Source organism: Bradyrhizobium sp. (genome assembly GCF_027451485.1).
GTDB lineage: Bacteria > Pseudomonadota > Alphaproteobacteria > Rhizobiales > Xanthobacteraceae > Bradyrhizobium.
In genome coordinates this window covers 1-54,326 of record NZ_DAIDJE010000178.1, presented here as the reverse complement: position 1 = coordinate 54,326, position 54,326 = coordinate 1, and the positions used below count along the sequence as shown (strand labels likewise).

Annotated in this window: 60 protein-coding genes and 2 tRNA genes (1 of these 62 running past the window's edge); 35 read left to right on the top strand and 27 right to left on the bottom strand. The window is 60.7% G+C overall.

Features of this window, described 5'->3' with window-relative positions; all coding sequences use genetic code 11:
* The 4 genes from NEZ08_RS21725 to NEZ08_RS21710 form a co-directional block, all read right to left on the bottom strand.
* Positions 1-154 carry the beginning of an EF-hand domain-containing protein gene (locus NEZ08_RS21725; RefSeq protein WP_298111607.1) on the bottom strand. The gene continues 248 nt to the left of window position 1, outside the view, so the window shows 154 of its 402 coding nt (coding positions 1-154); it begins with the start codon at positions 152-154; its stop codon lies beyond the left edge, outside the window.
* A 140-nt stretch (positions 155-294) separates the two neighbouring features.
* Complete coding sequence (locus NEZ08_RS21720) at positions 295-678, bottom strand: DUF302 domain-containing protein (RefSeq protein ID WP_298111604.1); 384 nt, start codon at positions 676-678, stop codon at positions 295-297.
* Between the two features lie 39 nt (positions 679-717).
* Positions 718-1,149 carry a hypothetical protein gene (locus NEZ08_RS21715; RefSeq protein WP_298111601.1) on the bottom strand — a complete coding sequence of 144 codons (432 nt, stop codon included), beginning with the start codon at positions 1,147-1,149 and terminating at the stop codon, positions 718-720.
* Positions 1,150-1,284: 135 nt separating this feature from the next.
* Positions 1,285-1,866, bottom strand: coding sequence for a TetR/AcrR family transcriptional regulator (locus tag NEZ08_RS21710; protein ID WP_298111599.1), 582 nt, complete (start codon positions 1,864-1,866; stop codon positions 1,285-1,287).
* 99 nt (positions 1,867-1,965) lie between these two features.
* Here NEZ08_RS21710 and NEZ08_RS21705 point away from each other — a divergent pair, with 99 nt between their 5' ends.
* From NEZ08_RS21705 to NEZ08_RS21690, 4 genes are all read left to right on the top strand, one after another.
* Positions 1,966-2,673 carry a glutathione S-transferase N-terminal domain-containing protein gene (locus tag NEZ08_RS21705; protein WP_298111671.1) on the top strand — a complete coding sequence of 236 codons (708 nt, stop codon included), beginning with the start codon at positions 1,966-1,968 and terminating at the stop codon, positions 2,671-2,673.
* 8 nt (positions 2,674-2,681) lie between these two features.
* A complete protein-coding gene (locus NEZ08_RS21700) occupies positions 2,682-3,335 on the top strand; it encodes an HAD-IA family hydrolase (protein WP_298111597.1) in 654 nt (217 codons plus the stop codon).
* A 745-nt stretch (positions 3,336-4,080) separates the two neighbouring features.
* Complete coding sequence (gene recJ, locus NEZ08_RS21695) at positions 4,081-5,922, top strand: single-stranded-DNA-specific exonuclease RecJ (protein ID WP_298111596.1); 1,842 nt, start codon at positions 4,081-4,083, stop codon at positions 5,920-5,922.
* A 136-nt stretch (positions 5,923-6,058) separates the two neighbouring features.
* Entirely contained in the window at positions 6,059-6,871 is an 813-nt protein-coding gene (locus tag NEZ08_RS21690) for a glucose 1-dehydrogenase (protein ID WP_298111594.1), read from the top strand.
* A 6-nt stretch (positions 6,872-6,877) separates the two neighbouring features.
* Here NEZ08_RS21690 and NEZ08_RS21685 read toward each other — a convergent pair whose 3' ends face one another.
* Positions 6,878-8,128, bottom strand: coding sequence for a lytic murein transglycosylase (locus NEZ08_RS21685; protein ID WP_298111591.1), 1,251 nt, complete (start codon positions 8,126-8,128; stop codon positions 6,878-6,880).
* 54 nt (positions 8,129-8,182) lie between these two features.
* Positions 8,183-8,689: a MarR family transcriptional regulator gene (locus NEZ08_RS21680; protein WP_298111588.1), complete on the bottom strand. Its 507-nt coding sequence runs from the start codon at positions 8,687-8,689 to the stop codon at positions 8,183-8,185.
* A gap of 149 nt (positions 8,690-8,838) precedes the next feature.
* Here NEZ08_RS21680 and NEZ08_RS21675 point away from each other — a divergent pair, with 149 nt between their 5' ends.
* A complete protein-coding gene (locus NEZ08_RS21675) occupies positions 8,839-9,318 on the top strand; it encodes a carboxymuconolactone decarboxylase family protein (protein ID WP_298111585.1) in 480 nt (159 codons plus the stop codon).
* Between the two features lie 31 nt (positions 9,319-9,349).
* Positions 9,350-9,859, top strand: coding sequence for a cupin domain-containing protein (locus tag NEZ08_RS21670; protein WP_298111583.1), 510 nt, complete (start codon positions 9,350-9,352; stop codon positions 9,857-9,859).
* Positions 9,860-9,886: 27 nt separating this feature from the next.
* Here NEZ08_RS21670 and NEZ08_RS21665 read toward each other — a convergent pair whose 3' ends face one another.
* The gene (locus NEZ08_RS21665; RefSeq protein ID WP_298111669.1) at positions 9,887-11,482 is read right to left on the bottom strand and encodes a M23 family peptidase; all 1,596 of its coding nucleotides are present in this window, start codon (positions 11,480-11,482) and stop codon (positions 9,887-9,889) included.
* A gap of 59 nt (positions 11,483-11,541) precedes the next feature.
* Positions 11,542-12,108, bottom strand: a complete 567-nt coding sequence (gene efp / locus NEZ08_RS21660) for an elongation factor P (RefSeq protein WP_298111580.1) — start codon at positions 12,106-12,108, stop codon at positions 11,542-11,544.
* Positions 12,109-12,231: 123 nt separating this feature from the next.
* Between efp and epmA the strand changes: the two genes are divergently transcribed.
* The 3 genes from epmA to NEZ08_RS21645 are packed head-to-tail and all read left to right on the top strand — an operon-like array spanning position 12,232 to position 14,689.
* Positions 12,232-13,284: an EF-P lysine aminoacylase EpmA gene (gene epmA, locus NEZ08_RS21655; protein ID WP_298111577.1), complete on the top strand. Its 1,053-nt coding sequence runs from the start codon at positions 12,232-12,234 to the stop codon at positions 13,282-13,284.
* Positions 13,281-14,378 (top strand): lysine-2,3-aminomutase-like protein, encoded by a 1,098-nt coding sequence (locus NEZ08_RS21650; RefSeq protein WP_298111574.1) that lies wholly within the window; start codon positions 13,281-13,283, stop codon positions 14,376-14,378. Before epmA ends, NEZ08_RS21650 begins: the two co-directional genes overlap by 4 nt.
* A 53-nt stretch (positions 14,379-14,431) precedes the next feature.
* A complete protein-coding gene (locus NEZ08_RS21645) occupies positions 14,432-14,689 on the top strand; it encodes a hypothetical protein (RefSeq protein ID WP_298111571.1) in 258 nt (85 codons plus the stop codon).
* 230 nt (positions 14,690-14,919) lie between these two features.
* On the opposite strand, the gene NEZ08_RS21640 is transcribed toward NEZ08_RS21645, so the two are convergent.
* Entirely contained in the window at positions 14,920-15,492 is a 573-nt protein-coding gene (locus NEZ08_RS21640) for an HdeD family acid-resistance protein (RefSeq protein ID WP_298111568.1), read from the bottom strand.
* An 85-nt stretch (positions 15,493-15,577) separates the two neighbouring features.
* Positions 15,578-16,591, bottom strand: a complete 1,014-nt coding sequence (locus NEZ08_RS21635) for a PrsW family glutamic-type intramembrane protease (protein WP_298111566.1) — start codon at positions 16,589-16,591, stop codon at positions 15,578-15,580.
* A gap of 390 nt (positions 16,592-16,981) precedes the next feature.
* Here NEZ08_RS21635 and NEZ08_RS21630 point away from each other — a divergent pair, with 390 nt between their 5' ends.
* Both NEZ08_RS21630 and NEZ08_RS21625 read left to right on the top strand, forming a co-directional pair.
* Positions 16,982-17,206 (top strand): DUF2061 domain-containing protein, encoded by a 225-nt coding sequence (locus NEZ08_RS21630; protein WP_298111563.1) that lies wholly within the window; start codon positions 16,982-16,984, stop codon positions 17,204-17,206.
* A 544-nt stretch (positions 17,207-17,750) separates the two neighbouring features.
* Positions 17,751-18,530 carry an enoyl-CoA hydratase-related protein gene (locus NEZ08_RS21625; protein ID WP_298111668.1) on the top strand — a complete coding sequence of 260 codons (780 nt, stop codon included), beginning with the start codon at positions 17,751-17,753 and terminating at the stop codon, positions 18,528-18,530.
* Between the two features lie 8 nt (positions 18,531-18,538).
* Here NEZ08_RS21625 and NEZ08_RS21620 read toward each other — a convergent pair whose 3' ends face one another.
* The 3 genes from NEZ08_RS21620 to NEZ08_RS21610 form a co-directional block, all read right to left on the bottom strand.
* Positions 18,539-19,771: a Zn-dependent hydrolase gene (locus NEZ08_RS21620; protein WP_298111560.1), complete on the bottom strand. Its 1,233-nt coding sequence runs from the start codon at positions 19,769-19,771 to the stop codon at positions 18,539-18,541.
* 15 nt (positions 19,772-19,786) lie between these two features.
* Complete coding sequence (locus NEZ08_RS21615) at positions 19,787-20,119, bottom strand: hypothetical protein (RefSeq protein ID WP_298111557.1); 333 nt, start codon at positions 20,117-20,119, stop codon at positions 19,787-19,789.
* Positions 20,120-20,203: 84 nt separating this feature from the next.
* Positions 20,204-21,517, bottom strand: a complete 1,314-nt coding sequence (locus NEZ08_RS21610) for a cyclopropane-fatty-acyl-phospholipid synthase family protein (protein ID WP_298111555.1) — start codon at positions 21,515-21,517, stop codon at positions 20,204-20,206.
* A 509-nt stretch (positions 21,518-22,026) separates the two neighbouring features.
* On the opposite strand from NEZ08_RS21610, the gene NEZ08_RS21605 reads away from it, so the two are divergent.
* Positions 22,027-22,101, top strand: a tRNA-Glu gene (locus tag NEZ08_RS21605).
* A gap of 103 nt (positions 22,102-22,204) precedes the next feature.
* A complete protein-coding gene (locus NEZ08_RS21600) occupies positions 22,205-22,459 on the top strand; it encodes a PilZ domain-containing protein (RefSeq protein WP_298111552.1) in 255 nt (84 codons plus the stop codon).
* A 37-nt stretch (positions 22,460-22,496) separates the two neighbouring features.
* Here the strand turns inward: NEZ08_RS21600 and NEZ08_RS21595 are convergent, their stop codons facing one another.
* Both NEZ08_RS21595 and NEZ08_RS21590 read right to left on the bottom strand, forming a co-directional pair.
* Positions 22,497-23,144, bottom strand: a complete 648-nt coding sequence (locus NEZ08_RS21595) for a glutathione S-transferase family protein (RefSeq protein WP_298111549.1) — start codon at positions 23,142-23,144, stop codon at positions 22,497-22,499.
* 342 nt (positions 23,145-23,486) lie between these two features.
* On the bottom strand, positions 23,487-23,936 hold the full coding sequence (locus NEZ08_RS21590; RefSeq protein WP_298111546.1) for a VOC family protein: 450 nt from the start codon (positions 23,934-23,936) through the stop codon (positions 23,487-23,489).
* A 127-nt stretch (positions 23,937-24,063) separates the two neighbouring features.
* On the opposite strand from NEZ08_RS21590, the gene NEZ08_RS21585 reads away from it, so the two are divergent.
* Both NEZ08_RS21585 and NEZ08_RS21580 read left to right on the top strand, forming a co-directional pair.
* Positions 24,064-24,201, top strand: a complete 138-nt coding sequence (locus NEZ08_RS21585; RefSeq protein ID WP_298111544.1) for a peptide ABC transporter permease — start codon at positions 24,064-24,066, stop codon at positions 24,199-24,201.
* A 325-nt stretch (positions 24,202-24,526) separates the two neighbouring features.
* Complete coding sequence (locus NEZ08_RS21580; protein ID WP_298111541.1) at positions 24,527-24,904, top strand: BA14K family protein; 378 nt, start codon at positions 24,527-24,529, stop codon at positions 24,902-24,904.
* 388 nt (positions 24,905-25,292) lie between these two features.
* Here NEZ08_RS21580 and NEZ08_RS21575 read toward each other — a convergent pair whose 3' ends face one another.
* Complete coding sequence (locus tag NEZ08_RS21575; RefSeq protein WP_298111539.1) at positions 25,293-25,445, bottom strand: hypothetical protein; 153 nt, start codon at positions 25,443-25,445, stop codon at positions 25,293-25,295.
* Between the two features lie 157 nt (positions 25,446-25,602).
* On the opposite strand from NEZ08_RS21575, the gene NEZ08_RS21570 reads away from it, so the two are divergent.
* The 5 genes from NEZ08_RS21570 (at position 25,603) to NEZ08_RS21550 (ending at position 28,453) form a co-directional block, all read left to right on the top strand.
* Positions 25,603-25,854: a hypothetical protein gene (locus NEZ08_RS21570; RefSeq protein ID WP_298111536.1), complete on the top strand. Its 252-nt coding sequence runs from the start codon at positions 25,603-25,605 to the stop codon at positions 25,852-25,854.
* A 68-nt stretch (positions 25,855-25,922) separates the two neighbouring features.
* Positions 25,923-26,684: a Sir2 family NAD-dependent protein deacetylase gene (locus tag NEZ08_RS21565; RefSeq protein WP_298111534.1), complete on the top strand. Its 762-nt coding sequence runs from the start codon at positions 25,923-25,925 to the stop codon at positions 26,682-26,684.
* A 190-nt stretch (positions 26,685-26,874) separates the two neighbouring features.
* The gene (locus NEZ08_RS21560) at positions 26,875-27,540 is read left to right on the top strand and encodes a cold-shock protein (protein ID WP_298111666.1); all 666 of its coding nucleotides are present in this window, start codon (positions 26,875-26,877) and stop codon (positions 27,538-27,540) included.
* Between the two features lie 275 nt (positions 27,541-27,815).
* Entirely contained in the window at positions 27,816-28,226 is a 411-nt protein-coding gene (locus NEZ08_RS21555; protein WP_298111663.1) for a DUF192 domain-containing protein, read from the top strand.
* Positions 28,227-28,376: 150 nt separating this feature from the next.
* A tRNA-Pro gene (locus tag NEZ08_RS21550) sits at positions 28,377-28,453 on the top strand.
* A gap of 212 nt (positions 28,454-28,665) precedes the next feature.
* Here the strand turns inward: NEZ08_RS21550 and NEZ08_RS21545 are convergent.
* Entirely contained in the window at positions 28,666-30,138 is a 1,473-nt protein-coding gene (locus NEZ08_RS21545) for a SagB family peptide dehydrogenase (RefSeq protein WP_298111531.1), read from the bottom strand.
* 12 nt (positions 30,139-30,150) lie between these two features.
* The gene (locus NEZ08_RS21540; RefSeq protein ID WP_298111659.1) at positions 30,151-32,412 is read right to left on the bottom strand and encodes a TOMM precursor leader peptide-binding protein; all 2,262 of its coding nucleotides are present in this window, start codon (positions 32,410-32,412) and stop codon (positions 30,151-30,153) included.
* A 1,044-nt stretch (positions 32,413-33,456) separates the two neighbouring features.
* Here NEZ08_RS21540 and NEZ08_RS21535 point away from each other — a divergent pair.
* The gene (locus NEZ08_RS21535; protein WP_298111528.1) at positions 33,457-34,320 is read left to right on the top strand and encodes a VOC family protein; all 864 of its coding nucleotides are present in this window, start codon (positions 33,457-33,459) and stop codon (positions 34,318-34,320) included.
* Positions 34,321-34,344: 24 nt separating this feature from the next.
* On the opposite strand, the gene NEZ08_RS21530 is transcribed toward NEZ08_RS21535, so the two are convergent.
* Positions 34,345-35,490: an OpgC domain-containing protein gene (locus tag NEZ08_RS21530; protein ID WP_298111526.1), complete on the bottom strand. Its 1,146-nt coding sequence runs from the start codon at positions 35,488-35,490 to the stop codon at positions 34,345-34,347.
* 225 nt (positions 35,491-35,715) lie between these two features.
* Here NEZ08_RS21530 and NEZ08_RS21525 point away from each other — a divergent pair, with 225 nt between their 5' ends.
* The 4 genes from NEZ08_RS21525 to NEZ08_RS21510 all read left to right on the top strand — a co-directional run bounded on the left by NEZ08_RS21525 (position 35,716) and on the right by NEZ08_RS21510 (position 40,758).
* On the top strand, positions 35,716-36,021 hold the full coding sequence (locus tag NEZ08_RS21525) for an ETC complex I subunit (protein ID WP_298111524.1): 306 nt from the start codon (positions 35,716-35,718) through the stop codon (positions 36,019-36,021).
* Positions 36,022-36,224: 203 nt separating this feature from the next.
* Entirely contained in the window at positions 36,225-37,829 is a 1,605-nt protein-coding gene (locus tag NEZ08_RS21520) for a carboxyl transferase domain-containing protein (protein WP_298111520.1), read from the top strand.
* Between the two features lie 2 nt (positions 37,830-37,831).
* Positions 37,832-39,832, top strand: coding sequence for an acetyl/propionyl/methylcrotonyl-CoA carboxylase subunit alpha (locus NEZ08_RS21515; RefSeq protein ID WP_298111517.1), 2,001 nt, complete (start codon positions 37,832-37,834; stop codon positions 39,830-39,832).
* A gap of 11 nt (positions 39,833-39,843) precedes the next feature.
* Positions 39,844-40,758 (top strand): hydroxymethylglutaryl-CoA lyase, encoded by a 915-nt coding sequence (locus tag NEZ08_RS21510; RefSeq protein ID WP_298111514.1) that lies wholly within the window; start codon positions 39,844-39,846, stop codon positions 40,756-40,758.
* Positions 40,759-40,798: 40 nt separating this feature from the next.
* Here the strand turns inward: NEZ08_RS21510 and NEZ08_RS21505 are convergent, their stop codons facing one another.
* Genes NEZ08_RS21505 through dctP form a run of 3 tightly spaced genes read right to left on the bottom strand, consistent with a single transcriptional unit; the run spans position 40,799 to position 43,727 of the window.
* A complete protein-coding gene (locus tag NEZ08_RS21505; RefSeq protein WP_298111511.1) occupies positions 40,799-42,157 on the bottom strand; it encodes a TRAP transporter large permease in 1,359 nt (452 codons plus the stop codon).
* A complete protein-coding gene (locus NEZ08_RS21500) occupies positions 42,154-42,708 on the bottom strand; it encodes a TRAP transporter small permease (RefSeq protein ID WP_298111508.1) in 555 nt (184 codons plus the stop codon). The genes NEZ08_RS21505 and NEZ08_RS21500 overlap by 4 nt, the downstream gene beginning before the upstream one ends.
* Positions 42,705-43,727 carry a TRAP transporter substrate-binding protein DctP gene (dctP, locus tag NEZ08_RS21495; protein WP_298111504.1) on the bottom strand — a complete coding sequence of 341 codons (1,023 nt, stop codon included), beginning with the start codon at positions 43,725-43,727 and terminating at the stop codon, positions 42,705-42,707. Before dctP ends, NEZ08_RS21500 begins: the two co-directional genes overlap by 4 nt.
* A 347-nt stretch (positions 43,728-44,074) precedes the next feature.
* Between dctP and NEZ08_RS21490 the strand changes: the two genes are divergently transcribed.
* A complete protein-coding gene (locus NEZ08_RS21490; protein ID WP_298111499.1) occupies positions 44,075-44,314 on the top strand; it encodes a pentapeptide MXKDX repeat protein in 240 nt (79 codons plus the stop codon).
* A 272-nt stretch (positions 44,315-44,586) separates the two neighbouring features.
* On the opposite strand, the gene NEZ08_RS21485 is transcribed toward NEZ08_RS21490, so the two are convergent.
* On the bottom strand, positions 44,587-44,748 hold the full coding sequence (locus NEZ08_RS21485; RefSeq protein ID WP_298111496.1) for a hypothetical protein: 162 nt from the start codon (positions 44,746-44,748) through the stop codon (positions 44,587-44,589).
* 665 nt (positions 44,749-45,413) lie between these two features.
* Here NEZ08_RS21485 and NEZ08_RS21480 point away from each other — a divergent pair.
* The 3 genes from NEZ08_RS21480 (at position 45,414) to NEZ08_RS21470 (ending at position 47,208) form a co-directional block, all read left to right on the top strand.
* Positions 45,414-45,626, top strand: a complete 213-nt coding sequence (locus tag NEZ08_RS21480; protein WP_298111493.1) for a cold-shock protein — start codon at positions 45,414-45,416, stop codon at positions 45,624-45,626.
* Positions 45,627-45,773: 147 nt separating this feature from the next.
* The gene (locus NEZ08_RS21475) at positions 45,774-45,962 is read left to right on the top strand and encodes a hypothetical protein (RefSeq protein WP_298111490.1); all 189 of its coding nucleotides are present in this window, start codon (positions 45,774-45,776) and stop codon (positions 45,960-45,962) included.
* A gap of 862 nt (positions 45,963-46,824) precedes the next feature.
* The gene (locus NEZ08_RS21470; protein ID WP_298111488.1) at positions 46,825-47,208 is read left to right on the top strand and encodes a hypothetical protein; all 384 of its coding nucleotides are present in this window, start codon (positions 46,825-46,827) and stop codon (positions 47,206-47,208) included.
* A 2-nt stretch (positions 47,209-47,210) separates the two neighbouring features.
* Here NEZ08_RS21470 and NEZ08_RS21465 read toward each other — a convergent pair whose 3' ends face one another.
* Together NEZ08_RS21465 and NEZ08_RS21460 are read right to left on the bottom strand one after the other, a co-directional pair.
* Positions 47,211-47,840 (bottom strand): hypothetical protein, encoded by a 630-nt coding sequence (locus NEZ08_RS21465; RefSeq protein WP_298111485.1) that lies wholly within the window; start codon positions 47,838-47,840, stop codon positions 47,211-47,213.
* Positions 47,841-47,845: 5 nt separating this feature from the next.
* The gene (locus tag NEZ08_RS21460; protein ID WP_298111482.1) at positions 47,846-48,085 is read right to left on the bottom strand and encodes a hypothetical protein; all 240 of its coding nucleotides are present in this window, start codon (positions 48,083-48,085) and stop codon (positions 47,846-47,848) included.
* 536 nt (positions 48,086-48,621) lie between these two features.
* Here NEZ08_RS21460 and NEZ08_RS21455 point away from each other — a divergent pair.
* The 6 genes from NEZ08_RS21455 (at position 48,622) to NEZ08_RS21430 (ending at position 53,287) form a co-directional block, all read left to right on the top strand.
* Positions 48,622-49,164: a recombinase family protein gene (locus tag NEZ08_RS21455; RefSeq protein ID WP_298111479.1), complete on the top strand. Its 543-nt coding sequence runs from the start codon at positions 48,622-48,624 to the stop codon at positions 49,162-49,164.
* On the top strand, positions 49,161-49,922 hold the full coding sequence (locus tag NEZ08_RS21450) for a hypothetical protein (protein WP_298111476.1): 762 nt from the start codon (positions 49,161-49,163) through the stop codon (positions 49,920-49,922). The genes NEZ08_RS21455 and NEZ08_RS21450 overlap by 4 nt, the downstream gene beginning before the upstream one ends.
* Before the next feature lie 13 nt (positions 49,923-49,935).
* The gene (locus NEZ08_RS21445; protein ID WP_298111473.1) at positions 49,936-50,499 is read left to right on the top strand and encodes a hypothetical protein; all 564 of its coding nucleotides are present in this window, start codon (positions 49,936-49,938) and stop codon (positions 50,497-50,499) included.
* 450 nt (positions 50,500-50,949) lie between these two features.
* Positions 50,950-51,336: a hypothetical protein gene (locus NEZ08_RS21440; protein WP_298111470.1), complete on the top strand. Its 387-nt coding sequence runs from the start codon at positions 50,950-50,952 to the stop codon at positions 51,334-51,336.
* A 20-nt stretch (positions 51,337-51,356) separates the two neighbouring features.
* A complete protein-coding gene (locus NEZ08_RS21435; protein ID WP_298111469.1) occupies positions 51,357-52,988 on the top strand; it encodes a hypothetical protein in 1,632 nt (543 codons plus the stop codon).
* Between the two features lie 8 nt (positions 52,989-52,996).
* On the top strand, positions 52,997-53,287 hold the full coding sequence (locus tag NEZ08_RS21430) for a hypothetical protein (RefSeq protein ID WP_298111466.1): 291 nt from the start codon (positions 52,997-52,999) through the stop codon (positions 53,285-53,287).
* Here the strand turns inward: NEZ08_RS21430 and NEZ08_RS21425 are convergent.
* Both NEZ08_RS21425 and NEZ08_RS21420 read right to left on the bottom strand, forming a co-directional pair.
* Complete coding sequence (locus NEZ08_RS21425; RefSeq protein WP_298111464.1) at positions 53,256-53,783, bottom strand: hypothetical protein; 528 nt, start codon at positions 53,781-53,783, stop codon at positions 53,256-53,258. The genes NEZ08_RS21430 and NEZ08_RS21425 overlap by 32 nt on opposite strands.
* 208 nt (positions 53,784-53,991) lie before the next feature.
* Positions 53,992-54,326: hypothetical protein (locus tag NEZ08_RS21420; RefSeq protein ID WP_298111461.1), on the bottom strand; the 335-nt coding region annotated here is incomplete at its 5' end.

Sequence of the window (54,326 nt, the reverse complement as noted above, 5' to 3'; positions counted from 1 at the left end):
GGCCTGTTGGGCCCGTGCCCTGGCTCATGGGATGGGATTGCATCATTTGCTTATCTGGTTCGGGGGCGGTTGTTTGGCTCTGTGCAAAGGCACCAATGGTGCCGTATGCCAGAATCAGAGCAGATGTCGTCAAGCCCAGGATGCGACTGTACATTCGAGACCTCCTCAAAGTGTGGCTACCGTCCGACAAAACGGGCTGCGCGATATTGATCCCGTATCGCCTCGATCGCGATACGTTCGCAGCAGAATGATCCGTCAAGCCGCATCATCCGCCAAACCAGCGGCAACCGGAAGCTAAATCTCTTCGACGGCGGCCTTCAATTGATCGCCGACCTTCGCAGCGATAGTCGCCAGCGATTTGTTCGGTACCGCCTGCATGGATGCCAAGGGATCGACAGCGGCCACCTCCGTCCTTCCATCGATCTCCTGGATCACCACGTTGCAAGGAAGCATGGTGCCGATCTTATCCTCGGCTTTCAGTGCCTCGTGCGCCATCTTCGGATTGCACGCACCGAGGATGATGTAAGGTCGAAACTCGGCGCCGATTTTCTCCCTGAGCGTTGACTGCACGTCGATCCTGGTCAGGACGCCAAACCCGCGAGCCTTCAGGGCGGCTATCGTCTTGTCCACGGCCGACTGAAACGGAAGGTCGACTGTCTTCGAGAAATAATAGGCCATCTCGCACTCCTGTACGTGTGACTGGCGATGCCTGTGCAGCTACGCGGATGCCTGGAGTGCGGCCTCTGCGCTTTCCGCGGCGTGGCCGAAATCACCCCTTAACGCCTTCAGGGCCCGTCGTTCTTCTTCAATCTCGTAAGACGTGCGAAAGCCCAGCCTTCTCAAGATCGGAACCGGGGGACACCAGCCCTGGACAGCGTGTTGAAACAAAAAGCTGGTCACCAGCGCCGGCAAGGCGAGCCAGCGCCGACTTCGGGCCGCGGCCAGAGCAACTCCAGCAAATCCAAGGACCGCCGCATTGGCTTCGATCGCTCTCTCGATGTCCCACTCATCATCGAGTTCGCCCAGTCTCTCGGTGATCTGGTCGCGATGTGCAGCGAAATAAGAAACGTTACCCACCAATGTTCGCCTGATCCGATTGTTGGCGTGCTCAGACGAGTGGAGCGGCACCCGGTCCCGGGTCGTCGACATGTGCGCGTTTGTCAAATTCATCCGGCAAGAAACCGGATTTCGGCCGATTGTTCCTAAATCCATCAGCGGAACTGGCGAAGATCCTTCATCGATGAGCGTCTGTCCGCTGGCCCTGCCATCCGCGGTCCGGGCTCTTCATCGGTCGAGAAGCGCCAGGGCCTGCGACACGATACCCTCGAGCAAGGCTTTCTCAGGCCGCACGCGAGCGAGGACGCGAACCCCCATCAGGACACTGAGCAGATGAGCGGCAAGTCCATCCGGACTGGAGGAGTGGACGATCGTCCCGTCCGCTTGGCCTTTGCGGAAGCATTCCAGGAAGAACCGTTCAATGCGTTGGAGCATGCCGGCCGTTATTTCCCGGAACTCGGCGTCATGTGGCGCCAGCTCCAGGGCGGTATTGACCAGCATGCAGCCTTTGCGTTCGCGATCGGTGAGGGACCGGTTGAGGATTTCGGCAAAGAATGCGCCCACAGCTTCGCGTGGTGGCAGCCGACGGCAGCGCTCGATCCGCTCGCCGACGTGAACTTCCACGTATCGCTCGAGGGCGCGCTTGAACAGTTCGCGCTTGTCGCCGAAGGCGTTGTAGAGACTGGCAGCGGTGAGGCCCGTTGTATCCGTAAGCCGCGTCACCGACGTGGACGTGAAGCCGTAGCGCCAGAAACAATGGATCGCGGCGTCAAGGACCGTCGATTCGTCAAATTCCCGGGGCCTCGCCATCCTTCTCCTCACCTGGTCGTCCGCCGTGCTGATTATAGCTTGTGTCATTATAGAATGAACATTATAAAACGAGTCATTCTGACGCGTTGCGAGGCTCGCATGATCCGCTTCTATTTCCACCCCACGCCGAATCCGGCGAAGGTTGCGCTTCTGCTGGAAGAAGCCAGGCTTCCCTACGAGCTGGTCCCGGTCGACACCAGCAAGGGCGAACAGCACCGCCCGGAATTCCGCAAGATAAATCCCAATGGAAAGGTGCCTGCTATCGTTGACACGCAAGGTCCCGACGGCAGGCAAACACGCGTTTTCGATTCCACAGCAATTCTGCTCTACCTTGCGGAAAAGACCGACGCGTTTATGGGCTCAAAGAGCGACCGTCCCGAATTGTTGTCATGGCTGATGTTCATTGCCTCGGGTCTCGGTCCGTTTTCAGGCCAGTCGGTTCATTTCCAGTTCGCGGCACCTGAAGGTCTCGATTACGCGAGAAACCGCTACCGGCGTGAAGCCGAACGGCACTATCAGGTTTTGAACGATCATCTGGCGGATCGGGAATATATCGTCGGGAATAATTACACGATCGCCGACATGTCCGCCTGGGGGTGGTTGGAGCGCGCTCCCCGCGTCATGAAGGGAGCAGAAGATCCGCTCGGGGCGTTTCCGCATCTCAAACGCTTGTTTCAGACGGTCGATAGCCGGCCTGCGGCCGCACGTGCTCGCGCAGTCGGAAAAGATCACGAGTTCAAGAAAGTCAACGATGAGGAAACGAAGCGCGCGCTTTTTCCCTCCAATTACCCGCTCGAGGCAAAGTGAAAGACACCATGGCTGAGCAAAAGTTCAAGGCCGTCGCCTTCGACCTCCTGACCGCGCTGATGGATTCCTGGGCTTTCTGGATCAGGACCGCTGGCGACGAAAGACTGGGACGAGCCTGGCGTCGCGCTTCGCTCCGCCTCGTTACAACGGCGGGCATCTATCGGCCGTATGAAGAGACCGTCTTTGAGGCTGCCAGGGAGGTCGGCGTTCCCGGAGAACGCGCCGATCATTTGCTGAAAGACTGGGCCGCTGGGGGACTGTCTCCGTGGCCGGAAGCTCCATCCGTTCTGGCGAAGCTCGCGAGCCACGGCTGGCGGACGGCTGTTGTCACCAATTGCTCCCAGCGGCTGGCTGAGGCTGCGGCTGCGGCAACAGGCCATCGCTTTGACCATATTGTCAGCGCGGAACGAGCCGGATTCTACAAAATAAGGCCAGAAGCCTATAGGGCCGGCTTGGCCGCGCTCGGCGAGGATGCCTCCCGGGTTCTGTTCGTTGCGGGCTCACCGCATGACGTACCCGGCGCTGCCGCCGTCGGGATGCAGGTTTACTGGTCGAACCGCTTCAACGATCCGGTGCCGACAGGCGCTCCGGAGCCGTTGATGAATCAGCCCGACCTCGTGGCTCTTCCCGATCTTCTCGCCGACTACCCCGTGAACGGCTGACAGGCGGATCGCTGGGCGTCGGTCGCAGGCACGCAGGGCACGGGTCATTCTCGGTCGTTTGAGCGAGGATTGACGCGTTGGTCGATATTTGCCTTTCCGGTGGGGAGCGGTGCCAATCAACGCGACCGGGCGAGCGCGCAAGAGAAGCACTGGTCGCCTCGTGTGGTGAAATTCTTGGGGCACTTTCTGCTGGCGCGCGATGATTTATCTATCGGGCCAAGGTGTCGTATTCTTTTCGCTTGCGTCGTCGGGCAAATCAATTTTAGAAGCCCCGCCGTTCCGCGCCCGCCAAGAGGGACGTATCGCGATCGTCACGAACGTTGGATGCGGAATGCGGTGGACGCCTTCGCGCGACAGACGAGCGTGCGTGGGGCGGACGGCGAAGTCGTGTGGGCCTGATATCCCGACGCTGGTATCAAGCCCGTGACGATGCTGACGCATCGCACGGGTGACGGAGACAAGAAAGCCCGGTCTCCGGGGCGAGTACGAAGGAAACCGTTAAAACCATTGCGCAGGGAAGGCCGGATTCCAGGCGTACCTGTGGTGATTAACTCGTGTCCTACCTTCCTTTGGACGCGAGGCTGCGGGCGCGCTTGCGCACCCGGCTTTCCCTGCGCCCTCGGCGCTTGAGGGACAAAAGTCTGATATAGCTCGGGCATTCTCTGCCGCGAGAACAATAATCCGTGGACGGTTTACTCGCGGATCATTGAACAAGCGCGTCTCTCGCCTATCTTCGGAAGGCATCATGACCCTCCCAGCATCCGCATTACCCGTCGAGGCCTCGCCCGCCTTTCTCGGCGTGGCCCGTTCGCTGACCGGAAAAATGTGGCGCGACCGGCTCGATGCGCGCGGCGCGGCGCGCGCGCTCGCGATTGCGCAGCGCTATCAGTTGCCGGAAATGCTGGCGCGCGTGCTTGCCGGGCGCGACGTCGACATCGACGCGGTCGAGGACTTTCTCGACCCGACCATCCGCAAGCTGATGCCCGACCCGTTCACCGTGACGCAGATGGAGGCGGCAGCCAAGCGCATCGCGGACGCGGCCGTCAAAGGCGAAAAGGTCGCGATCTTCGGTGACTATGACGTCGACGGCGCCACGTCAGCGGCGTTGCTCGCCTGGCACTTGCGCCATTGCGGGCTTGATCCGCTGATCCACATACCCGACCGCATCTTCGAAGGCTATGGGCCGAATATTGAAGCGGTGCGGGTGCTGGCGGGGCGGGGCGCCACGCTGCTGGTCACCGTCGACTGCGGAACCACCAGCCTCGAGCCGCTCGTTGAAGCGCGCAAGCTCGGCATGTCGGTCGTGGTGATCGACCACCACCAATGCGGTGACGCGTTGCCTGAGGTGGACGCTCTCGTCAATCCAAACCGGCCCGATGATCTCTCAGGTCTCGGCCATCTCGCCGCCGTCGGACTTGTGCTGGTGACGCTGGTTGCGGTCAACCGCGAACTGCGTGCGCGGGGTTTCTGGACCGCCGAAATGCCGGAGCCGGATCTGCTCGGGGTATTGCATCACGTGGCGCTTGGTACCGTAGCTGACGTGGCGCCGCTGATCGGGCTCAATCGCGCCTTTGTCGCCAAGGGCCTTATTGCGATGCGCCGGCGCGACCATATCGGCCATACCGCGCTGATGGACGTGGCGCGGCTGAACGGGCCTCCGGAAGCCTGGCATCTCGGCTTCATGCTGGGGCCGCGCATCAATGCGGGCGGGCGCATCGGCCGCGCCGATCTCGGCGTGCGGCTGCTGCTGGAAGGCGATATTTCGGAAGCGGCGCGCATTGCAGCCGAACTCGACCGGCTCAACAACGAGCGGCGCCTGATCGAGCAGGCCGCCGAAGCGCAAGCCGAGGCCGAAGCGTTGGCCGCGCTCGGGCTGGAGGACAAGGGGGCGGTCATCGTGACGGCGTCCGAGGGGTGGCATCCGGGCATTGTCGGTCTCGTTGCCTCGCGGCTGAAAGACAAATTCTTAAGGCCGACTTTCGTGGTCGCCCTCGAGCCTGGCGGAATCGGCACCGGATCGGGCCGTTCGATCGGCGGCGTCGATCTTGGCAAGGCCGTGCGGCAGGCGGTCCACGACGGCCTCTTGCTCAAGGGCGGCGGCCACGCGATGGCCGCCGGAGTTACCCTGCGCAAGGAGCGGCTCGCCGAATTTCGCGCCTATATGGAAAACGCGCTCGCGCGCGATGTGGCGCAGTCGCGCCACGTCAATGAAATCTTTGTCGATGGCGCGGTCAGCGCGCGGGGTGTCACGACCGAGCTGGCCGCGACGCTCAATCGCGCCGGGCCCTTCGGCAGCGGCAACGCCGAGCCGGTGCTTGCCTTGCCGTCCCATCAGCTGGTCTATGCCGATGAGATTGGCCAGGCCCATTTGCGCCTGCGCTTCAAGTCCGGCGATGGAGCAATCGTCAACGGCGTCGCGTTTCGTTCGATCGGACAGAAACTGGGTCATGCATTGACCGCAAGCCGCGGGCAGGTTCTGCACGTGGCAGGCTCGCTTGCGGTGGACCGCTGGCAGGGTACCGAGCGCGTGCAGTTGCGCGTGCTCGATGTCGCCGTGCCGGATCAGGGGCCGGCGGTCATCAGGTAGACAGGATTGTTCTGTCCCCTCATCCTGAGGAGCCGCATAAGCGGCGTCTCGAAGGATGAGGCCAACATCAGGCCTCATGGTTCGAGACGCGCCGAAGGCGCTCCTCACCATGAGGGTATTGAGAATGGGAGTCGGAATGGCCGGACAAGTTGCAGGCAAGGTTGCGCTGGTGACGGGAGGCGCGTCGGGTATTGGCCGGGCAATTGCCGAATTGCTCAGCGAGGAGGGCGGTCGTGTCGTCGTGACCGACGTCGACGAGCTGAGAGGGCCGGAAGTGGTTGCCGCCATCGCCAAAGCCGGCGGAGAGGCGGTGTTTCTACATCAGGACGTAACCAGTGAGCCGCGCTGGACGGAAGTGACTGGGGAGATCGAGCGGCGCTTTGGCAGGCTGGACGTGCTGGTGGCGAACGCCGGGATCGGGATTGGCGCCGCCTCGGTCGTCGACATGTCGCTGGCCGATTGGCGGCGGCAGACCGCCATCAATCTCGATGGAGTGTTCCTGTCCGTAAAATACGGCCTGCCTCTGATGCGCAAGACCGGCGCCGGCTCCATCATCCTGATGTCCTCCCTGGCGGGTTTGCGCGGTTCGCCGACGCTTGCCGGCTACTCCGCGACCAAAGGCGGCGTGCGGCTGTTTGCCAAGTCGGTTGCGATGGAATGCGCCTCCGTGGGCGACGGCATCCGGGTGAATTCCGTGCATCCCGGCATCATCGATACGCCGATCTGGGGCAAGATTCCGGCCGGCGGCATGGCGAACGGCCAGAATGCGCCGATCGATTGCGAGGCGCTGGCGCAACTCGCGACCCCCCTGCGCCGCGCCGGGCGGGCCCGCGAAATCGCCCAGGGCGTCCTGTATCTCGCTTCCGATGCATCGAGCTACGTGACGGGGAGCGAACTCGTCATTGATGGCGGCATGTTGGCCGGCACCGCACCGCCGAGGCCGTCGTAAGACGAGTTAACTTCCCTGCCGCAGCCGTGCGAGCACTTTCAGACCGCCATAACCATCGGCGGGCAAAAGCCCCATTTTGGTCTGGTAGTCGCGGACCGCCTGCATCGTGTCATTGCCGACCCGGCCATCGGTGCCGCCGGTGTCGAAGCCCGCGCGCGTCAGCCGCGTCTGCATCTCCTGCACCTCGGCGAGCGTCAACGCGCGCTCGGAATCGGGGAAAGGCTGGATAAGGGGGGGCGCGCCCAGAATGCGGTCGCCGAGATGACAGATCGCCAGTGCATAGCTCATCGCGGGATTGTAGCTGCGAACCGAATAGAAATTCGGCCCCAGGAGAAAACTCGGCCCGCCAGGCACCGGCGTCCACAGCTTCGCCACGGCATTCGGCAGCGGGAACGCCTTGCCGTCGGCGCGGGTCACGCCGGCGCTCGCCCAGGCCGCGTAGCTGCGATTGCCGCCCGCCGAAACTCCGTTGGTGCGAACTTCATATCCCCAGTGCTCGCCTCGGTGATAGTTGCCTCGGGTGACGAGATAGCGGGCGGTGGAACCGAGCGCGTCGTCCGGTCTGCCGAACGGCGATACCCGGCCGTCGTGATCGTAGTCGATGCCGACGTTGAGCCAGACCTCGGGCATCCACTGCGTGTGTCCCATTGCGCCGGCCCACGAACCGCGCATCTGCTCCGGCGTGCTCCAGCCGCGGTCGACGATGCGCAGCGCATTGACCAGTTCGCCCTCCCAATAGCTGCGGCGCCGCGGCTCGTTCCAGGCGAGGGCGGCGAGAGCCGGGAACACCGGGCGCATATGGTTCTTTTGTACCAGGGGATCGCCATAGGCGGATTCCACGCCCCACAGCGCGAGCAGCATACCGCGTTCGACGCCAAAATCGCGCTCGATCCGACCGAACAGCGCCTCGTTTTTCCGGAGCGCCTCCTTGCCGTGAATGATGCGCCAGTCCGACACCCGGCGGTTGAGGTATTGCCAGAGTTCTTCCTTGAATTCGGGCTGGTTGCCGATTTCCTTGAACACCGACATGTCCGGTTCGATCCGGCCCATTGCCCGGTTCCAGGTCGCCTCCGTGATCCCCTTTGCCAAGGCACGGGCGCGAAAGCGATCGCGCCATTGCTCGAAGCCGGGCAGCGCTGCCGCGAACGCCTGAAATGGCCGGGCGCACAGCGCGCCCGCGCCCAACCCGAAACAGAGGCCGCTCCGCAGGAAAACGCGGCGGGTGGGTATCTCGTGGGAGGACTCAGGCAGGTTCATGCAGACAGTCTAGCCAGGTTAAGCCCGGCGCGACAAAGCGGCAGCCGGCAGCATCTAGATATCTTGATGCAAATCTGCGGCAATTTTGGACAGCCAGCGCCGGATGGTGGTTTCAGCCTTTGCCCCCAATCCGGCCACCAGCCTCCGTTCGACGGCATCCACACGGCGGCGGCACTTCTCAAGCAGATCCGAACCGCGGCGGGTCAGCGTCCATTGCAGCACACGGCGATGCACCGGATGCGGCGTCTTCCTGATCGCGCCGTCCCTTTCGAGGTTGCCGATGATGACGCCGACGGTTTGCGGCGTCAGCAGCGCGAGGCGGGCGACGTCGGCGCCGGAAAGGCCAGGGTAGGCGTTGAGCATCGTGAGCACGGCGAATTGCGGCGGCGTGACGCCGAGATCGGCCAGGGAGCGATCGAGCGTCAGCCGCGTCGCGGCCTGGGCTTGCCGCAGCAGATAGGCGATATGGCCCTGCTCGCCGCGCTTGCCCGATCCGGGCTGCGGAAGATGAACGGCCTGAAGTGCGGGAAGCTGAGCCGGGAGATTCGTGTGCCGGCCCAATTTTCGGGAAGCCGGCTTTGCGGCGGCAGCCGATTTTCGCTGTTTTACGCGCGTGTTCGGTGATAGCGAATTCGATCGGGCGGCCGGCTTGCGCATGTTATCAGAGCTCTTATAATCCATGAGAACGCTTATACATGGGAGATTGAAAAATGCCACTGGCGCGAAAGGAATACAGCGACTTTCAGGCGATCGCCCCGGACGCCTATGAAACTGTTCGCGCGCTTGGCGGGTATGCGGCAAACGCCGGTATCGAAGAGCCGTTGCTCGAGCTGATCAAGCTGCGGGCGTCGCAAATCAACGGCTGTGCATTCTGCGTGCAATTTCACGTCCTGCAGGCCGAACGGCTTGGTGTACCTTCCGACAAACTCAATCTCGTCGTTGTTTGGCGCGAGGCGCCGCAATTCTCAGCGCGCGAACGCGCGGCGCTCGCCTGGACCGAAGCGTTGACGCGGCTTGCGGACGGCGTCGGCGACGAGGTCTATGCGCAGGCACTCAGCGAATTTTCCGATCGGGAACTGACTTACCTGACATCGGCCGTTGCCTCGATCAACACCTGGAACAGGTTTGGCGTCGCCTATCGCTGGACGCCGCCGGCCCGGCAAGCGCGCGTGAGCGCGGCCGCATCATGAGCAGCCGGGCATATGGGTGGAGGGATGAGCGATGACATCAATGGCGACATGGGTTGCGCCGATGCGGCCCCATCGAAGAGAGATTTCACTTGCCGTTGCCGTTGGCCTTGGCTGCGCGCTGCTCGCCGCGAAGGCAATCCCGCTGACGATGGGGTCGATATCGAAGGCATTGGCTCCGCTCTGCATCAATGGCGCCGCGGCAACCGGCTCGCCACTCGACAAGGTGGAGGTGATCGCCTCGCATGCTCTGCCGAACGTACCTGGCAAGCGGGTGACCATCGTGCGGGTATTTTATGGTCCGGCCGGCTTCACCCGCGCACACCGCCACGCAGGCACCGTCACTGCCTACGTCACGAAGGGCGAGATCCGCTCCCAGCTCGCCGGCGGCCCGATCGAGACCTTCGGTGTAGGGCAATCCTTCTTCGAGCCGCCGGGGTCGACCCATCTGGTGTCTGCCAATGCAAGCAGTACCGAGCCTGCGGAATTGATTGCCGTGTTCGTAGCGGACGAGGGCGCCCAGCTCACGACGGTGATCGAATAGGTCCGCGAATTGACAGAGCGGAGAGGATTAGTTCTCGCCGCGTTCTTCAGGCCCGCGGCGAGTCATATCCTCGGGAAGCGCATGGGCGAAGTCGGCGGCCACAGGGATACTGTGAGGCCCGACCTCGCGTCCACGTTCGTGGATCAGACGCTCATAGGCGGAGACCAGCGTGACGTAGGGATTGACCCATAACCATCCGTCGCGCGTGAACACCTGAATATCGAAATGTAAGTGACGGGTGGTGCCGTTGGGGCGGTCGAGATAGTTGGAAACCACGCCGATCTGCTCGCCCTCCTCGACGTGGCGGCCGTTCAGCAAGCCGTCCGCGTCCATCGCTGACGGATCCATGTGCATGTAGCGGAATCGGATGTGTTCGTTTCGGGTATTGACCTGGAGGGTTGCCGCCTGCTGCTTCGGTGAACGGATCAGGACCGCGTCGCGCACAGCAACCACCGGCTGGTGCCTGGGATCGCAATGCTCCGCCCCATCGTCGTGGGCGGGACACGGCGCGGGCCGCATATCCTGGCCCTGATGGCCGAATCCGCTCGGGCATTGGCCGACGCTGAAGCTGCGGGCTTCGCAGAAATTGTCCTGCCAGGGATAGCTGGTCGGTCCGACCGAAAGCTCGTCGAGCCTGGCGCTCAATTTGAGCAAATGGGATGATTGGGAATGGGCGAAGGCGGGGGCCTTGGCCAGCGGAAAGCGGATTTGCGAATAGGCGGTGTAATCGACGCGACCGCTCTGCCGATGCGATCCGCTGTTGGCGATAATGTCCCCGGGGGGCCGGTAGGTGAAATCCGGCGACACTTCAGAAGGACGATCCACAGCCTCTGAGGCGATATCCGTGCGTGATCGAGATGGCAGTCCGCCTGCGACGTGCAGGGCTCTCAGGAAGCGCTCGGCGACCGGATAAGCTTCGCGGCAGGCAAGTCGCTTCGGTTTTGCCACGCTGTCGAGGCACTGGATCGAAACGACGTAAGGAATGCCGAAGCGCGTAAAGGCGTAGCGAACATAACCTTCGCGGATGAAGCGCCGCAGGTCGGGATATTGTGCAGCCAGCGACTTGACCGGCTCGCCCTTGCCGCCGATCGGATCGTTGAGCTCGTAGGTGAGCAGTGATCCTGTGATCTGAACCTCGACTGGCTTGGCGAAAATCCGCTGCGGCAGGCCATCGCCCTCGCCGGGTTCAAGTGAAAAGACCGCGTCATAACCCGCAGGGCCTGCATCGAACATCTCGGCCGGACGAAAGTCGGCCTGGAAGTGAGCCAGCGAAAGATTTTCCAGAGCGCCGTGCCGTTCGGCATCAAGATAGGCCGCAGCGTCGAAAGGCAGCAAGACCGGCACCGGGCTGCGGCCTATGCCAGTGAAAACCTGCGACGTCGTGGCATTGAGTTGAACGAGCGCCGGCATTGAGCGCGGGTCGGGCGCCCCCAAGCGCGGCCGGCCGACAAAGGTGAATGCCGGCACGACCGCCGGCTGGGTGCCGATTTCGGTGCGAAGCTGATCGAGCGCAGCGCGCCAGTCAACACGGGCCACAGAAATGGCGGGGGTTCTGAACTCGTCGGCAGCAAGGGGGCTAGCGGCGCCACCGAGCAAGCAGGCCGCGAGTTGTAGACACGCCAAGTAACTGCCGACCCCCGATCTCACACTGACGCCCCCCCGGCGCTGCCTCGGTCTAGATATTAATCCTTTGCGCGCTCGACGTAAGAGCCATCTTCCGTCATTACCACAATCCGCGTACCGGTGGTGATGTGGGGCGGGACGGCCGTTCGGACGCCGTTGGACAAGACGGCAGGCTTGTAGGAAGACGAGGCCGTCTGGCCCTTGGTTACCGGCTCAGTCTCCACGACTTCGAGCGTCGCGCGCTGAGGTAGCTGTATGGCGACCGGATTACCCTCATGAAGCGAAAGCTTCACGGTCATGTTCTCTTGTAAATAGGGTGCCGCGGAACCGACGATATCCTTGGAAACCTGCACTTGATCGTAGTTCTCGGCGTTCATGAAATGGAAGCCGTCGGCATCCTCATAGAGGTAGTTGAAGTTGTGGTCCTCGACCGTGGCCTTTTCTACCTGGTCGGTGGTTTTATAGCGTTCGGAAATCTTCACGCCGTCGCCAATACGTCGCATTTCGATCTGGCTGACCGGGGTTCCCTTGCCAGGATGGATGTTTTCGGCGGTAAGGACCACATAAAGCTTGCCGTCTTGCTCGATGACGTTGCCTTTGCGAATAGAGCTGGCGATGACTTTCAAAGCTGTTTTCCTGATTGTGGCCCGGGACCTAGGCGAATGGGTGCATTCGACGGCCAATTGGGGCGGTTTCGGGCTGCAACATACTGATTTTGTGCGTGGATGCTAGTGGCAAGGCGACCGTCGATGACTGTGGAGGATAGGGCTTCGCCTTGGTGGTCGGCCGGGCGATACGCGGACATCCGGCCGTTTTTGATGGCCCGAAATGCCGTCACGCGGGCGATCCGGGAATGGTTCGACGAACAAGGATTTACCGAGGTCGAGACCGCGATCCTGCAGATGTCGCCGGGCAATGAGACCCACCTGCATGCGCCCCGCACGGAACTAGCGGCCGCGGATGGTAGACGCATGACGCGGTATTTGCGGACCTCACCAGAGTTTGCCTGCAAGAAGCTGCTTACCGCCGGCGAAAAGCGGATATTCGAATTTGCGCGGGTGTTTCGTGACCGGGAGCGCGGCCGGCTGCACTTGCCCGAATTCACCATGCTCGAATGGTATCGCGCGAACGAGACCTACGACTCCGTAATGGCCGATGGGATTGTCCTGATCGCGCACGCGGCCCAGGCAACCGGGATCGGCCAATTTTCATTTCGAGGGAAAATCGCCGATCCATTTGCCGAACCCGAGATGTTGACGGTCGCGCGAGCATTTGAACGTTTTGCGGGCATCGACCTGCTCGCGACCATTGATAATGGCGAAGGCGATCGGGCCAGCCTTGCGGCGGCGGCCGAAAGCAAGGTCCGTATTACTACGGACGATACATGGTCCGACATCTTCAGCAAGATATTGGTGGAATATGTTGAAGCCAATCTGGGGCAGGGACGGCTGACCGTGCTCTATGAGTACCCGTTGCCCGAAGCCGCGCTGGCGCGTGCGGTCCCATCCGACGCCCGCGTTGCCGAGCGCTTCGAGATCTATGCCTGCGGAGTGGAATTGGCGAATGGGTTTGGTGAATTGACCGATTCAGTCGAGCAACGCCGCCGCTTCACGCTTGCGATGGAAGAGAAGCAGCGCCGATATGGCGAACGATATCCGCTCGATGAGGATTTCCTGGCTGCGTTGGCTCACATGCCCGAGGCGAGCGGGGTCGCGCTTGGCTTTGACAGGTTGGTGATGCTGGCAAGCGGTGCCGGATCGGTCGATCAGGTCGTGTGGGCGCCGCCCATTGGCGAATTATGAGCAGTCCCATTTTTCAGCCGGTCACCACCCTGCGCGAGCCTGCGGAATTGGCTGCGCGCGGCCTTGTGCCGGTGGGGGATCTTCCGGCCCTCGAAAAAGTCGCAGCGCGCTACGCGATCGCAGTGACGCCTGAGGTGGCCGCACTGATCGATCCGGATGATCCACTCGATCCGATTGCGCTCCAATATATTCCTAGCAGCGAAGAACTGGTGGTTGAGCCCGGGGAGCGGCCGGATCCGATCGGCGATCAGGTGCGTTCTCCGGTCTCCGGAATCGTGCACCGCTATCCCGACCGGGTTCTGTTCAAGCTGGTTCACGTCTGCGCGGTCTATTGCCGGTTTTGTTTTCGTCGCGAGGTGGTTGGACCGGGTAAGGCGACGGCGCTTTCGGACGGCGCCTATCAGAATGCACTGGCTTATATCCGCGCCCATTCGGAAGTATGGGAAGTCATCCTGACCGGCGGTGATCCATTGATGTTGTCGCCACGGCGGCTTTCGGAAGTGATGGCAGACCTGGCGCGGATCGACCATGTCAAGATTATCCGCATTCACACTCGCGTTCCGGTCGCTGAGCCCCAGCGCATCAACGACAAGATGGTTGCTGCCCTGAAGGTCAGGGGAGCAACGACCTGGGTGGCGCTTCACGCCAATCACGCCCGGGAGCTGACGCCCAAGGCGCGCGCCGCCTGCGCGGCCATGATCGATGCCGGCATCCCGATGGTCAGCCAGTCGGTGCTGTTGCGGGGGGTCAACGACGATCCTGAAACCTTGGCGGCCTTGATGCGGGGGTTCGTTGAATGCCGGATTAAGCCGTACTACCTGCATCATGGAGATCTGGCGCCGGGCACTTCGCATTTGCGAACGACTCTGGAGCAAGGACAGGCGATCATGCGCGCCCTGCGTGGCCGGGTTTCGGGGCTATGTCAGCCGGAGTTCGTCGTCGATATTCCCGGGGGCCACGGCAAGTCTCCAGCCGGTCCGACCTATCTGTCGGTCGAAAAATCTTTCTCGGCAGATCGTGAACAGTCCGCAGAAACCCGCTATCGTATCCTGGATTATTGCGGCGACGTTCATCGCTACCCACCGGAGCCCTGACCTCTGCTCACGAAGCGGGTCACGGCGTCCAGGCATCAAGACGGAAAAAGCAGATGCGAAGACTTTTGGTGACGGCGACATTTCTGATGCTCACGGCTGGACCAGCAGCCGTGGCGCAAACGGGCAATTCGTCATCGGGAAAGCAAACTCCTTGGCCCGCGCCGATCGGTCACCGCCAGCCGCGGGCCGACCAGGTGCCGTCCGAGAAGGATACGATGGGCGAGAAGGATACGATGGGCGCCCCGGATGCCATGAAGCGCGAAGATGCGGATCTTGACCGCAAGCTCAAGAGTATCTGCCGCGGCTGCTAGACCCACTTTCCGAAGTTCGTGTTACACCTCAGCAGCCACTTTGACGAACTTCGGAAATCATCGGTACTAGCTAATTTACTGATTCTAGTACTGCTTTGTCGATCTGAAGCCCCTGATCGAATTCGCCGCTTGTGGTGCAGGGACTTCAGATCGGCGGCACTGGTGCCGCATTCAGAGAGCTGCGTCAGTGTCGCCGCCGGTGCCGTGCGGCCCGGCGAAATTGAATGCGGCTAGGCTTTGCGCGCAGCAAGGGCCACCCCGATCAGCGTTGCGCCGCCGAACAGCAGATTGATGCCGACCAGAAGACCAAGCGCCCAGAGTGCCGATCCGGGCAATCCCGCGATAATGATGGCCGCAATCAGGATATCCATGAGACCGGCAACAAGCATCCATGACCAGCGTTGCGACAGTTCACGGCGATGCTCGAGGGCGTACATGATGGTGGCAACGCCTTCTGCCAGGAAATAGATGCCGACAACAACTGTCAGGGTGAGCGTTCCCTGCGCCGGCTGCGCCAACAGGATAAGGCCGGCAAGAACCGCAAGCGCGGCGGAAATCAGTGACCACCAGAATCCAGGCATTTCGCGCGCCCAGAATGTTAGCGCAAGGCCGACGATGCCGCTGATGAGGAAGAGCCAGCCCAAAAGGATTGTGACTGCAAGGCTGGCGGCGGGCGGGACGATGATGGCAGCCAATCCGAAAATCACGAGCAGAATGCCCTCGAACAGAAACGCCTTCCAATGCTGGCGAACGGCATCGCGCATTTTCGTCGACAGATCGACATTGTCGTGCGGAATGGTCATCGAAATCTCCCGTACCGGTTTTCGAGCAGAATGACTCGTTTCTGTGACAGCGCAATATAGCGCGCCGTCTGCGCACGGACGACGGCTATGATGCATTGATCCGCAGGCGATCGCGGCCAAGAAAGTAGACGGCGGCGGTAACGACCAGTAGCGCGAAGCCGAGGAGGATGGAAAAAAAGCCGAGAGGGACGAGAACCAGCGTCACGTTGCGATTCGGGTTCACCAGCCAGTGGTGGACTGATGACAGCACGAAAACGAGCCCAGCGAAGCCTGTCCCGCCGCCCACTACAAGCAAGGCCCACATGCGTCGAAGCTGACTGAGCCGCTCGCGAGCGAGATCGGTTCGGGGGGCATGGTGACGGCCGACCCGGCGCACCAGTCGTGCGGCAAAGGCAATCGAGGCAAAGCCGATCAGAACGCTCGCCGCGCCGAGCAAAAGGCGGGTTGTGTTGTCGATGCTCGGATTTTTCTGCAGCGCCAGCAGCGGAAAATCGAATGCGGCGTGCAGGCCGACCGGTCCTGCCAGCACCAGGATGCCGCTCGTGATGCGTGCCCAGTCCCGATGGTGACGGTGTGCGCCCAGCGCGGTACCGGATCGTGCAATCGCAAGATAGGCACCTGCGATGATGCCGAGCGCGCCATGGAATGGAACGGTCAAAACGCTTCGCAATGCAGCAAGCGATGGCCACATGTCGGCATGCTGAACGAGATAAGCGAGATTTTCGTACGCTGCAAAGCCAAGGCCTGCAGCGGCGCCGTAGATCACGGTGTCCATCGGATCGGAGAATGGCTTTCGCCAGGCGGACACCGCCGCAATGACCAGAACCTTGACGGTCTCTTCTGGAAGGGCAACGCCGAGAAGCGAGTGCAGTCCTTGCGCCAACCATGGATTTTCAGGGGAGGTCAGCAGGGCCATGAATGGCGCGCGTATTAGTCCAAGCAAGGAGATACTGGCTGCGCCAAGGAAGAAGGCAGCCCACACTTTTGTGGGCGGTTGCGACCGCTCGCCCGCCGCCACCACGAGCCACAGGATGAGAAGGGCCGGAGCGACGGCCGCCGTTCCAATCACTGTCGGGAGAGATTCAAGGAGAAGGAGCATCGATTAATATACTCTAATGCCCGTAGCGCCGAGGCCGGTAGCCGTCTGATTGGGAGAATTCAGCGCGGAAATCAAAGGTTCACCTGAAGAGCCGGCTTTTGATCTCGCTGGCAAATATGCCATTTTTCGGCGCTCTCAATGGCAATGACGCGCTTGCTACCGGGGGCGTGGCCTGACGTCCTGATATCGGGCTTAGGGTCGGTGGTTCAACCGCTTGTTCTAAAAGCATAACGCGGCGGAAAAACAGGCGGCATTTCCGTGGATGGCAATTGCATAGCCGGAGCAACGGCCGCCAAGCTGCCGGGAGCCCTTGCTCGCGCTGCATGACAACCGCAGACCTGATGGCTGAGCTCACGTGTTAGGGTGTGCCAACAATAGAGGAGCGCGCCGGTGATTTTCCGCGGGGCAGAAACGCATTCGAGGTCGGTTCTCAAGGCGGTCAGCTGGCGAACGCTCGGAACCCTCGATACGTTCGCGATCAGCTGGTTCTTTACCGGAAGGGTCGAGATCGCGGGCTCGATCGCCGGCGTTGAGATCCTGACAAAAATCGCATGGTACTATCTTCATGAACGGGTTTGGGCGGCCGTTGCCTGGGGTCGCCGCCGGCTGGATTGATGCAGTCTCTAGCCGGAAAGGAGCAGCGTTCCGATACGGAAGGCCCAAGCCTCACAGTGCCGCCCAGGGAAGCCTTACGCCCGCGATCGCAGGACTGGCAATTTTGCGACGCCATTGCCGGTCGGGGCCTTGAGTGGCGCGCGAACTGACCACCGGCAGCCCGATGCAGGATTGCCTGATGGTCGCGGCCAACAACACCATTCAACCGGCCGGAGAAGTTCCCGTTATCTGACCGCAGCGCACCATTCAAAGCGCCGCCGGCAGGTGCGCTCCCACGGATTTCTCGTCTTTCGCGCCGAGTTCAGATGCGTGCATTCGACACGCTGCAGACCCCAGGGGGCATGACTACTTATTGGGTAGCGCGGACCGGAATCGCGTGGCAACTTCCATGATGGCCCCGCAGTTAACGGACCGCGTACTCTTAAGCCGAGTGTTTCGGCTTTCGAGGCGGAATGTTCAACAGCCGGAGTGCACGGCTATGAAATACAGCTCTATGTTTGCGCCGATACACGGCGAGTGGTTCGATCATACAAGGGGTGACGCAGTGACTTATGAGTTTGTCGAGGTGAAGCAGCGCGGCCACGTGACGATCGTGACCCTTAATCGTCCCGAGGTATTGAACGCGCTGCATAAGCCTGCCCATTTCGAGCTGCACGAAGTGTTCAACTCCTTTTCCGCCGATCCCGATCAGTGGGTGGCCATTGTCACCGGCGCGGGCGATCGGGCGTTCTGCTCGGGAAACGACTTGAAATGGCAGGCCGCAGGCGGCGAGCGGGGCTGGAATGCGACCGGATTCGGCGGGCTGACATTGCGATTTCACTGTGACAAGCCGATCATAGCTGCCGTCAATGGCGTGGCGATGGGCGGTGGCTTTGAAATCGCATTGGCATGCGACCTCATCATTGCCTCGGAAAATGCAACGTTTGCTTTGCCTGAGCCGCGCGTCGGACTGGCGGCTCTGGCCGGCGGCCTGCAACGGTTGCCGCGCCAGATCGGGCTGAAGCGGGCGATGGGCATGATCTTGACCGGCCGGCACGTGTCGGCGCGTGAAGGTTTCGAGCTCGGCTTCGTTAATGAGGTGGTCTCGGCTGGCGAGGCCCTCAGCGCCGCCGAGCGTTGGGCAGATCAAATCTGTCAGAATAGTCCCATGTCGATCCGGGCGTCGAAGCAGGCGGTAATGGACGGATTGAACGTGCCGTTGCCAGAGGCCATGATCGCTCAGCGCGAATATCCCGCCGTGCGAGAAATGCTTGCGTCCGCCGACTATGTCGAGGGCCCGAAGGCCTTTGCCGAAAAACGTCCGCCGCGCTGGCAGGGAAAATGAGCGGCAGCTCAACTCGAAAGCAAACGCCTGCAGGCCTCGACGAATACTTCTGCGCCCCTGACGATGTCCGCATCGGAGGTATTTTCGCTCCAGTGATGACTGATGCCGCCGATCGATGGCACGAACAGCATACCCGCTGGCATGATCGAGGCCAGAACCTGGGCGTCGTGCCCGGCGGCGCTTGGCATAGGAAGCGATTTGCCGTCTGCAAAGATCGACGCGGCGCCTGCAATCGCGCGCTGGAATTTGAAATCCATCATGGCCGGCTTGCCGGTGCGTATCCGTTTGACATCGACGCGGCATCCGCTTGCCGCAGAAATCCCGGCGGCGATCTCGCCGAGCAGCGCCTCGAGGCGCCCTACGAGATCAATATCATCGTCGCGGATCTGAAACAGCATGTCGGCGCGGCCGGGGACAATGCTCGGCGCGCCAGGGTCGAAAGTGAGCCGGCCCGTGGTCCATACAGTGCGCGACCCCGCGCAGGCGGGAAAACGGTCGTCGATGGCGACGCATAGTCTCGCCGCCGCCAGGCCGGCATCCTTCCGGTCCTTCATCCGCGTGGTGCCAGCGTGGTTTTGCTCGCCTGTGACGGTGATCTGATATTGCCAGATGCCGACAATTGAGGTGACCACACCGATGCAGATCTGCGATCCTTCAAGGGTCCGCCCTTGCTCGATATGAGCCTCGATATATCCAATGTGGCCGCCGGATTTCGCGTTTTTTCGCGGCAGGCCTGTGAGCCCGGCGGCTTGCAGCGCGTCCCGCATTGCACGGCCATCGGTGCGATCACGAGCAGCATCGATCTCCTGTTCGCTGACATCGCCGACATAGGAACGGCTGCCGAGGAAATGGCCGAAATGACCTTCTTCATCGCACCAAGATGCCACTTCCACCGCACCGTTTATGCCGGGATCAGGATTGATCAGGCGCGCGGCTTCAAGTGCATAGATCACGCCGAGCGGACCATCGAGCCAGCCAGCGAAGTTCTGGCTCTCCAGATGGGAGCCCGCGAGCAGTTTCGGTCCGTGTTTTGCACTGACGCCGAATACGTTGCCGATGCCATCAATCTCCGGCGCGAGCATGGCCTCCGGTAATTTGTCCATCAGCCATTGCAGCGAACGAAGATGCGGCTCGGAAAAGGTGGGCCGGTGCACGCCGCTCTGGTAGGCGCCAATGGCGCGGAGCGCGTTGAGATCGGCCAGCACCCGCGCGCCGTCGGCTTTTGGACCGTGATCATTCATCGCTCGGACCTGTCGCTATTGAGCCTGGACGGATTCGGCGGGAGGAAGGTAGGGCGAGCAGATCGCCGCGTCGCCGGTCGCATTATACGAATCGACGACATCGCCTGAAATGCCGGCCGAGATCAGGCAATTCTGCGTGCCACTGCCAATTCGCCACATGTAGAATTTCTGCCCCGAGATCGTCTGCTGAAGATCGGGATTGCCGAGCCGGCCAATGATCACGCTCACCGGCTTGCCCTTGAAATCGTTTCTCGCCTTGACGTCCTGCAGCGACAGGCTGGGCATACCGCCGCACCCGGCCAGGGCCAAGGCCGCCAGGACCATCAGATTGCGGGGGTGAAGGGTCATCGGTTCGCGCCGCGCTTGCGAGATTAAGATAGGCGTCCGTAGCGAAGGGCGCGAGTCAAAGTCAATAGCAGTGCCGAACAGGACCTACCGATACAAATCGGCGCGTGTCGGCGGGAGACCGGAAGAGCCCCGAATGCGGTTTGAGGCCAAGGTCTGAAAGATTCCGACCGTGCCTTGGGCAAACGCAATCGAGACCACGGCGAGATAGGCGATCCAGAGTCTCGTCTTCTCGCGGCCGATTTCGTGCTCGGCAGCCTCGCTGTTGGCCGATAGCCGATCATGCCAGAGCCGCGTCGTGCGCATGTAATGCTCGCGCCAGGCTTCGACGTCGTGCACCTCGAAATTGTGCATTTCGAGATTGGCGACCGACAGGCCGACGTGGTCCAGTTCGCCGCCGGGGAAAATGTAGCGGCCGATTGCGGTCGCCGCTGCGGCATCCCGCCGGCCGCCTTTGCGAAAGCGCTCGAAACTCTTCGATCGTAGCGCGATGCTGTGGTGAAGGTACAAGCCGCCCGGCTTGAGCAGGCGGTTGATGGTCTTGAAGTAGGTCGCGTGGTTGGCGAGGCCGACATGTTCGAACATGCCGATCGAAGCGATCTTGTCGAAGCTGCCTTCAAGACGTGAGTAGTCGCGTAGCTCGACAGTCACCTTGTCATCGAGACCAAGTCGGGCGACCTTTTCCTTCGCGTAGGCGAACTGCTCTTCCGCCAGCGTGACGCCATGAGCGCGTACACCATAATGTTGGGCGGCGTGACAGACGAGGGCGCCCCAGCCGCAACCAACGTCAAGCAACGTTTCTCCTTTGTTGAGGCGCAGCTTGCGACAGATCATATCGAGCTTGTCGATCTGCGCCGTCGCAAGATCGTTGTTCCAATCTTTGAAATAGGCGCAGGAGTAGACCATCTCCGGATCGAGAAACAGTTCGTAAAACCGGTTCGAGACGTCGTAGTGGTAATGAATGTTTGTCTTACTGGCGGCCTCGGAGCCGTCGGTGCGTGCCTTACGGACAGCTTCCAGGGGCCACGGTCCGCCGCGCGGAACAAGCAGAAACTTTGCCAGCGTCGTGAGCGCGAGACGCTTGTCGAATGATTTCACCAGCTCTCTGGTGCGCGTCTTGGGGCGCCGCGTTGCAAGGTCAAAGAACGATCCATTGCGGAGGTCGAACCGTGATGTGACCCAGAGGTTGAGGAAGGTGTCGACGTTTGGCCGCCGGATCATGGCGGCAACGGCACCCTCGTCAGCGATGACGAAGGCCATCGCATCCGAGCTGAGGTCCGCAGGGACCGTGGAACCGTCCCACAGCACGAAGCCGATGTCCGGCAGGATTCGTTCGTGGATATGGCTGAGCAGGCGCCTGAAGCTATCGAGACGGCGCGCCGCGTTTGAAGCCTCGGGCAAAACCGACGATCCCAATTTGAGAGACGAAACTTCTCCGATGGGAGCATCGCTTTCGAGAGAAAATCAATAGTTGTAATGAATGTCCAGCCGGGCGCTGTGAAAGCGTGGGCTCCTCTACGGGCGTGGCGGTCGTCACGAGATGCGCCAGCAAGCACGCCAGCTAAATCGAATAGCCCTTGATAGGCACCTCGAAGAACTTTCGGGCGGAGCTGATGCGCAACTTTCGCTGAAAAATATGACGCGAAGCAAAGCGGCTATTTCAAACGGGTATGGTTTGCAAAGCGGTTGGGCGGCGATTGCCGCAATCCTGTGGGTAAACCGTCCCACGCGTGGCTTGCCGGAGGACGCAAACGCCACTATACGTTCGCGCGCCGGTCCTCGCCGTAACTCTCGGCCGAGCCGGCAGGTGAAGAGAACCCTCCAAGATATTGATATATTGGATGGATTTCGTCAACTAGAGTGAGGCGGTGGCGTGGCCGAGCAATCGGCCGTGTCGCGGCAAGCGCCTTGCTCCCTTCGTCTATCGGTTAGGACGCCACCCTTTCACGGTGGAGAGAGCGGTTCGATTCCGCTAGGGAGCGCCACTGCGCTGGATTTCGCCAGCCCCGCGGACTCTGCGATCCGCGCAAGGGTTTATAAATCCCGCTCCGATAGAAAGCCGGACCATCCAAACCGGAACAAGCGATCATGGCAGCAGCCAAAAAACGCGACGTCCGCAGGTCTGTGCAGCAGGCGGCGTGGATCACCCTGGAAGGCGGCTTCGCAACTCGTCACTGTTTCGTGCACGACATGTCGTCCTCGGGGGCGAAGATCACGGTATCCGATTCAAGCGTGTTGTCGGGCCGGGTGCTGCTCGCTTTTTCACGCGATCCGAAGGCGGGACGTCCATGCAACGTGGTCTGGCGGCGCGGACGGTCGTTGGGCGTCAAGTTCGTCAGATAGCAGCATCGGTTTCCGCGTTCGGATATCTTTGCGGATATCATGACATCGGCGGCGCGATGTGCCGCACGAAGCCTGGCCGCGAAGCGAGTTCTCCGAACCAGCGCTCTAGGTGAGGCAAAGACGGCTTGGCGATTCCCTCAACGCCGAACCAGCGACGCGCATAGGCGCCGAGGGCAATATCGGCCAGCGTGAATTCGTCGCCCGTTATGAAGCGGCGCGTCTTGAGATAGAGCTCGACAACTCGCCACTGGGCGGCTTCGGCATCGGCATCCTTCTGGATTGCCACCATATCGCGCTGCGCGAGAGGGGTCCGTACCAGCGCCCAGAACACCGGCCGATCGACCGGTTGCAGCGTCGACAGCGTCCAATCCAGCCACCGATCGACGCTCGCCCGCCCTTTGGGATCCTTTGGGTAAAGCGGCGACTGCGGCCGATAAGCGAGCACGAGGTAGCGCATGATGGAATTGGATTCCCAGAGCACGAAATCGCCGTCGACCAGTGTCGGCACGCGGCCATTCGGATTCATCGCCAGATATTCCGGCTCGTGATTCTTTCCGAATGCCATGCCCGCATCGATGCGCTGATAGGCGAGCTCAAGCTCGTAAAGGCACCACAGAACCTTCTGGACGTTGACGGAATTGGCGCGGCCCCAGATGGTGATCTGGCTCTGGTTGTCGTTCGACACGATCCTTCGCTCCCAGGAGTGATCCGCCGACGATAGCGCAAGTTTCCGGCCAAGGATATTCTTAGCGGCTCCAACGGGCGTTACGCCCACCAAACCAATCAGGCCCCGCGCACGAGCGGAGCCTGACTCAACCACGGAAAAGATCTGTCAGCGGCCGAAGAACAGCCAAAGCAGAATAATCACCGGAATAGGCACGCCCAAAAGCCAGAGCAAAAGTCCTCGCGCCATCTCAGCCTCCACTCTTGTCAAAAAAGGCCAACGCGTGGTGAGAAGCGAAGTTCCGCCGTCAGTGCGCAAACTCGTTTCGCTGGACGTGCGAGCGTCTCGCAATATACGCGGCGCCTACCAGTGTCCGGTGTTCGCCATGGACGTCCACGGCTCAGCCGGAGCTTTGGCATCACCCTTTTGCAAAAGTTCGATCGAGTGAAGATCCGGCGAACGCACGAAAGCCATCTGCCCATCGCGCGGCGGCCGGTTGATGGTGATGCCGAGCTTCATCAGGCGCTCGCAAGTCGCATAGATGTCGTCGACCTCATAGGCAAGATGGCCGAAAAAGCGGTCCTCGCCGTATTTTTCCTCCTCCCAGTTGTAAGTGAGTTCGACCAACGGTGCGCCGCGTCCCTTGGAAGCCGCCAAAATAGCTTCGTCTTCGGGCGCACACAGAAACACCAGCGTAAACTTGCCTTTTTCGTTGTCTACCCGGCGGACCTCTTTCAGTCCGAGAGCGTCGCGATAAAATTTTAGCGCAGCGTCGAGATTGCGAACGCGGAGCATGGTGTGAAGATATCGCATTGTTCTTTGTTCTCCCTGGGATGGACCACTCGGTTCGTGCCTCTCAGGAACCTGGATAGCAGGCAGTGGCGGCATAGGGAACCAAGGCCGTGTTCAAATCCTTGAGTCCGAAAAGAGGAGCCGCACGATGGACCAAAAGCCGTATCCGGCGGAAAAAGCCCGTGGCGGCGAGATCGTTCTAAATACACGACTGCGCCGTGCCATATTTTTGGCAGGTCTGGTGGGCACCGTCATTTTTGTCATCATCATGATGTTGGTCCGCTGATCACGCACATTTTGCAACGCATCGGAACGATCGGAGGGGGGACGTTGTTTCTCAGGCTTCACTGTCTTGGAGAAACAGGATGACCAGGTTTCGAGTGTTGGGAGCTACGGCTCTGTCGCTTTCGCTTGTTTTCGCAGCCCCCGTCTTGGCGCAGCAAGCGCAGAACGGCCGTCCCGCCGCGCACGCCGCCGTAAGAGGACACGTGGGCGGTGCGCAAATGGGTGCCGGTTCCCGGGCGCAGTCCAATTTCGGCCCTCAGGCCAACGTCGGCAGAGCCAATTTCGCGGCCCGCGGCCATACGCAATTTGTGAGAGGCAATCGGCAAATGGCCGAGGGCGACCGTGGCGTATATGGAGGCGGAGAATTTCGCGACAGTCGCGGCCGCGGCTTCGGGCGTGACGCTGGCTTTGTCGCGGGCGCAGCGGCTGCTGGCCTGGCAACCGGCGCGGCGGTGGCGGCAAACGATTACGGTTACGGATACGGCTATGAACCCTATTATGGCGGCGGCTATGCATTTGGCCCCGATTATTATGGCGACAGCTACGCCTATGATGTCGGACCGACCGTGGCGTTCGACCAGCCTCCTCCGGTCGCAGGACCGATGGTTGCCGATGCGTCGTATTGCGCGCAACGCTTCCGCTCCTATGACCCGGCAAGCGGGACCTATCTCGGCTTCGATGGCGTGAGACATCCTTGCCCATAAAGTCGTCGTGACACTCAAAGGAGCGGCCCTTTTGGGCCGCTCTTTTTTGGTTCCTTCCTTTCCCGAGTTTCATCCGGGTTTCCGCGGCAACCATCACCCGGCGATCGGCGCCGTCGCTGCGCCGGTAAAGGCCCACGGAATCCGGCCTGCGCTAGGGATTGGCTTGGCCGCGGGAACGATCGCAGCGGACGCCGAGGGCTATGGTCCCGCCTATGCCTACTACGGGCCGGCCTACGGTCCAGGCTATGCTCTATGACAGCGGTCCGTATTGGCACCCTCATCTTGGCACCGTCATTACTGGCATCGCTATTATCGCCAGGCGATCTGCCTTTTGAAAAAGGAAGGGCCGGGGTGATCCCGGGCCTTCCTCGTGCTGGTGCTGCTGCTGTCAGGCGCCGAGTCGGGCATTCCCGAGCGTGGTTGTGAAATATTCGTCGCGTTCGCGTCGGAATTTTTCCTGGGTCGCCCTGAACCTCGCCACATGCGCCGCAATCTCGTCGCGTTCGCGCGCGAGCCGGTCATTTTTTTCCTTTTCGCTCATTGCCATCTCTGTTGATTCGCGTCCCGCGATCATTGACGTCCGAAGATTGGGGCGTGAATGGGATGAGCCGGCGCAAGATCGTGATTGTGGATAAGAGATGCTGCGTCTTGAGACGGGCGAACGCTGTCGATAGCGAAGGCGAAGTCAGGAGACATCAATGGCAAAGATTGATCTGGATTCGTTGAGCATCGAAGAACTTGCGGCGCTGCGCGATGCAGCAACCGAAAAGCTGGCTCAAAAGGTCTTGGCGCGGCAGGGCGAACTTGAAGCCGAACTGGAACGACTGTCGCAGTACGGCAAGCTCACCAAGAAGGCGCTAGCCGTGCCAGTGGTCGCCAAGCCGAAGAAGGGGGGCGAAGCCGTCCGAAAGGGCGAGGACGCGCGGGATGGTGTCGTCGAAGCGGCCTGAATGACCTCGAAATAGCCATCGGGCCAGCCTGATGTGCGGAATACACGGAAGCGTCGGGGCTATTTGTCGTGATTGCGTCGGACTTCAGCAGCAGCGTCGAACGACTAGGCGAAATGATCGCGGAAGCCGCCGTTATCGTTCCCTTTACAGGCGCCGGCATTTCGACTGAGTGCGGCATTCCGGATTTTCGCTCGCCGGGCGGACTGTGGTCGCGCAACCGACCGATCCCTTTTGATGAGTTTACCGCCAGCCGGGCGGCCCGGGATGAATCCTGGCGGCGCCGCTTTGCCATGGAGCCGACGTTTGCTGCGGCTTCTCCGGGCCGCGGCCACCGCGCACTCGCAACGCTCTATCGTGCGGGCAAGGTGCCGGCGGTCATCACTCAGAATATTGATAATTTGCATCAAGCATCAGGCTTCGCCGCCGATCACGTCATCGAGTTGCACGGCAACACGACCTACGCGAGGTGCATCGGATGCGGGCTGACCTACGATTTGGGTTGGGTGAAGGAACGTTTCGAAACGTTGGGTCATGCGCCTGAGTGCGCAACCTGCGACGCACCGGTCAAGACGGCGACCATCTCGTTTGGTCAAGCGATGCCGGAGGATGCCATGCAGCGCGCGAGGGAACTCGCGCAACAATGCGACCTGTTCATTGCGATCGGTTCTTCGCTGGTCGTTTGGCCGGCGGCTGGCTTTCCATTGATGGCGAAAAACGCCGGAGCGCGCCTTGTCATTATCAACAACCAACCCACCGAACAGGACGATATGGCCGATCTCGTGATCCACCACGATATCGGGGACACGCTGGGCCCGTTTGTGGGCAACTGACGTCTGACTGATTCGCCAATGCGCAAGGCTGTTCATAGGTGGCGAAAGGATCGTTTTTTTGTCTATGCGGCGCAAGCGAGAGTGTTATCTTTTGATTCGAAAGATTCGCTGGCGTCTTCTTGAGAATTGGTAGACGCGACGGTCACCGCAGCGTTCGCTGGCGGGATGTTGATGTGTGGGGTCCGGGGTCATGGGGTCGGACGGATTTGAGTCCAAGAAGCTCGGAGGTCAATCGCCCGGCGGGGCGGCTGCACCGGGAAGGTTCGGTGCTGGATTTTCGGCCGGTGGCCCGCGCGATCCAGCACTCGATGCGATGCAGGGCTTGGGCGACGTCGCAGCAAACCTTGTCGAAATCAGCGGCGTTATCAAATGGTTCGATGCCTCGAAGGGCTACGGGTTTATCGTCCCGGACAATGGCTGGCCGGATGTGCTTCTGCATGTGACCGTCCTGCGCCGCGACGGTTATCAGACCGCCTATGAGGGCGCACGGGTTGTTTGCGAGTGCGTGCAACGGGCCAAAGGTTATCAGGCGTTTCGAGTCGTCTCGATGGATGAATCGACCGCGATCCATCCCGCTCAAATGCTTCCGCCGCGAACTCATGTCAGTGTTACGCCGACCAGTGGGCTCGAGCGCGCGCAGGTGAAATGGTTCAACCGGCTTCGCGGGTTCGGCTTCCTGACTTGCGGGGAGGGGACCCCCGACATCTTCGTCCACATGGAAACGCTCCGCCGTTATGGCATGACGGAGCTGCGCCCTGGGCAGTACGTATTGGTCCGCTACGGGCCGGGTTCCAAGGGTATGATGGCCGCCGAGATCCAGCCGGAGATGGGCTCGCCTGGTCTCTCATCGCACTAAGGCCACGGCTGACCTCCAAATTCGTTTCGATGTCGTGGCGTATGGTACGCCGCCCGGGTGCATCCAGCTCTAAAACTCACAAAAGTGACTGCCGCAGTCGACCGCGCCGATGTTACAAACGGGGCACTTCTAAGCTCGCGCCGGAACGTGAGCCGGCGCTTTTTAATCATGGCGTGGTGAGACGAATGCTGTCGACAAGGTCTGGTCAGGCTGCCGCTTGGCGCTTTCCGTATTTGCGGATCTGGATGCCCTTCGCTCTGGCCTGCGGACTGTGGATGTTCGCCGGCTCCGCTGTCTACGCGGTATCGGTCCAGCCGCTCGAGATCGTGACGAAAACCGGCGTGCGCGTATTTTCGGTTGAGATGGCAACGACAGAGGCGGAGAAGACCACCGGATTGATGTACCGCAAGGAGCTGCCCGAGGGAAAAGGCATGCTTTTCGACTTCACTCCCGAGCAGGAGGTGTCGATGTGGATGAAGAATACCTACATCCCACTCGACATGATTTTCATTCGGGCAGACGGCCGCATTCTCCGCATCGCGGAAAATACCGAGCCGCTCTCGACCAAGATCATTCCATCCAGGGGATTGGCAAAGGGCGTGCTCGAGGTCATCGCCGGTACCGCCCAAAAATATGGGATCAGGCCCGGTGATCTGGTGGCCCATCCCCTCTTCCACACCAAGTAACGAAGAAATCGGACGCCCTCATTCCTTCGCTCGGCCAAAGTCTTATGTGTTGGTGTTGACTATCTTGCTGAGGCGTCTCCGCGAAAGTCCCAACCCGTCCTGCCTTGCTGACGGGGGCCTAAGCGTGTATCGACGAGGTCTTCCAAGGATCGGGGTATAGCGCAGCCTGGTAGCGCGGCAGTTTTGGGTACTGCAGGTCGTTGGTTCGAATCCAGCTGCCCCGACCAATTTCACCGGGTCCGTTCCGGACACATTGAGTTGCTCACCACGAGCTTGAGGCCTGCACCGCGTTTGCGAAAGCGATGGCTGCAAACGTCCCTCGGAGTACCAGGCGACGCTGCATCCTAGTCAGTGCGCGCTTCTCTCCGTACCGGCCATCTCGAATGGCCTTTTCAGGAGAATTTCGTCAACAGGGTCGGAACTCCAACGATGTCGGGGTCTATCCGCGCTCCGCGCCGGCACGCTCCGGTCGGCCGCGGCCGAGGGCAAATTGACCGACCGAGCCCTCGACGGAAAAATCGAGGCCGGTCATGCGGGCGAACCGATCGATATTGTTGGTGCCGATCGCGCATCCGCCAAGTCCCAGATCGGCGGCGGCCAGATAAAGCGTCTGAGTCAACACGCCGACATCCTTCAGGATAAGTGAATAAGCCACCGAGCTGTATTTCCAGGATACCCGGCCGAAGCGCGCCGCGATTACAATCAGGATCTGCGGAACGTGCGAGGCGCCGATGGCGAATTCAGCGTCCAAAAGCTGGGCATCGAGATCCCGGGCGCCGACTTCGATGGCTGTCAGTGCATGCCGGTCGGCATCGTAGTGGTAAAATCCGCGCGCCAGCCCGTCGCATTTTTCGACGGCAAGATAGAGTTCGAGCTCGTAGGCTGCGCCGCCCGACGGATAAGGACGGGAGGCATACGAAACCTCCGGGCCTTCCTCGCCCGTATCACCACCCGACGTCCATTTTGCCTGCACCCGGGCGGCAGTCTGCAGGAAGGCGGCCAATTCGGACAGCGTGATGGGATGCTCATCATCGAAGTCACGTATCGAATGTCGCGAGCCGAGGAGGGATGCGAACGGCGAGGGCGTGGGGGCCGGCCGGGTCGAGCCCTCCAGCGCGATGACTTCTCCAGGCCAGGGCGGACGCACTGCCGGCAGCGGAGGCATCAGATCGGCATAGGAGTAAAGCCCGCCCAGCGGGTTGGCTTGCCGCCCATCGGTGCTGCGGGTGTGAAACAACAGATCGTGGAAGTCCCATAGGACGAGGTTGGGATCGCCTTCGGAGGCGCGCAGGCCGGCGGCGTCCCCTGGCTTGAGCTTGAACAGGATCTGGCAATCCAGGAGCAAGCCCAGAACCTCCAGTCCGGGAAAGCCGCGCTCCTTGCGATACCGGTTGATCTTCTGCGGATGCGCGAGCGTAGTGAGGGCTGCAGCAATCCTGGGGTCGCCGATCCTGAACAAGGCGCCGGCGCGTGGCGATTCCAGCACCATTTCCTTGCCACGCCGGCGCAGATAAGCAAACCGCGACAGGGCAATCGTATCCGTATTGGCGATCTTGGCGATCTGCGGCCAATAATCCGCGATCTGGGGTTCGATCACCACGTCGTCGCCGCCGCGCGCAGGTCCAAGACGGTATTCCAGAAGTCCGCTATGTGCCAATCGCCGGAGAAGCAGATCGAGCTCCTTGTCGGCCGCGCGGCCTGGCTTAACTGAGGCGAGCGGCAATCCGCCGCGAAGTTCGCCAAGGCGCCTTATGGTCGCCTCGCTGAACTTTCCAAGGCCCAGGGCATGGCCGTCGAAGCGCGCGACCACGTTACCGTCCGCCTGTGCATCGAGCGCAACGCGTGGGTTGAGCCGGCCCGCAAGCAGCGGCCCCTTTGCGATGCGACTACGGGGTTTCGTTGCGACGGCCAACCGATTCTCCTCTCAGGTATGAGGCAGGAATGGCGTCAGTTCGCTTTCCGCGATGGGCGTCTCGCGCAGGCCAAGCTTGACAGGAACATCGTAGAGACGTCCCGGCCCGAAACGGCGATAGAAATGACGCAAGCCCGGAACGATGATCCGGACGACCGATGTCTCGACGTCGGGCCTTGTCTGGTCGAGGACAAGAAAATCCAATCCCGCCTGTCGGGCGATCTCGACGCACGCATCGACCTGCTTGCGGGTGTCGTCGAGCGGCCCGAACTTCGAACCCGAGATGATTGGCGCCGCCGGCCGGCCATTCGGCAGCAGGAACGGATAATTGCCGAGATGCAGGGGGGTGACATTGTCGAGACTGGGTTTCTCGCCTGTGCCGCCGTTCATCAAGCCGATTGACAGGAACTGATTGAGTTCGGTCAGCGCACGCAGCAATGCGATGCGGCTGTCGAAATGCGCGCCGGAGCCGAATTCGATATTCTCGTGTCCATTCTGCATCCAGTGCAGGATTGCCACGTAGGCCGGCACGCCGAGATCGGTGGTGATGTCGAGCACCCACAGCTTGCGCCCCTGGTCCGCAAGCTGCCGCCGCAAATCCTGAACATAGGAATCGTCGAACTGGCTGAGATCGAGTTCTTCGCGCTGGAGCCGGTTGTACCACCAGATTGCGTAGGCGTCGCGCTCCACGAGCTCAAGGAAGCCTTGAACGATGGCCTCCTGCAACGTATTGCCGGCCGCACAGCCGTTGGAATCGGCGTTGTAAGATCCCTCGCGCCCGCCGTAGAAGAAATACATCAGACTGGTCGGCAAATACCTGAAGCGCTGATCGCGTAGCGACCAGACCGGCGTCCATTCGATCCTGGTCGTAGGATCGAAGCGCTTAGGGACATGATGGAAATCATCCGGCTCGGCGCCGGGCGAGTTATACTGGGCGTCGCTGAACAGCAGCACGTCCTCGGGATTGATGGCCTCACCGGGTTCAAAATCGGTAAAGCGTTTCGTGGTGCGGATCTCATCGCCCTGGAAAATTCCGGAATAGCGCTCGATCGCTTCCATCAGCGCGCTGGCTTCCGCCTGCTCGGCGGTTGAGCCCTTGCCAAAGCTTCCGCCGGTCAGCCCTGCTCTGAGCGCGTCGATCGTCAAGGCAGGTCCGGAAAAATTGTGGCCGGCAAAAAAGTTTGTGTTCATGGGCAGATCGGCTTCGATCCGCTCCAGCTTCTTGAGCACTCCTGTCAGCGGGCTGACATGCTTGCGGAATCGCGCGACCGTGGCGCGCGAGGAGACTGTCCGGTACCCGCCACTGGTGATCATTAGCTTAAGCCCGGGCCCGAGATCAATCGGCGCTGGCTGACGTTTCGGATCGCGCAGCTTCTTGTTGCCGCAAGTCGGGCATTGGGGACGGTGCGGCACAAAGTGCTTGGCGGTCGTCGACCCCAGAAAGTCATGACTGACAATATGATTGCTCAGCTCGGTACGAAAGCCGGTGGCGATGGCCTTGGCGATTTCGAGGGCCGCGAACTGAATGGCGCCCTGGCCGAGCGGCTGGCGCGCGAGGGGTGACGTGGCAATCGGAAGTACGCCGCCGCGATCGAGAAAGCCCTTGACCTCGCGATTGCGGATCATGCGATCGAACAAACAGGTCCAGCAAGGTCCCTTCCCGGGGTTGAAAACCGGCCCGACCAGTGGGAAGGCGCCCGAGGGTTGCGCCAACAACCATTGAGTGCCGTCCTTTGCCCGTTGCGCGTTTAATTCGGCAAGACGCCGCTCCAGATAGTCGTTTGCAAGCGTCACCGTCAGGTCGGCGGAGCGTGAGACAATATTGACGCCGAATTCGCTGAGTGCCTTCGTGAATTCCTTGATACCTTGCACATCGATCGCTTCGACACGCACGCGGCAGTTCGCAAGATTTTGCTCGGCGACGCCAGGGGGGAGGCCGAGGCTTGCCCAATAACCGGCGAGAATGCTGCCTGATGTCGGTGATGCCTCAACGATGTAGCGACGTTCGATCAGGCGCTTGAGTGCTTCCTCGACCTTTTCGGGCGGAAAGCGCTTTCCGATTTCGGCGACAAGCTGCGTCAGGCTCTTGCCACCTTTACCAATGGCGTTTGCAAGCGCGCAGTAAAGCTCGCCGTGCAGGAAAAACTTCCTGTCTTCCGAATAAAGACAGACCGCATCCGGCGGCAGCACATAGACTGTGAAATTCGGCGCGAATTGAGCGATGTCTTTTTTCGCCGTGCGGCGCGATGAGGCGGTCTTGCGTGTGGCTTTCATGGTCTGGTGCACGAAGCTTGCCTGGCGCGGCGACCTGCCAATGCAGGAGGTTCTGTCGGATCGAGATCTCCCTCAATCCAATCGGCGCCCGGGTGTCTTCTTTTCTGATGAGGGCTCGTGGCAGCCGCCACTGCATGGCGCTGCAAACTGGCGGCGATAACTTCAGGATACATTGCATGGCCGGGTCGACGACGTCGAACCCGGCCATAACAATCGTCTTTGAGTAAACTAGTCAGGCGAACTCGCCTAGCACAACCTGCATGCACCCCAGGACAGGCAGCAGCCGCCACCCCAGCCCCAGCCCCAGCCGCAACCACCGCAGCCACAGCCGCGACCGCATCCGCCGCATCCGCGGCATCCGCGACAGCCACCGCATCCGTGGCCGCACCCGCGCCATGCGACCTGTACACCATCCTCCGCTGCCGCAGTGTTCTCTTTGTCGAAAACGTAGAACGTCGCGAGGCTGACGTCAGCGATTTCTTCTTCGCCGAGCGTGATCTGATGATTGGGGGAATAATTGGTCGAGGGCGTTGCGTCGTTGCCCGGCACCGCTGCAGCCGACGCTCCGCCCACCATCGAAAATGTCAAGCCAGCTGCGCCCAAGGCGGGAAGCGCGGCCTTCACTCGCTTCTGCTTCGAAGGTCGTTTCACACGTGCCATTACTGGAATCCTCCATTTTTTCGCAAGCGGTTCGAGTAGTAAGACTCTACTGCAAGGGGTGATCCCTCGCAAGCTGAGGAGCTTTCCCCAGAGGCTCAAAGCCTGCCGAACAGCCCAAATTTCACATTCATGAACGATGCCTGCGATGCCGTTCATTCATGTTTTATTCATCATCCCAGGCGTTGCCCGATAGGGCCGGGCGTGAGCTTTGAACATCAGCGGAGCAACGATCGGAAGGGTCCTCAGTTCCGAACCGTCAGGCGAATAGTCATCGCTTCGGTCGACGTTCGATCCCGGTAAGTCGAGCCTTGCGCCTGACAGGTTCAGCCATTACGGCTGAACGGCCTGACGCAGCTTTTTGCGGGCGCGAACAACGAGACGAACTTGGCCGATCCCCGGTACTTCGCTTGGTACGAATTGATAACTACCGACGTGGCAGGTGCCTCGGCCTTCTATGCCGACGTGATTGGCTGGGGAGCGCAAGAGGCGTCCACACCGACGTTGTCCTATACGCTGTTCACCACAGGCGCCCTCCCGGCGGCCGGACTGATGGAATTGCCGGAAGAAGGTCGCAGAATGGGCGCGAGGCCGCGATGGATGGGGTACATCGGTGTCGAAAATGTGCAGGCGACGGTTGACGGGATCAAACGGCTCGGAGGCGGCGTGTACGTGGCCCCAACCGACACCAATATTGGCCTGATTTCGGTGGTTGCCGATCCCAACTCCGCAAACTTTGCGTTGATCGACCATTTGCAGATAAGGCCGCAACATCCGGCCGAAATGAGCAAGGGTGGTCGTGTCGGTTGGCACGAACTGCTTGCTGCCGATCTGCAGAAGCAGTTTGCGTTTTATAGCGAGCTGTTCGGTTGGCAGAAGGTGGAAGACGAGCCCGCTTCTTCAGTAGGCCATCATTCGTTTTCCGCTGGTGGCCAGGTGATCGGTGGTGCGATCGAGAAGCGAGCGACCGAACCGCTCTCGTACTGGCTGTTCTATTTCAACGTCGATGATCTGGATGCGGCGATCGAACGCGTTGAAGTCGGCGGTGGCGCGGCCTCCCGCAAAGACGAGGAGTTGTCCAGCGGTCTCTCCGTCGCCCGCTGTACCGACCCGCAGGGCGCAGTGTTCGCACTTCAGGGAAAGCGGGGGCACACCCGCAGAGTCGGCTGGAGCACGGAATGGCGCGGATTTTCCTCGCGGGGGCAGTTGCTCTCGCCAAAGCGCCGCCGTGGGTCGTCCGCAAAGTCCTGATGATGGAGCCCGTCGCTTTCGTCCTCAGGTCGGCTTCGGCGCGGGTACCTTGAGCGGCTTGTCCTGTCGCTTCGACCAGGAGATGTAGTAGGCGACGACCGTCATGATCGCGATACCCGTCACGCTGACGAAGAGCTGAGCGAAGAACGAGCCCGAACTCATCATCAGTTCGAAATGTCCGATGAAAGACAGGAAGACGCCGACGCAGAAGACGGCAAGCGACTGCTGGCCGCAGACGATCACCGGATCAAAGATCTTCCACTCAAGTCCCGCCCAGTCTTTCGGTACGAAGCGGATGACGAGGATGACGATCACCACGAAATGCAGGAAGCGGTAGGGGGCAAGGTTTGTCTTGTCATTCGGGTTGAAGGCGGAATAGAGCCAGTCGGGGAACATCGCGCCGAAATCCGTAAACCTGCCTGCCATTGTCATGACCAGCGCAAACAGAAGATAGGCAAAGCAGAAATAGAGCGTGATCTGAGAATCGATCAGCCAGCGGTTTCTTCTGGCGCCGCCCAGCGCACACCAGGATCCGAATACGAACAGCACCTGCCAGCAATACGGGTTGAAATACCAGGTACCCGCCGGATAGGAGCGAAAATTCCAGCCGAAATACCGCGCAATGAGCCACAGCGCAATCGAGGCGATCATGGTCAGGTCAGGCTTGCGCAACATGATCCACAGAACAGGCGGAAAGAACCCCATCAGCACGATGTAGAGCGGCAGGACGTCCAGATTGACCGGCTTGAACTTGAGCAGCAAACCCTGCCGCAGGGTTTCCGTCGCGTGGTCGACTAGGCCGGCAACGTTAAATTCGTTGATGATCTCCGAATCGCCGAAGCGCAGCGCTAGGTAGCTTATCGAAGCGATGTAGATGACGAACAGAATGATGTGGGCGACATAGAGTTGCCAAACCCGTTTGGTCAAACGGGTGGCGCCGACGATAAAGCCGCGCTCGATCATCATCCGTGCGTAAACGAATGAAGCGGTGTAACCCGAAATGAACACGAAGAGGTCGGCCGCGTCGCTGAAGCCATAGTTCCTGGTCGTGATCCAGTTCACGACGTTGTCGGGAATGTGGTCGAGAAAAATGGCCCAGTTGGCGATACCGCGGAACAGGTCGAGCCGGAGGTCGCGTCCTTTTTCGGGCAAACTGGCGTTGATTTTCATGGGTGCCGTTTCGATGTGAAATTGTCCGGCGAGGAGGCGGCAAGCGGAGCAAAGGTCCTGACGCCCGCGAAGATTGTCACCGGACGCTATTATGAATATACCACTTTGGCAGATGTTTCATTACAGGCTGGAGAATCACGGGATACAAGTTCGGGATGAACAATCCTACACGATCCCGGCAGTTTCGACTGGCTCCGCCGAAGCTCTTGTGAAGGTTGATCGCCCATGACCGCCCGAATTTTCAAGCCTGCCAAAAACGCGATGCAATCCGGCAAGGCCAAGACAAAGGACTGGCAACTCGACTATGAGCCAGAGCAGCCCCGTTTCGTCGAGCCCCTCATGGGCTGGACCAGTTCAGGCGATATGAAGCAACAACTCAGCCTTCGCTTTGAAACCAAGGAAGAGGCCGTTGCCTATTGCGAGCGTGAGGGCATCGCCTATCAGGTTTTCGAACCCAAGGAGCCGGCGCAACGGCAGGTCGCCTACGCGGACAATTTTGCGTTTCGTCGCGGCGAGCCATGGACGCACTAAGAGACTTCCAACCCCGCAGTCCGGTCCTCTCCGGATCAGACGGCGCGCGGCCTCGAAGGCGCATCAGAATGCAGGTCTAAGCAATTGATTCAATATTGGTTTCTGGTTAAGTGCTCCGATGGGCCGTTTTGCTGGTTGCGCAAGCTGCAGGCGCGATGACACCATAGGTCGCTTCCCAGTGGTCCCCGAAATTGCCGAAACCCATGCCGCTCCATTCCAGCATCGATCCTGCATCATCCGAGTTTGCCCGCAACGCCGAGGCGATGAAATCGCTGGTCGCGGAGCTTCGTGAAAGGCTCGATCAAGTCGCCGGCGGCGGCGGTGAAGCCTCGCGCAGGCGTCACACCTCGCGCGGCAAGATGCTGGCGCGGGAGCGTGTCGACCTCCTGCTTGATCCCGGTACCGCCTTTCTCGAACTGTCACCGCTTGCGGCCTACGATCTCTATGGCGGCGACGTGCACTCGGCGAGCATTGTCACGGGTGTGGGACGCATCTCGGGACGCGAATGCGTCGTCGTGGCCAACGACGCCACCATCAAGGGCGGTACCTACTATCCGATGACCGTGAAGAAGCATCTGCGGGCGCAGGACGTCGCCCGCCAGAACAAGCTTCCTTGCGTTTACATGGTTGATTCCGGCGGTGCTTTCCTGCCTCAGCAGGACGAGATTTTTCCCGACGAACGGCATTTCGGCCGCATCTTCTATAATCAGGCTCAGATGTCCTCGCTCGGCATCCCCCAGATCGCGATCGTCATGGGCTCGTGTACGGCCGGCGGCGCTTATGTTCCGGCGATGTCGGATGAGAGCATCATCGTGCGCAATCAGGGTACGATTTTTCTTGGCGGCCCGCCGCTGGTAAAGGCCGCGACCGGCGAAGTGGTCACGGCCGAGGAGTTGGGCGGAGCGGACGTGCATTCGCGCCAGTCCGGCGTCACCGATCACTACGCGCAGAACGATGCGCATGCGATCGGAATCGCTCGCCGGATCGTTGCCACCTTGAAGCAACCGGCGCGGGCAGAACTCAACATGCGCGAGGTGCGCGAGCCGCGGTTTCCGGCCGAGGAAATCTACGGTGTGGTCTCCTCCGACGGGCGCAAGCCGTTCGATGTGCACGATATTATTGCGCGCCTGGTTGACGGTTCGGAGTTTGACGAATTCAAGAAGCTGTATGGCCAGACGCTCGTCTGCGGATTTGCCCATATCTGGGGCTATCCTGTCGGCATCATCGCCAATAATGGCATCCTGTTCAGCGAAAGTTCGTTGAAGGGCGCGCATTTCATCGAGCTATGCTCTCAGCGCCAGATTCCGCTCGTGTTCCTCCAGAACATCACCGGCTTCATGGTCGGCAAGAAATACGAAGCCGGCGGGATCGCGCGTGACGGGGCCAAGCTGGTGACGGCGGTAGCGACCGCGGGCGTGCCGAAGTTCACCGTCGTGATCGGCGGCTCCTACGGCGCCGGCAATTACGGGATGTGCGGTCGTGCCTACAGCCCGCGTTTCCTCTGGATGTGGCCGAATGCGCGGATTTCGGTCATGGGCGGCGAGCAGGCTTCGATGGTCCTGAGCCAGGTCCGGCGCGACAATATCGAGGCCAAAGGCGGCACATGGTCGGCCGAAGAAGAGGAAAAATTCCAGGCGCCGATCCGCGCGCAGTACGAGAAGCAGGGCAGCCCGTATTACGCCACGGCCCGTCTCTGGGACGACGGTGTCATCGATCCGGCTGATACACGGCTTGTGCTCGGACTCGGCCTTTCGGCGGCAGCCAACGCGCCGATCGAGCCGACGAAGTTCGGCCTGTTCAGGATGTGACGATGGATCGGTCAAAACTCTACCGGCGCTTTCGCAGCCTCCTGATCGCCAATCGCGGCGAGATCGCCGTGCGCGTGATCCGCACGGCCAAGGCGATGGGTTTGCGCACCGTGGCGGTTTATTCGGAAGCCGACTGCAATGCGCTGCATGTGGCGATGGCCGACGAGGCTGTTCTGCTGGGCCCGTCGCGGGCGCGCGACAGCTACCTCAACATCGAGCGGGTAATCGCTGCCGCTCGCGAATGCGGCACCGAGGCCGTTCATCCCGGTTACGGATTTTTGTCGGAGAATGCGGATTTCGCCAAGGCCTGCCTCGAAGCGGGTTTGATCTTCGTCGGGCCGACGGCCGAAATGATGCAGGCGATGGGCTCGAAATCGGGGTCGAAGCTCTTGATGGAAAAGGCCGGCGTGCCGCTGGTGCCCGGTTATCATGGCGAGGCGCAGGACGATGCGACGCTCGCCAGGGCCGCGGCCAAGATCGGTTTTCCGGTTCTGGTGAAGGCGTCCGCGGGCGGCGGTGGCCGCGGCATGCGCATCGTGAGGACGGCCGACGAGCTTGCGGCGTCCATCGAGAGCGCCAAGCGCGAGGCCAAGGCGGCATTCGGCGACGATCGCATGCTGATCGAAAAACTGGTCGAAAGCCCGCGCCACATCGAGGTCCAGGTGATCGGCGACAGCCATGGCAATCTGCTGTCGCTATTCGAACGCGAATGCACGCTGCAACGCCGGCATCAGAAGGTCGTCGAGGAAGCTCCGTCGCCGACATTGAACGCTGCACAGCGCGAGGCGGTGTGTGCGGCGGCGCGCAAGGCGGCGGCGGCAGTCAGCTATGTCGGCGCCGGGACGATCGAGTTCGTCTCCGACGGCAGGGACGTGTTCTTCATCGAGATGAACACGCGGTTGCAGGTCGAGCACCCCGTGACCGAGCTGGTCACCGGCATCGATCTCGTCGAGTGGCAGCTGCGCGTCGCGGCCGGCGAGAAGCTGCCGATGACCCAGGATCAAATTGCGTTGCATGGCCACGCCATCGAGGCGCGGGTCTATGCGGAAAATCCCGACAGGAATTTCATGCCGTCGGTCGGAACGATCCGACGTTGGGACATGCCGGAGCAATCGCCGGGCTTGCGGATAGATGCCGGCTATCGTGAGGGCGATATGGTCTCGCCCTATTATGACGCCATGCTCGCCAAGGTGATTGCCTGGGCGCCGACGCGCGACGGAGCGATCGACCGGCTTGGCCTTGCGCTGGCAGAATCCGACATACGCGGAGTGGTTACGAATATTCCCTTTCTCGGCGCTCTGGTCGGCCATCCCGCCGTACGAGCCAACGCGATCGATACAGGCTTCATCGAACGCGAGCTGACGCATCTCACGGCGAGTCCGAAGCCGCCGCAGGACCTCGAACTGGCCGCTGCGGTTGCGGCCATACTCTCCATGGAAGCCAACGTCGCCCGGGACCTCGCAAGGTCTCCCTGGGGAACGGCTGGCTGGATGCCAGTCGGTCGGCGTCGGCGGGCATTTGCGTTCCGGGATGGTCAGGGAAACGAACACAAGCTCACCCTGCAATACGGCAACGGGCCGGCGACACTCGCGATTGGGAATCGCGAAATGGCCTTTAGTACGGCCCCCGGCATCTCGGGCGGCGTTGATCTGACGCTGCACGGGATCAGATCAAACGTCGCTGCCTTCATGGAAGGTCACGAGCTTTATCTGCGCACGCGCAACGGCCGTTTTGAACTGCATTGGATCGATCCGTTCGGCGGAGACGATGAGGAACAGGTCGGCGAGGATCGGATCGTCGCGCCACTGCCCGGGACGGTCGTCGCGCTTCTGGTGGAGGTCGGCACAAAGCTGGAGAAAGGCGCACCCATTCTGACCCTTGAAGTCATGAAGATGGAGCAGACGCTGCGGGCGCCATTTGCCGGAACGCTGAGGGCCCTGAAATGCAAGGTCGGCGATATCGTCGGCGAAGGCATTGAACTTGCCGAGATCGAGGCGGCTTAAGGGAGACATTCATGGGCGACGAGGTCCGCATCGTCGAAGTCGGCCCGCGCGACGGCCTCCAGAACGAGAAGACGCCAGTCAGCGTCGCGGCGCGGATCACGTTTATCGAGGCCTTGCTGGATGCCGGACTTCATACGATCGAAGTCGGGGCGTTCGTCTCGCCGAAAGCCATTCCGCAGATGGTCGGCTCGGATGAGGTACTGCGGCGCGTCGGTTCCCGAGCCGATGGGGAGTTTCACGTCCTGGTGCCGAACGAGAAGGGCTACGAGGCCGCGCGCGCCGCGGGTGCCACAGTAATTGCGGTATTCGGGTCGGCCTCGGAAGGCTTTTCCCGCGCCAATATCAATTGTTCGGTTGCTGAATCCATCGAGCGCTTCAAGCCTGTGATCGCGCGCGCCCGCGCCGACGGCGTCAAGGTTCGCGGCTACATTTCCTGTGTTCTCGGTTGTCCCTATGATGGCGAGGTCAAGCCGCAGGCCGTGGTCGATGTTGCCAAGGTCCTCTGGGATCTCGGCTGCTACGAAGTCTCGCTCGGCGATACCATCGGCGTGGGCACGCCGAAGAAGGCCCGCGAGCTGGTCCGCGCCGTTGCCGGTTATGTGCCGATGGCCAGTCTCGCGATGCATTTTCATGACACCTATGGCCAGGCGCTCGCCAATCTCTATGCAGGACTGGAAGAGGGCGCACGTGTCATCGATTCCGCCGCCGGTGGCCTTGGCGGATGTCCGTACGCGCCGGGCGCCACGGGCAATGTTGCGACCGAAGACGTCGTCTACATGCTGGAAGGCATGGGCGTCGCCACCGGCGTTGACATGGCACGACTCGTTCAGGCGACCAATGAGATCAGCAGGCTGATCGGCCGACCGCCGCTGAGCCGGGTCGCTGCCGCCTGGAACGCGAAAAAGCGAGCGGCGAACAGGGAGTAACGAACGGCGATCAATTCGCTATTGGCTACTCGCTATTTACTCACTTGCTTCCGTCCGGCCCCATCAGGAGGTTCGGCAGCCAGGTGGAGATTTCCGGAACAAAGCACAGGATCAGCACGGCCAGCATCATCAGAAGCACGAACGGCAATGTGCCGAAGATGACTTCGCGCAAGGGAATGTCGGGCGCGACGTTTCGGATGACAAAGATGTTCAATCCGACCGGCGGGTGAATAAGACCCATCTCCATCACAATGGTCATGACAACGCCGAACCAGATGATGTCAAAGCCGGCTGCCCGCAACGGAGGCAGGATGATCGGCGCGGTCATCAGGATGATCGACACCGGCGGCAGGAAAAATCCAAGCACAACGACGAGGACCAGAATCGCGGCGAGCAGTTCCCAGCGCGGCAAGTGCATGGCGACGACGGATTCGGCAGCCGACTGTGAGATGTGGAGATAGCTCATTACGTACGAGTAGAGCAGCGACATGCCGATGATCAGCATCAGCATCGTGGATTCGCGGATGGTGGACGCCAGGATCGGCGACAGGTCGGACGGCCGCCATACGCCGTAGATCATCGCGATGAGGGCCAGCGCGAGCAGTCCGCCAAGTCCGGCGGTTTCCGAGGGCGTGGCATAGCCGCCATACAGCGCGACCATCACACCGGTCAGAAGCAGCACGAAAGGCAGAACCCGCGGCAGAGCACCGAAGCGTTCGGCCATGGTGAATTTGTCGAGAACCAGTATCGCCGATTCAGCGCCCGTCTTTTCATAGGCCAACCGCGCCGCCGCGTACTCCTTGCGGAAGTGGATCACGGCATAGCCGCCGAACAGCACGACCAGCAGAAGCGCCGGGCCGATGCCGGCCAGAAACAGCCGGCCGAGAGATTTTTCTGCCGAAACCGCAAACAGGATCATGGTGATCGAGGGCGGCAGCAGAATGCCGAGCGTGCCGCCGGCGGCAATGATCCCGGCTGCGAACCCGCCGGAATAGCCGCGCTTTCGCATCTCGGGAATCCCGGCCGAACCGATCGCCGAACAGGTGGCGGGCGACGATCCGGCCATGGCGGCGAACAGGGCACAGGCGAATACGTTGGCGACGCCGAGGCCGCCGGGGACGCGGTTCAGCCAGGCGTGGATCGCGGAATAAAGATCCTGGCCGGCGCGGGACTTGCCGATCGCGGCGCCCTTGAGGATGAAGAGCGGGATCGACAACAGCGTAATCGAGGCCATTTCCTCGTAGACGTTTTGCGTTACCGTATCGAGGGACGCCGAAGGCATGTAGATGCCCATGAACACGACTGCCACGGCGCCAAGCGCGAATGCGATCGGCATGCCGGAGAACATCGCCAACAGCGTGGCCAGCCCGTAGGACACGCCAATACCGAAAACGGTCATCGGCGAGATGCTCCGGCGATCGGCGCAACAATTTGCAGCAGGATTTGCACACACAACAGCGTCATGCCCAATGCCATCAAGCCGTAGGGAATATCGAGTGGCGGCGCCCACATGGAATCCGATACTTGGCCTTCGTGCCAGGCTTCATAGGTCAGCGTCCACGACTTCCAGGTGAAAAATGTGCAGAATGCGAAGCTTGCAAGATCGACCAGCCACAGCCGGATGCGGTTGGCAAACGGCGACAGCAGGCCGACAAAGGCTTCGATGCCGATGTGGCCGCGTTGCTGTTGGACCCACGCCGAGGTCATAAAGGCGGTGCCTACCAGCAGAAACACTGCCGCCTCGTCCTGCCAGTAGTTCGGCATCTGAAATAGTTCCCGCCCAACCACGCTGTAGCTGAGGACGAGGCATGCGGCGACCATCGCGATGGAGGCGAGAACGAAGATGATGCGGTTGCACCAGGTCAGAATGTGGTTGATCGCGGCGACCGGCCAGGGGCCGATCGCAGCATCTTGCCGATAGTCCCGATCCGGAAGTGGACCGTGCATCACGCCGTGACTTCGGATGCGAGTTTTAGCAATTGGCCCGAGGTTGCGGTCTTGGCGCCGTAGTCTTTCCAAGCCGTATCGCGGGCGATGTCGCGCCATTTGTTGACGATCGCAGCGTCAAGCTCGCTGACCTTGGCGCCGGCCTTGGCGTAGACCTTGGCGACCTGCGCGTCGTCGTCCTGGGCGCCCTTGCGACCGAAGGCTTCCAATTCGGTGCCCAGCGCGAGAATCGTGTCCTGATGCTTTTTCGGCAAGCCGTCGAAAATCGATTTCGACATAAGCAGCGGCTCGAGCATGAACCAATAGGAAGCTTTCGCTCCCGAGGTCAGCGCTTTCGAAACTTCTTCGAGTCGGAAGGAAATCAGACTGGTGGAGGAAGTGATGCCTGCATCGCAGGCGCCGGTTTGCATGGCCGCGTAAAGATCGTTTGACGGCACGGACAGCACGGCAGCGCCCGCAGTCTGAAGCACCATATCCATCTCGCGCGAACCGCCGCGGACCTTCAGCCCCTTGGCATCTTCGGGCAACACCAGGGGGCGCGAACGGCTGGCGACGCCACCGGCCTGCCACACCCAGCTCAGCATGATTATGCCCTTGTCGGCGAGGAAATCGGTAAGCGTCTTGCCGACTGCGTTCTTCTTCCAGTTCATACCCTGATCATAAGTCGAGACGAGGCCCGGCATCAGGCCGATATTGGTCTCAGGCAATTCGCCGCCGGCATAGGGCAGGGGATAAAGGCTGATATCGAGGGCACCCTTTCGCATCGCCGAGAATTGCGCCTTGGTCTTGATTAGCGACGAGTTCGGATAGACGTCGGCTGTGATCTCACCACCGGTGCGCTTGGCCAATTCAGCGGCGAATTTGCGGCACAGACGATCGCGGAAGTCGCCTTGGTCGATCGTCCCACCCGGAAATTGGTGCGAGATTTTCAAGGTCGTGGCCGCACTGGCTGTGCCGATCCCGAAGCGGAGGATGGCCGGCGCGGCAAGTGTGGACGCAAGGATGTGGCGACGCGTATACATGTTAACCCTCCCTGGGCAATTAGCTCGACGATTTTCGCTGGAAATTCCGGACGGTAGCTTACGATGGACGGTGCTTATACCCGTCCATATTCTCGATGGCTGTAATCGAAAAGTCTGAGATGGGCAGGCGGAGCCATTGGTGCGCTGCAAACTGTGGCAAAATTGCTGGAGCCGGGTTGCTCATTTCGATTTTTAAGATCCTCCAGCTGGTTCGGGCTTGGAGGCCTGTCACACGGCGAAACTTTTTTCAATGGCGCGGTAACGAAAACCGTTCCGGGATCGTCGTTAGAACGGATGGCCTGTGCCGCCATCACAACCGCCTTTTCAGGTTTAGAAGGAATCCATCGATGACCATCAGCACCCGTATCGCGCTCGGAATTTCGGCTGCGACGCTTTCGCTCGGCCTCGCGCTTGCCCCCGCCTTCGCCATGGACAACATGAAGAAGGAAGACGGCATGATGAAGAAGGAGTCTATGTCCAAGGACAGCATGAAAAAGGACACCATGTCGTCCAAGGACACGATGAAGAAGGACGACGGCATGAAGAAAAACGACGGGATGATGAAGAAGGATAGCATGTCCAAGTAAGGCGGCCTTCCGAACAGGATTTTGCTGGCAGGCTCGCCGAGGCGGCGGGCCTGTTGCCAGTTTTCGGAACGGGCGACTATCCGCATTCCTGAGGCAACGCGCCCAGTCAGGAATGTTTTGCAAGTGGCACGGGCACGTGCCGGGTCCAATGGGATGTCGGAACGCCCACCCTCACGCCATAGACCCCGCACTCGACAAAGTGGCGCAGCTCCAGCGGTGGCGGCAGCAGCGCAAATCGGCGCACGTGGCCATTCCCGCGGGCGAGCCCAGTGTTAGGGCGGCAGCGACTTCTTCAATTCCATCGTCATCCCGGACGTATCTGCCGCGACTTCCGGGGCGATACTCCAGGCAGCTATCGCAACCAGCATCATCAGGATCGCAAGGGTCAGTGCGCTGACGCTTGCCGCGAGGTAACGTTTCGACGCTTTATACATGGAAGAACGCTCACGCTGTCATCCTCCCCAGGGCCAGCGTCTAACGGCTCACCGAGTCGCGGGGCGAGTTCGTGGCAGGTGAGCGGCGAATTTCAGGCGTGTTTGGGCTACTGGCAAGGCGGCTGGAGGCTCGACTGCCGCGTTCGTCCGACCTCTCTTAATCCCCGGGGCGGCATTAGGCCAGTATGGCTGCCTGATCCATGTAGGTGCGGGCACCAGCGGTATCGGACATGATGCTCGCAGACCCGGGGCAAGTTTTTCCTTCGGATTTATGTTGAGGCCCGGCGGGCCGCTGACCGCATGGTCAGCGGCCATTTGCCGAACCGAGATCTACGAGAACGGCGCCGCCGCTTGCGGGAATTCAATCAGGATGCGGCTTATGGTGAACGTGCATGTGATAGAGCACGCTCCTGGCATCCGGGATCAGCCCTTGCCCGGGGATCATGGCGATCCCAGCAGAACGAGCAGGGAAGGGCGGCCCAACATCTTAGGCTGGCTCACCCGGATATGGGCGCCGATTGTCCTCAAAGGGCTTTTTCGGCGCATGGCTCACCGCCAGACGTAGTCCAGCGTGATGACGGCATGTGGGCGCTGGGGTGGCACGATGATGCGCCAGGCCCATTCGAAAGTCCGGTATTTGCGGCGGCCGTCGCAGCGAGGGCCGCATGATGCGCGGCACCGTCAAATTCTTTGACCTGATGAGGGGCTACGGCTTCATCAAAACCGACGGCGGTGATGACGTTTTCGTCCACCGCAGCGACCTTCAGCCATCGTGTCGCGTAGGCGGCGAACTGATGTTGGCTCCCGATCAGCGCGTCAGCTTTGAAGTAGTCGAAGCCGCACGCGGGCCGAGGGCCACCACGGTGGCGCCCGCATGATCAGGGTCCAACTCGGCAAGGAAATCGCGCCCGGCGTCTTTGAATACTCGATCGCGGGTATGGGCCTGGGCGGCCGATCGCGCCAGCCTTTGCTTGATGGCTGCCGCGAAATCAAACGCATCCTTGGGGAGACCGAAAGCGGCGGAAATGCAGGCCGGTCTCTTTCGGTCGGGGCGAACGAGGCCGGACCTGCACTGCCTGGTGATGGCCGGTGCCGAGATGACCGTCAGCGAGCCGGCGGCCGGCCGAATCCATTTCAGCAAGTTCCAGAAATTCGAAGGGTCGGCGATCGGCCGTTCCGACACCACCACCGCAACGGCAGAAGCCGAAGCATAAACGAGCAAACCCCGCAGGCCTGCCAGCCGACGGGGTTTGAAGAAAGGATCAAGTTTTGCAGAACACCTCTATGCCATCCCCGCGCGCGGAAATCAACCGCTACGCGACCAAGCTCAACAGCAAGAAAGATAGTTCGGCGCTCACGCGCTGATGATCCTCGCGATCATCAGTGTGGACGCTGGCCGCTTGCCTTCGAGCACTAAGGCAGCCGTCTACATCCTGATGATCGCGGAGATAGGCACATAGCCCATCCCGTCGGTCGGGTGCGGTCCGCGAGGCTAACAGGCCTGTTGCGGGAAGCCGTAGGCAGAGAAACCAATCCCAACCGTCGAATGCAGCACTGGTTGGGGCGCCGAGGGTGTGAGGCTTTGCCTCTCCAGATCAAGGGCGCGCTGCGAACATGCTGGAGTCCGGTATCCGCAAGGTGCCGGGGCGGCTCTGCAGAAACTCGTCTCAGGTTTCATGTGAGCTGTCCTGAACGTCCGCTTTTCGAAAAGGTAAATCCGTCGAAAAGCGGGTGTTCGGGCAGATGCGAAATCTGAACTCGGTTTCATGGACGCGAAGGAAAGTAAGGGGAGTGAAGGAAAGGACGGTGCCGAATGGATAGAGGCAAGATCAACGAGGCGGCCTGGTCGATCATCGATCGGGCGAACGGCAAGCGCCAGCGGGTGCGGAAGAAGAGACTAAGCGAGCACCAGCGGACGGCGGATGCGCTCACGCGGCGGAACGAGAAGGAGCGGCAGAATCAACTTGTCGGCAGTCGGGGAGCGGCCGGACCTTGCAGGCGAATCGACCCTGTGACGGGCGACATAATCGGCATTGTGAAGAAGTCGCGCCGCGGCTGTGCAATGGAGGAGTCAAGGTGAAGGTTGATGTGGAGACCGCGCTTGAGCTTCGCGACCTCGCCCTCGCTATCGTCAAGTCGGCCGGCAGATGGCAGCCGGCGGGACGAGGTCCCAAGATTCTCGTGTGCCGCGACCAAGGGCTGCAAATCGCCTATCGGTCGCCATTCCAGAAACTGCCGCCAATAACCGGCGAGATGATCCGTCAAGCAATCAGCTTCGGACTGGCACCGAGGCAGAACATGCCGAACGGGCTCGACATCTGGCTGGTCGACGGCAAGGCCCGCAAGGTGCTGAACATTGAGTGGTCCGAAACGGACGTCGCCGCGGTGAACTTCATTCCCGGACCCTGGCAGCAACTACTGGCAAAGTGGGCGGCCAAAAGCGAGAAGCTCCCTGTATGACTCTATTTTGCAGCCGCTTTACACCGATCCTGATCAGGCTGGGCTAGTTCCGAGTATGGAAGCTGATTAGTGGTCGGAGAGACCTCGCCGCGCTGAAAGAGGAAGGCTTGCTCGTAGGTCGTGCCAGCATCGTCGAAGTATTTGGCGCAGGCCAACATAAACGGTGCCTTGTCGGTTAGGTGCGGGTCAAACCGAGCCGTCGAGCCAAACCCGGGAAATATGTTTGTCCCGGCTCCAACGATTGGGACGGCCACCAACTTGACGGGCTTTGCGTCGAGTTCCGATAGAGAGAACAGCGTCAGCACTGCGCGACGGGCTGTGACTTTGCCGACGTTGTTGAAACCGATCTGCGTGTCTGCCGAACGTTTATCGAAGTCGGCCTTCATGCCATAAGAGACCAGATACGGGCGGTTCGCGGCAACGGTCAGATTGTAATTGGCGATGATGTAGGAGAGGCTGCAGGTACTCAAGCCGATCGCGATCAACCCAACAAGCAAGCTCGGCAGACCGGCGCGCTTTCCCACAAGCTCAAGCCAATCCCAGATGGAGGTCTTCCGATTTGGGGTGACCTTTACCGTCGGCTCGACAGATGCCGGCTTGGGATAAGCGACCTGGGCTTCGTCCGTGCTCACCGTAGCTACCTGGGAAGTGGGATCTGAGTGATCTCCTGTCCTTCAACCTCAAGAACAAGATCGCACTTTCGGACGTCGAACGCAGCGCTGAAGCCGTTGCTGAAGGCGCCGCCGCGGCATTCCTTCTTGGCCTCGGTCGACCAGACAGCCACTACCAGCGCCAACACTAGAGCCGGGATCAATCCGGCCACGACAAGCCAGCGCAAAGAAACAGGCCGCCAATAATTCAGGACAATCGAATTCATGCTCAAAATCCAGATGGACGAATCAATGGGAGCAAGATGAACCCTGTCACCGGAAGACGCATCATCACGACCTCGTCATAAGACGACCTATCCGCAACCCGGCAAAGCTACCGCTTGCCAGCACGCGGATACGTCATTCTTGGACGTATCGCCAAACCGGGGTGTGGGCGGTCCTAAACGCGCACGCCCCTTAACTTTAAAATCGGGGCCCCGATGACCCACCGGGGCAGGCCTCGGCCGCCGCACTGCCCGCGCCGTCCGCCTGACGCCGCCGGCGGGATTGTCCCGTTGGCACGAAAATTGATGCAGCAGTCCGCCGATGCCGGCATAGGAACACCCCGCGCCACGCGGGATTGGGCCAGCGATGGGCCTGACGCCTTGGCCTATCGACCCTCCCGAGACTTGGCCCGGCCAACAAGCCGGGCTTTTCTTTGGCCAGCCTTTTGCAAAACTCCTAAGTTTCACAACTTTCGGCTGGACGTGCAAAATCAACGTGTTATCTTTTGCAAAAGTTATTTGCAAAATGGAGCGCGAAAATGGCCGTTGTTGGATACGCCCGGGTCAGTACCCAGGACCAGAACCTCGCCGGGCAGCTGGAAGCCCTGAAGGCCGCCGGTGCCGAGACGATCTATCGCGAAAAGATCAGCGGTGTCCGGGCCGATCGACCGCAACTGGCGAAGCTGATGGCGTCCCTGAAGGCTGGTGACGTTGTCATGGTCACCAAGCTGGACCGGCTTGGCCGCAGTACCCGGGAACTGTTGGAGTTGATCGAGCGCATTGGCCAAGCCGGCGCCGCCTTCCGCAGTCTCGGGGATCCGCTGTTCGATACAACGTCATCACAAGGCCGACTTGTCGCCACGCTGCTTGCCGCCATTGCCGCCTTCGAGCGCGACCTGATCATTGAGCGCACCAGCGACGGTAGGAAACGCGCCATGGCGGCCGGGAAGAAGTTCGGCCGCAAGCCCAAACTGTCTGACTATCAGCGCGAGGAGGCCATTAAACGCCGCGCAGAAGGTGAAACGCTGGCCTCGATCGCCAAGTCCTATGCGGTCGACATCTCCATGATCAGCCGCCTATGACCATTCTGAAGACCTACATGGACGAGTCCGGCATCCACGACGGCGCAGCCGTCGTCGCGGTGGCTGGGTACATCAGCCGCCCGAAATACTGGCGGGCCTGGATCAAGGATTGGAACGCGGCCAAGAAGCCCATCAAGGTCTTCCACTCGACCGACTGTGCCAACTTCCGGGGAGAGTTTGACGGCTGGGACAAGGATCGGCGCGATGCCTTTGTGGCCAGCCTTTTGCCGGTCCTGCCGCGCCACGAGTTGGCCGGGATTGTCATTGGCATCGACATGAACGCCTTCAAGCAGGATATTGCTCAACATCCGGAGCTCAAGCGCATGTTCGGCGAGCCTTACACTGCGTGCTTCCAGTGGGCCGTTTCGATCATCATGGATATTGCTAGCGGGCACGGGACGGGTGAGCCGATGGCGTTTGTTCATGAAAACAATGACTTTCAGGGCGAGGCCCAAAGGGCCTTCGAATATGTTAGGGACAACCTGAACCCGCGCGACATCAAGATGACCATGGGATTTGGCGCTAAGGCCGATTACCCGCCTCTTCAGGCGGCCGATGTCCTTGCCTATGAGGGCGCAAAGTTCGTCCGCAATCCGACCGGCCAGTTGCGGCGCGCGTGGGTTGCGCTCGACCCCGACAAATCTCGCATCATTGTGCGCAGGTACAGCCCTGACAACATGGGCACGCTGATCCAAACCCTGACCGAATATCGTCAGCGACTCCTCGCGCAAGGCTGGAATGGCAAGTTGATCGCTTAGAGCCGGAGTGGCGATGGAGTTGAACAAACTGGACGCCGCCGGTCGTCAGCTCGATGCGGCCATCCGTATGTTTTTCGGTGAAGAAGACCCGGTCGCCGTGCACACCGTGACATCGGCAGCCTTCACCGTTGTCCGAAACCTCTGCGAAAAGCGAGGCAATATTGACAGCTTCAGGCGTTTTAGTCGCTGGATCAAGCCTGGCTCTGAAGGGAAGTTTTGGTCGGCGGTGAACGGCCAGGCGAACTTTCTCAAACATGCCGATCGGGATGCTGACGACCTATTCGACTTCAACGAAGGGGCGACGGAGCTGTTGATCCTGATGGCGGCAAAGTGGTTCATAGACCTTGGGAACGACAGTTCGCCCGAGATTAGAGCCTTCGGCGCGTGGTTCGTGCTGATGCATCCGGACATGGTGCAGCCGGCGGTGATCGAAGAATTTCGCAAGGCAAGCGCGGACTTCTATCCGCGGCTAAAGGGCGCTTTCGAAAAGCTTGATCCTCATGACCATCGGCGCGCGGGCAATGAGATGTTGAGCCAAATGCGGCAAGCATTAAACGTCACCGACCGTCGAAAGTGAACGACGCAACGGCCAACTTGGCCGTTGCTGAATTTTTTTCTGTGTGTGGCGAGCCTGATCGCCTGCGCCGGCCCGTGGATCAATTCGCAGATTCCGTTCGCGCTCGGCGATATGCGCGGCCCGCGTAGGCCCCGCGCCGATTTGGTCGGTGGCAGGATCGCGTTTCAGCGCGAGAGTGGCCTGACCTGCCCCCACGCCGGCGCGCGATGCACGCGGCATCCAAACGCGCGCTAGCGGCACAGCATTATTTGAATATTTTTCGGATGAGCGAACATTGATGGTCGCGGGGTGGAGAAGTCGCGCGCCTCTGGCGTGAACTTAGCAAATCATTTACCCGATAGACCCCAACATGTGCCCCGATGTGCATCGCAAGTCCGATGCACCCCGTCCCGGAAGACGCGCTGATCCGGGGAGGCAGCACCAGGCGATCCATTCCCCTCGGGAATCTCGATGCCGGTTGCTGCCAGACGCTCCACCCGCAAAACGCCTTCGGGCATTCGTCTTCCTCGAGTTGACGCGCGCACGCGCACGTCGCGGCGATACCTTGAACTCGTGCAGACTTTCGAGCGCGAAATCGGCGGCCAGTTGACGGAGACCGATCGCGTTCTTGTCAAGCAGGCAGCCTCCATCACCATCCGCGCTGAGCAACTCGAAGCGGCGATCGTGGCCGGGCAGTCGGTCGACAGTGACGAGTTGATCCGGCTGACGTCGGAATGCCGAAGGATTCTGGCGACGCTCAAGGGCAGCGCGGAGAAGAACAAGCCGGCGGTTCCCTCGTTGCAGGACTACATCGCCAGCAAATACGGCGCTGGCGCAGCGGCCGGAGGTGATGCGTGACCATCAGCCTCGTCGACGCCATGCGCGATCCGAAGCTATTGGGCGGGCCGTTTCAGGCCCCTACCTTCTGGACTTGGTTTTGCGTCGCCAAACTGCTCAGCGGTGAGCCGCTCGACGAACGCGAGGCCGAGCTCTTCCGGCGATGTACCGGCCGCACCAAGCTTCCCGACGGTCCGGTGCGCGCGCTGATCTTCTTGAGCGGTCGACGTTCCGGCAAAGATCGCTTCATGTCCGCGGTTGCCATCTATCGCGCCGCGCTCGCTGCGGATTGGTCGCAGACGTTGAGCCAAGGGGAGCAAGGCGTCGTTCTTTTGCTTGGAGCGGACAAAAAGCAAGCGAGGATTCTGAGGTCGTACTGTGCGGGCCTCCTTCAGGCTCCGCTGCTTTCCAGCCTGGTCACCCGAAACACCGAAGAGCGCGTCGAGTTCCGCAACGGCGCGGTCCTCGAGATCGCCACCAACGACGCCGACCTTGTCCGCGGCCGCAGCGCGATCGCCGTCCTCGGAACGGAAGCTTGCTTCTGGCGCACCGATGGCGCCAGCGCATCGAACGATGAAGAGGTTGTCGGTGCCGCAGAACCCGGCATGGCGATGATCCCTGACGGCGGCCTGCTGATGATGGCGTCTTCGGTGCATCGGCGGCGCGGGTATATGCACCGCCGATGGAAGGAACTGCACGGCAACGACGAGGCCGACGACATCTGCTGGCTCTCTCCGAGCTCGACGATGAACCCGGCCCTGCCGGCATCGGTGGTCGAGAAAGCACTCGCCAAAGATCCGGCGCGCGCCAGGGCCGAATTCTTGTCGATCTGGCGCGAGGATGTTTCCGACTTCATCCCGATGGACGTACTGGAGTCGGCCACCGACTTCGGCGTCCGAGAGCGGCCGCCTCAACCGTCGACCCGGTATTTCGCATTTACGGATGCTGCCGGTGGGACCGGGAAAGATGGATTCGCAATCTGCTTGGGACATCGCGACAAGCACGGTGCCGTGATCCTCGATGTTCTGCGCGAACGAGCCCCGCGGTTCGTTCCGGCTGACGTCGTGAAGGAATATGCGGATATCCTTCGCCGCTACGGAATCAGGTCCATCAAGGGAGATCGCTATTCCTCTGGCTGGAACGCAAACGAGTGGGAACGCAACGGCATTCACTATGAGCCGTCGGACCTGACCAAGTCCGAGTTGTTCTTGTCCGCTCTGCCAATGCTTTTGTCGGGCCAGGCTCGGCTGCTGGATAGCGAAAAGCTCCGACTCCAATTTGTCGGTCTCGAACGGCGCGTCCATTCGAACGGTCGGGAATCCGTGGGGGACGATGGCCGCACCGGTTCACACGACGACCTGGCCAATGTGTGCGCCGGCGTCCTCGCCGAGCTCAAGGAAGACTGGTCCGGCGGCCGCGCAATCTTCGAGGTCTACCGCCAGCAGGCGGAAGCGGAGCGGATCGCCGGCGACAGCCCCTTCATCAAGCGCGACAAGCCCGAGCCGATCAAGCGCACGTGGGCTGTGGGCAGTGTCGAGTGGCAACTCGAGCAAGAAGGTCGCGGCAGCCCGCCACCTCAGAACGATACCCCCGCGATCGGGCGCGCTGCACCAGCGCCGAACCTTGATGAAGTTTGGAATGAAAAGTTGAAAAAGGCCGGACTGGTGGCCTGAGGGGAACCATGATCACGACCGACAACATCGTGGCGGACTTGCAAAAGGTCGAAGCCGACGTCGCCGAGCTCTCGCAGCCATCGGGAGATCAGCAAGCGACAGCCGCCGCGCTCTCCGCCGTCACCGTCACGGTCAACAACGCCGTCGGCCAGATGCAGGCGATCGCCACCCGCATCATCGCCAACGCATCAGACGCCACCGAGGTGCAGAACCAGGCTCAAACGTTCTCTGCAATCGCCAACACGCTACAAGCCGACGTCTCCGGCATCATCGCATCAGCCATGAAAGGCAAAACATGAAGCCCCACCTCCGCGCCGTCGACACCACCACCGTATCGCTCACGCCATCCCGCGCCAAATTGCGCGAACTCATCCGCAGCCGGGATGCAAGCGCAAGCAAACGGCGATGCACGCTACCAGCATCAAGCACAAGCATTGCGTCGGTTAGTTCATCGCGGCCGATGTATATGGTATGACGCAATGCCGATGAGTGCACGTTGCAGCGGTAGCAGTTTGCGTTTGTTTGTGCAAGCGTCACCAGCATAGGACCACAAATGCCAATGCATGAAGCATCATCGAGTGCCAAGCGTATTTGATGCAGCGACAATGACAAGGCAGTGGTGTCATCATCGACAAAGGCCGAGTCATCTTGCGCTACTTCAGGGTATGGTACGATGCAAGCAAAGCCAGCACGACGTATGCTGATGCTGTGACGGTGTAGGCTTTGGTCGAAGGACAAGTCGAAAGAGTTGTCGGGAAAGGTGCTGACAAGGTGTGACACACGCTCATACAGCACACGGTCGCTTGGAGTGCGGTAGTGGATGGCGTTGCGACGATGCAACATTGGTAGCAAGAGATGAAGGTGAGACTGCGACTCGAAGGGGCAGGTGGGAGTTTTATAGTGTGCGCGTGCGAGTGGCTGACGCGTCTGCCCTCACGCGTCTGTCGTCTTTAACAACGCGTTATATCGACATGCGTGAGTTTACATGGTAGACACTATACTGTCACGCGTTGGTGTTGCGTGTTTCAGCAACGATGCTGCCTTCTACATCATAGCTTTGCTCATGTTGTGAGATAAAGCGCATATGGCTTTCGTAAAATGCGAAGAGTTTTTTTGGCGCTAGATCATGTAGTCTTTCCGTCGGTATCATTTCATAGTTACCATTTGTTAGCAATACGCATGCCATAAGAGTACCTTGTTCATTCTTTTCAATCGTTTCGATTTTTGCAATGCGGTCTGCATAGCTACTCCCCGATGATATGCGTGCTGCGCGTTCACGCCAATCGACCGTTATTACGTTGGTAGATGTGCGTGTAGCACGTGATTTAAACGACATTG

Excerpts from the sequence above, each read along its gene's own strand:
- NEZ08_RS21720 (WP_298111604.1), bottom strand. The coding sequence starts at position 678 with ATGGCCTATTATTTCTCGAAGACAGTCGACCTTCCGTTTCAGTCGGCC.
- NEZ08_RS21715 (WP_298111601.1), bottom strand. The coding sequence starts at position 1,149 with ATGTCGACGACCCGGGACCGGGTGCCGCTCCACTCGTCTGAGCACGCC.
- NEZ08_RS21710 (WP_298111599.1), bottom strand. The coding sequence starts at position 1,866 with ATGGCGAGGCCCCGGGAATTTGACGAATCGACGGTCCTTGACGCCGCG.
- NEZ08_RS21705 (WP_298111671.1), top strand. The coding sequence starts at position 1,966 with ATGATCCGCTTCTATTTCCACCCCACGCCGAATCCGGCGAAGGTTGCG.
- NEZ08_RS21700 (WP_298111597.1), top strand. The coding sequence starts at position 2,682 with ATGGCTGAGCAAAAGTTCAAGGCCGTCGCCTTCGACCTCCTGACCGCG.
- recJ (WP_298111596.1), top strand. The coding sequence starts at position 4,081 with ATGACCCTCCCAGCATCCGCATTACCCGTCGAGGCCTCGCCCGCCTTT.
- NEZ08_RS21690 (WP_298111594.1), top strand. The coding sequence starts at position 6,059 with ATGGCCGGACAAGTTGCAGGCAAGGTTGCGCTGGTGACGGGAGGCGCG.
- NEZ08_RS21685 (WP_298111591.1), bottom strand. The coding sequence starts at position 8,128 with ATGAACCTGCCTGAGTCCTCCCACGAGATACCCACCCGCCGCGTTTTC.
- NEZ08_RS21675 (WP_298111585.1), top strand. The coding sequence starts at position 8,839 with ATGCCACTGGCGCGAAAGGAATACAGCGACTTTCAGGCGATCGCCCCG.
- NEZ08_RS21670 (WP_298111583.1), top strand. The coding sequence starts at position 9,350 with ATGACATCAATGGCGACATGGGTTGCGCCGATGCGGCCCCATCGAAGA.
- epmA (WP_298111577.1), top strand. The coding sequence starts at position 12,232 with ATGACTGTGGAGGATAGGGCTTCGCCTTGGTGGTCGGCCGGGCGATAC.
- NEZ08_RS21650 (WP_298111574.1), top strand. The coding sequence starts at position 13,281 with ATGAGCAGTCCCATTTTTCAGCCGGTCACCACCCTGCGCGAGCCTGCG.
- NEZ08_RS21645 (WP_298111571.1), top strand. The coding sequence starts at position 14,432 with ATGCGAAGACTTTTGGTGACGGCGACATTTCTGATGCTCACGGCTGGA.
- NEZ08_RS21640 (WP_298111568.1), bottom strand. The coding sequence starts at position 15,492 with ATGACCATTCCGCACGACAATGTCGATCTGTCGACGAAAATGCGCGAT.
- NEZ08_RS21635 (WP_298111566.1), bottom strand. The coding sequence starts at position 16,591 with ATGCTCCTTCTCCTTGAATCTCTCCCGACAGTGATTGGAACGGCGGCC.
- NEZ08_RS21620 (WP_298111560.1), bottom strand. The coding sequence starts at position 19,771 with ATGAATGATCACGGTCCAAAAGCCGACGGCGCGCGGGTGCTGGCCGAT.
- NEZ08_RS21615 (WP_298111557.1), bottom strand. The coding sequence starts at position 20,119 with ATGACCCTTCACCCCCGCAATCTGATGGTCCTGGCGGCCTTGGCCCTG.
- NEZ08_RS21600 (WP_298111552.1), top strand. The coding sequence starts at position 22,205 with ATGGCAGCAGCCAAAAAACGCGACGTCCGCAGGTCTGTGCAGCAGGCG.
- NEZ08_RS21590 (WP_298111546.1), bottom strand. The coding sequence starts at position 23,936 with ATGCGATATCTTCACACCATGCTCCGCGTTCGCAATCTCGACGCTGCG.
- NEZ08_RS21585 (WP_298111544.1), top strand. The coding sequence starts at position 24,064 with ATGGACCAAAAGCCGTATCCGGCGGAAAAAGCCCGTGGCGGCGAGATC.
- NEZ08_RS21580 (WP_298111541.1), top strand. The coding sequence starts at position 24,527 with ATGGCCGAGGGCGACCGTGGCGTATATGGAGGCGGAGAATTTCGCGAC.
- NEZ08_RS21575 (WP_298111539.1), bottom strand. The coding sequence starts at position 25,445 with ATGAGCGAAAAGGAAAAAAATGACCGGCTCGCGCGCGAACGCGACGAG.
- NEZ08_RS21570 (WP_298111536.1), top strand. The coding sequence starts at position 25,603 with ATGGCAAAGATTGATCTGGATTCGTTGAGCATCGAAGAACTTGCGGCG.
- NEZ08_RS21560 (WP_298111666.1), top strand. The coding sequence starts at position 26,875 with ATGGGGTCGGACGGATTTGAGTCCAAGAAGCTCGGAGGTCAATCGCCC.
- NEZ08_RS21555 (WP_298111663.1), top strand. The coding sequence starts at position 27,816 with ATGTTCGCCGGCTCCGCTGTCTACGCGGTATCGGTCCAGCCGCTCGAG.
- NEZ08_RS21540 (WP_298111659.1), bottom strand. The coding sequence starts at position 32,412 with ATGAAAGCCACACGCAAGACCGCCTCATCGCGCCGCACGGCGAAAAAA.
- NEZ08_RS21530 (WP_298111526.1), bottom strand. The coding sequence starts at position 35,490 with ATGAAAATCAACGCCAGTTTGCCCGAAAAAGGACGCGACCTCCGGCTC.
- NEZ08_RS21525 (WP_298111524.1), top strand. The coding sequence starts at position 35,716 with ATGACCGCCCGAATTTTCAAGCCTGCCAAAAACGCGATGCAATCCGGC.
- NEZ08_RS21520 (WP_298111520.1), top strand. The coding sequence starts at position 36,225 with ATGCCGCTCCATTCCAGCATCGATCCTGCATCATCCGAGTTTGCCCGC.
- NEZ08_RS21515 (WP_298111517.1), top strand. The coding sequence starts at position 37,832 with ATGGATCGGTCAAAACTCTACCGGCGCTTTCGCAGCCTCCTGATCGCC.
- NEZ08_RS21510 (WP_298111514.1), top strand. The coding sequence starts at position 39,844 with ATGGGCGACGAGGTCCGCATCGTCGAAGTCGGCCCGCGCGACGGCCTC.
- NEZ08_RS21505 (WP_298111511.1), bottom strand. The coding sequence starts at position 42,157 with ATGACCGTTTTCGGTATTGGCGTGTCCTACGGGCTGGCCACGCTGTTG.
- dctP (WP_298111504.1), bottom strand. The coding sequence starts at position 43,727 with ATGTATACGCGTCGCCACATCCTTGCGTCCACACTTGCCGCGCCGGCC.
- NEZ08_RS21490 (WP_298111499.1), top strand. The coding sequence starts at position 44,075 with ATGACCATCAGCACCCGTATCGCGCTCGGAATTTCGGCTGCGACGCTT.
- NEZ08_RS21485 (WP_298111496.1), bottom strand. The coding sequence starts at position 44,748 with ATGTATAAAGCGTCGAAACGTTACCTCGCGGCAAGCGTCAGCGCACTG.
- NEZ08_RS21480 (WP_298111493.1), top strand. The coding sequence starts at position 45,414 with ATGATGCGCGGCACCGTCAAATTCTTTGACCTGATGAGGGGCTACGGC.
- NEZ08_RS21475 (WP_298111490.1), top strand. The coding sequence starts at position 45,774 with ATGCAGGCCGGTCTCTTTCGGTCGGGGCGAACGAGGCCGGACCTGCAC.
- NEZ08_RS21460 (WP_298111482.1), bottom strand. The coding sequence starts at position 48,085 with ATGAATTCGATTGTCCTGAATTATTGGCGGCCTGTTTCTTTGCGCTGG.
- NEZ08_RS21455 (WP_298111479.1), top strand. The coding sequence starts at position 48,622 with ATGGCCGTTGTTGGATACGCCCGGGTCAGTACCCAGGACCAGAACCTC.
- NEZ08_RS21450 (WP_298111476.1), top strand. The coding sequence starts at position 49,161 with ATGACCATTCTGAAGACCTACATGGACGAGTCCGGCATCCACGACGGC.
- NEZ08_RS21445 (WP_298111473.1), top strand. The coding sequence starts at position 49,936 with ATGGAGTTGAACAAACTGGACGCCGCCGGTCGTCAGCTCGATGCGGCC.
- NEZ08_RS21440 (WP_298111470.1), top strand. The coding sequence starts at position 50,950 with ATGCCGGTTGCTGCCAGACGCTCCACCCGCAAAACGCCTTCGGGCATT.
- NEZ08_RS21435 (WP_298111469.1), top strand. The coding sequence starts at position 51,357 with ATGCGCGATCCGAAGCTATTGGGCGGGCCGTTTCAGGCCCCTACCTTC.
- NEZ08_RS21430 (WP_298111466.1), top strand. The coding sequence starts at position 52,997 with ATGATCACGACCGACAACATCGTGGCGGACTTGCAAAAGGTCGAAGCC.